This window comes from Paenibacillus rhizoryzae (assembly GCF_059686995.1).
Map to the genome: position 1 here is coordinate 1 of NZ_JCAALT010000003.1, position 57671 is coordinate 57671.

46 protein-coding genes, 1 pseudogene and 1 riboswitch (1 of these 48 running past the window's edge) are annotated in these 57671 nt (G+C 48.3%); of the genes and pseudogenes, 37 read left to right on the forward strand and 10 right to left on the reverse strand.

What is annotated here, in order from left to right; translation table 11 throughout:
• Positions 1-166: 166 nt before the first annotated feature.
• Positions 167-1666, reverse strand: coding sequence for an ABC transporter substrate-binding protein (locus AC6ESO_RS08810; protein WP_497091082.1), 1500 nt, complete (start codon positions 1664-1666; stop codon positions 167-169).
• 412 nt (positions 1667-2078) lie between these two features.
• Here AC6ESO_RS08810 and AC6ESO_RS08815 point away from each other — a divergent pair, with 412 nt between their 5' ends.
• From AC6ESO_RS08815 to AC6ESO_RS08830, 4 genes are read left to right on the forward strand one after another with little or no spacing between them, the layout of a single operon-like run.
• Positions 2079-4331 carry a glycoside hydrolase family 31 protein gene (locus AC6ESO_RS08815; protein WP_497091083.1) on the forward strand — a complete coding sequence of 751 codons (2253 nt, stop codon included), beginning with the start codon at positions 2079-2081 and terminating at the stop codon, positions 4329-4331.
• A 21-nt stretch (positions 4332-4352) separates the two neighbouring features.
• Entirely contained in the window at positions 4353-5342 is a 990-nt protein-coding gene (locus AC6ESO_RS08820; protein ID WP_497091084.1) for an aldo/keto reductase, read from the forward strand.
• Between the two features lie 36 nt (positions 5343-5378).
• Complete coding sequence (locus AC6ESO_RS08825; protein ID WP_497091085.1) at positions 5379-8042, forward strand: hypothetical protein; 2664 nt, start codon at positions 5379-5381, stop codon at positions 8040-8042.
• Positions 8043-8044: 2 nt separating this feature from the next.
• The gene (locus AC6ESO_RS08830; protein WP_497091086.1) at positions 8045-8842 is read left to right on the forward strand and encodes a carbon-nitrogen hydrolase family protein; all 798 of its coding nucleotides are present in this window, start codon (positions 8045-8047) and stop codon (positions 8840-8842) included.
• Here AC6ESO_RS08830 and AC6ESO_RS08835 read toward each other — a convergent pair.
• A complete protein-coding gene (locus AC6ESO_RS08835) occupies positions 8839-9615 on the reverse strand; it encodes a carbon-nitrogen hydrolase family protein (protein WP_497091087.1) in 777 nt (258 codons plus the stop codon). The genes AC6ESO_RS08830 and AC6ESO_RS08835 overlap by 4 nt on opposite strands.
• A gap of 204 nt (positions 9616-9819) precedes the next feature.
• On the opposite strand from AC6ESO_RS08835, the gene AC6ESO_RS08840 reads away from it, so the two are divergent.
• The 10 genes from AC6ESO_RS08840 to AC6ESO_RS08885 all read left to right on the forward strand — a co-directional run bounded on the left by AC6ESO_RS08840 (position 9820) and on the right by AC6ESO_RS08885 (position 21292).
• Entirely contained in the window at positions 9820-11211 is a 1392-nt protein-coding gene (locus AC6ESO_RS08840) for an MFS transporter (protein WP_497091088.1), read from the forward strand.
• Complete coding sequence (locus tag AC6ESO_RS08845; protein ID WP_497091089.1) at positions 11208-12257, forward strand: lactonase family protein; 1050 nt, start codon at positions 11208-11210, stop codon at positions 12255-12257. Before AC6ESO_RS08840 ends, AC6ESO_RS08845 begins: the two co-directional genes overlap by 4 nt.
• A 48-nt stretch (positions 12258-12305) precedes the next feature.
• A complete protein-coding gene (gene atzF / locus AC6ESO_RS08850; RefSeq protein ID WP_497091090.1) occupies positions 12306-14105 on the forward strand; it encodes an allophanate hydrolase in 1800 nt (599 codons plus the stop codon).
• A 34-nt stretch (positions 14106-14139) separates the two neighbouring features.
• Positions 14140-15117: an aldo/keto reductase gene (locus tag AC6ESO_RS08855; protein WP_497091091.1), complete on the forward strand. Its 978-nt coding sequence runs from the start codon at positions 14140-14142 to the stop codon at positions 15115-15117.
• A 55-nt stretch (positions 15118-15172) separates the two neighbouring features.
• Positions 15173-15979, forward strand: a complete 807-nt coding sequence (locus tag AC6ESO_RS08860) for a Nif3-like dinuclear metal center hexameric protein (protein ID WP_497091092.1) — start codon at positions 15173-15175, stop codon at positions 15977-15979.
• The gene (locus AC6ESO_RS08865) at positions 15976-16746 is read left to right on the forward strand and encodes a Nif3-like dinuclear metal center hexameric protein (protein ID WP_497091093.1); all 771 of its coding nucleotides are present in this window, start codon (positions 15976-15978) and stop codon (positions 16744-16746) included. Before AC6ESO_RS08860 ends, AC6ESO_RS08865 begins: the two co-directional genes overlap by 4 nt.
• A gap of 125 nt (positions 16747-16871) precedes the next feature.
• Positions 16872-18035 (forward strand): Gfo/Idh/MocA family protein, encoded by a 1164-nt coding sequence (locus tag AC6ESO_RS08870; RefSeq protein ID WP_497091094.1) that lies wholly within the window; start codon positions 16872-16874, stop codon positions 18033-18035.
• A 1-nt stretch (position 18036) separates the two neighbouring features.
• Positions 18037-19230, forward strand: coding sequence for a dihydrodipicolinate synthase family protein (locus AC6ESO_RS08875; protein WP_497091095.1), 1194 nt, complete (start codon positions 18037-18039; stop codon positions 19228-19230).
• The gene (locus AC6ESO_RS08880; RefSeq protein ID WP_497091096.1) at positions 19217-20020 is read left to right on the forward strand and encodes a sugar phosphate isomerase/epimerase family protein; all 804 of its coding nucleotides are present in this window, start codon (positions 19217-19219) and stop codon (positions 20018-20020) included. Before AC6ESO_RS08875 ends, AC6ESO_RS08880 begins: the two co-directional genes overlap by 14 nt.
• 27 nt (positions 20021-20047) lie before the next feature.
• Complete coding sequence (locus tag AC6ESO_RS08885) at positions 20048-21292, forward strand: DUF455 family protein (RefSeq protein WP_497091097.1); 1245 nt, start codon at positions 20048-20050, stop codon at positions 21290-21292.
• Positions 21293-21778: 486 nt separating this feature from the next.
• Here AC6ESO_RS08885 and AC6ESO_RS08890 read toward each other — a convergent pair whose 3' ends face one another.
• The 3 genes from AC6ESO_RS08890 to AC6ESO_RS08900 are packed head-to-tail and all read right to left on the reverse strand — an operon-like array spanning position 21779 to position 24853.
• On the reverse strand, positions 21779-22732 hold the full coding sequence (locus tag AC6ESO_RS08890; RefSeq protein ID WP_497091098.1) for a tyrosine-type recombinase/integrase: 954 nt from the start codon (positions 22730-22732) through the stop codon (positions 21779-21781).
• 2 nt (positions 22733-22734) lie between these two features.
• Positions 22735-23841 carry a tyrosine-type recombinase/integrase gene (locus tag AC6ESO_RS08895; RefSeq protein WP_497091099.1) on the reverse strand — a complete coding sequence of 369 codons (1107 nt, stop codon included), beginning with the start codon at positions 23839-23841 and terminating at the stop codon, positions 22735-22737.
• The gene (locus AC6ESO_RS08900) at positions 23822-24853 is read right to left on the reverse strand and encodes a tyrosine-type recombinase/integrase (RefSeq protein WP_497091100.1); all 1032 of its coding nucleotides are present in this window, start codon (positions 24851-24853) and stop codon (positions 23822-23824) included. Before AC6ESO_RS08900 ends, AC6ESO_RS08895 begins: the two co-directional genes overlap by 20 nt.
• Before the next feature lie 1543 nt (positions 24854-26396).
• On the opposite strand from AC6ESO_RS08900, the gene AC6ESO_RS08905 reads away from it, so the two are divergent.
• The 8 genes and pseudogenes from AC6ESO_RS08905 (at position 26397) to AC6ESO_RS08940 (ending at position 34648) form a co-directional block, all read left to right on the forward strand.
• Positions 26397-26537 carry a hypothetical protein gene (locus AC6ESO_RS08905; protein WP_497091101.1) on the forward strand — a complete coding sequence of 47 codons (141 nt, stop codon included), beginning with the start codon at positions 26397-26399 and terminating at the stop codon, positions 26535-26537.
• A 41-nt stretch (positions 26538-26578) separates the two neighbouring features.
• Positions 26579-26734, forward strand: coding sequence for a hypothetical protein (locus tag AC6ESO_RS08910; RefSeq protein ID WP_497091102.1), 156 nt, complete (start codon positions 26579-26581; stop codon positions 26732-26734).
• Positions 26735-26867: 133 nt separating this feature from the next.
• Entirely contained in the window at positions 26868-27125 is a 258-nt protein-coding gene (locus AC6ESO_RS08915) for a hypothetical protein (RefSeq protein ID WP_497091103.1), read from the forward strand.
• Between the two features lie 27 nt (positions 27126-27152).
• The gene (locus AC6ESO_RS08920; protein ID WP_497091104.1) at positions 27153-28829 is read left to right on the forward strand and encodes a recombinase family protein; all 1677 of its coding nucleotides are present in this window, start codon (positions 27153-27155) and stop codon (positions 28827-28829) included.
• A gap of 6 nt (positions 28830-28835) precedes the next feature.
• Complete coding sequence (locus AC6ESO_RS08925; protein WP_497091105.1) at positions 28836-29180, forward strand: hypothetical protein; 345 nt, start codon at positions 28836-28838, stop codon at positions 29178-29180.
• A 437-nt stretch (positions 29181-29617) separates the two neighbouring features.
• A complete protein-coding gene (locus AC6ESO_RS08930; protein ID WP_497091106.1) occupies positions 29618-32143 on the forward strand; it encodes a hypothetical protein in 2526 nt (841 codons plus the stop codon).
• Positions 32144-32809: 666 nt separating this feature from the next.
• A pseudogene (gene sigK, locus AC6ESO_RS08935) lies at positions 32810-33322 on the forward strand (RNA polymerase sporulation sigma factor SigK); the annotation flags it as partial.
• Between the two features lie 225 nt (positions 33323-33547).
• Positions 33548-34648 (forward strand): polysaccharide deacetylase family protein, encoded by a 1101-nt coding sequence (locus AC6ESO_RS08940; RefSeq protein WP_497091107.1) that lies wholly within the window; start codon positions 33548-33550, stop codon positions 34646-34648.
• A 377-nt stretch (positions 34649-35025) separates the two neighbouring features.
• Here the strand turns inward: AC6ESO_RS08940 and AC6ESO_RS08945 are convergent, their stop codons facing one another.
• Complete coding sequence (locus tag AC6ESO_RS08945; protein WP_497091108.1) at positions 35026-35565, reverse strand: hypothetical protein; 540 nt, start codon at positions 35563-35565, stop codon at positions 35026-35028.
• Between the two features lie 101 nt (positions 35566-35666).
• Positions 35667-35796, reverse strand: a riboswitch (SAM riboswitch).
• Positions 35797-35931: 135 nt separating this feature from the next.
• On the opposite strand from AC6ESO_RS08945, the gene AC6ESO_RS08950 reads away from it, so the two are divergent.
• A complete protein-coding gene (locus tag AC6ESO_RS08950) occupies positions 35932-36909 on the forward strand; it encodes an aldo/keto reductase (RefSeq protein WP_497091109.1) in 978 nt (325 codons plus the stop codon).
• 55 nt (positions 36910-36964) lie between these two features.
• Here the strand turns inward: AC6ESO_RS08950 and AC6ESO_RS08955 are convergent, their stop codons facing one another.
• Positions 36965-37903 carry a helix-turn-helix transcriptional regulator gene (locus tag AC6ESO_RS08955; RefSeq protein WP_497091110.1) on the reverse strand — a complete coding sequence of 313 codons (939 nt, stop codon included), beginning with the start codon at positions 37901-37903 and terminating at the stop codon, positions 36965-36967.
• Between the two features lie 95 nt (positions 37904-37998).
• On the opposite strand from AC6ESO_RS08955, the gene AC6ESO_RS08960 reads away from it, so the two are divergent.
• The 8 genes from AC6ESO_RS08960 to AC6ESO_RS08995 all read left to right on the forward strand — a co-directional run bounded on the left by AC6ESO_RS08960 (position 37999) and on the right by AC6ESO_RS08995 (position 46519).
• Entirely contained in the window at positions 37999-38772 is a 774-nt protein-coding gene (locus AC6ESO_RS08960) for an SDR family NAD(P)-dependent oxidoreductase (protein ID WP_497091111.1), read from the forward strand.
• Between the two features lie 50 nt (positions 38773-38822).
• Positions 38823-39830 (forward strand): sugar phosphate isomerase/epimerase family protein, encoded by a 1008-nt coding sequence (locus tag AC6ESO_RS08965; RefSeq protein ID WP_497091613.1) that lies wholly within the window; start codon positions 38823-38825, stop codon positions 39828-39830.
• Complete coding sequence (locus AC6ESO_RS08970; protein WP_497091112.1) at positions 39827-40633, forward strand: SDR family NAD(P)-dependent oxidoreductase; 807 nt, start codon at positions 39827-39829, stop codon at positions 40631-40633. Before AC6ESO_RS08965 ends, AC6ESO_RS08970 begins: the two co-directional genes overlap by 4 nt.
• Positions 40630-41391, forward strand: coding sequence for an SDR family NAD(P)-dependent oxidoreductase (locus tag AC6ESO_RS08975; protein ID WP_497091113.1), 762 nt, complete (start codon positions 40630-40632; stop codon positions 41389-41391). The genes AC6ESO_RS08970 and AC6ESO_RS08975 overlap by 4 nt, the downstream gene beginning before the upstream one ends.
• Positions 41392-41439: 48 nt before the next feature.
• On the forward strand, positions 41440-42435 hold the full coding sequence (locus tag AC6ESO_RS08980) for an aldo/keto reductase (RefSeq protein ID WP_497091114.1): 996 nt from the start codon (positions 41440-41442) through the stop codon (positions 42433-42435).
• 159 nt (positions 42436-42594) lie between these two features.
• A complete protein-coding gene (locus AC6ESO_RS08985; protein ID WP_497091115.1) occupies positions 42595-44640 on the forward strand; it encodes a molybdopterin-containing oxidoreductase family protein in 2046 nt (681 codons plus the stop codon).
• A gap of 13 nt (positions 44641-44653) precedes the next feature.
• Positions 44654-45541, forward strand: coding sequence for an AraC family transcriptional regulator (locus tag AC6ESO_RS08990; protein ID WP_497091116.1), 888 nt, complete (start codon positions 44654-44656; stop codon positions 45539-45541).
• Between the two features lie 99 nt (positions 45542-45640).
• The gene (locus AC6ESO_RS08995) at positions 45641-46519 is read left to right on the forward strand and encodes a phytanoyl-CoA dioxygenase family protein (RefSeq protein ID WP_497091117.1); all 879 of its coding nucleotides are present in this window, start codon (positions 45641-45643) and stop codon (positions 46517-46519) included.
• A 22-nt stretch (positions 46520-46541) separates the two neighbouring features.
• Here the strand turns inward: AC6ESO_RS08995 and AC6ESO_RS09000 are convergent, their stop codons facing one another.
• Entirely contained in the window at positions 46542-47408 is an 867-nt protein-coding gene (locus AC6ESO_RS09000; protein WP_497091118.1) for a helix-turn-helix domain-containing protein, read from the reverse strand.
• Between the two features lie 126 nt (positions 47409-47534).
• Here AC6ESO_RS09000 and AC6ESO_RS09005 point away from each other — a divergent pair, with 126 nt between their 5' ends.
• From AC6ESO_RS09005 to AC6ESO_RS09015, 3 genes are all read left to right on the forward strand, one after another.
• A complete protein-coding gene (locus AC6ESO_RS09005) occupies positions 47535-48599 on the forward strand; it encodes a Gfo/Idh/MocA family oxidoreductase (RefSeq protein ID WP_494818650.1) in 1065 nt (354 codons plus the stop codon).
• Positions 48600-48620: 21 nt separating this feature from the next.
• Positions 48621-49460, forward strand: a complete 840-nt coding sequence (locus AC6ESO_RS09010) for a sugar phosphate isomerase/epimerase family protein (protein ID WP_497091119.1) — start codon at positions 48621-48623, stop codon at positions 49458-49460.
• Positions 49461-50172: 712 nt separating this feature from the next.
• Positions 50173-50745, forward strand: coding sequence for a nitroreductase family protein (locus AC6ESO_RS09015; RefSeq protein WP_497091120.1), 573 nt, complete (start codon positions 50173-50175; stop codon positions 50743-50745).
• Positions 50746-50803: 58 nt separating this feature from the next.
• Here AC6ESO_RS09015 and AC6ESO_RS09020 read toward each other — a convergent pair whose 3' ends face one another.
• Together AC6ESO_RS09020 and AC6ESO_RS09025 are read right to left on the reverse strand one after the other, a co-directional pair.
• The gene (locus AC6ESO_RS09020) at positions 50804-52069 is read right to left on the reverse strand and encodes a helix-turn-helix domain-containing protein (protein WP_497091121.1); all 1266 of its coding nucleotides are present in this window, start codon (positions 52067-52069) and stop codon (positions 50804-50806) included.
• A gap of 159 nt (positions 52070-52228) precedes the next feature.
• Positions 52229-55399, reverse strand: a complete 3171-nt coding sequence (locus AC6ESO_RS09025) for a beta-galactosidase (protein ID WP_497091614.1) — start codon at positions 55397-55399, stop codon at positions 52229-52231.
• 151 nt (positions 55400-55550) lie between these two features.
• Between AC6ESO_RS09025 and AC6ESO_RS09030 the strand changes: the two genes are divergently transcribed.
• From AC6ESO_RS09030 to spoVAD, 3 genes are all read left to right on the forward strand, one after another.
• Complete coding sequence (locus AC6ESO_RS09030) at positions 55551-56657, forward strand: LacI family DNA-binding transcriptional regulator (RefSeq protein ID WP_497091122.1); 1107 nt, start codon at positions 55551-55553, stop codon at positions 56655-56657.
• 381 nt (positions 56658-57038) lie between these two features.
• Positions 57039-57506, forward strand: coding sequence for a stage V sporulation protein AC (spoVAC, locus tag AC6ESO_RS09035; protein WP_497091123.1), 468 nt, complete (start codon positions 57039-57041; stop codon positions 57504-57506).
• Positions 57493-57671 carry the 5' portion of a stage V sporulation protein AD gene (gene spoVAD, locus AC6ESO_RS09040; protein WP_494818656.1) on the forward strand. The gene runs 838 nt beyond the window's last position, so the window shows 179 of its 1017 coding nt (coding positions 1-179); it begins with the start codon at positions 57493-57495; the stop codon falls past the right edge of the window. The genes spoVAC and spoVAD overlap by 14 nt, the downstream gene beginning before the upstream one ends.

Consider the following 57671-nt stretch of genomic DNA (forward strand, 5'->3'; position numbering starts at 1 on the left):
AGCTATATGTCTGAAGTCGTTGCCCCTTTCTTGCCATACAAAAAGCACCCCCTATAGTTTTCATCGGTTAAACACTAGGGTGTTTTTCCAATGTCCACTATAAGGGGTGCAGTTCAGTTCGAAAGGACTTTGTCTTTACTTGATCTTACATGACGAATGATTTCGTTTATTTCGCGGCTGCTGCGCTGTTGGCTTCCGCAAGGAACGCATTCAGCTTCTCTTGGGTTGGCTTCTCGTTAGCTTGGATCGCTTGAGCCGGCGTCATAGTACCATCCCAGACAGCTTGGCCCATCGCTTGAAAACCAGGGTCGCTCCAATAGACGTTGTACATACGTTGCTTGTCGAAGTAGAATTTCTCGTTGTTGATGATTGTGCTAAGAGATTCCAGGGATTGCTCGTCTCTGACTTGGTTCTCGTAATCCGGCCAGAACCAGTTCGGATCCGATTTGTCTACGAGAGGCTGTCCGTTCTCGTCTAGATCCCATGGACGAGGTTGGGCCAGCAGCTTGATGACTGTAGCAACCGCTTCAGGGTTCTTTGTATTATACGGGATTGCTTGAACGCCTTCGATATCAGATACGGTATAGTACGGATCTCCCGCTTTCGGAAGTGGGAAAGGGACGATGCCCCAATCATCTTGCATATCTTGGTATCTGGAAGTCATCCACCACTGATTAGCTTGTGAGAACAGTACATTCCCTTTGGCGAATGCAGTCATATAGAAGTCCCAGTTGGAACCTTCAGGTGCTGCTTGCAGGTATGGCTTCAGATTCTTGAAAGCATCCAGAGCTTGCGTTACTTTAGGATCGTTGTAATGAACTTTGTGGTCTTTATCGAGCAGCTCAGCGCCTGTCGAACCGACATATCCAAGAGGAAGGAGGACCATGTCACCTGTCAAGCCCCATTGATCGTTGACGCCATCATTGTTGGTATCCTTTGTCGCTAATGCGGCATACTCCTGGAATTTGTCCCATGTCCAATCTCCTTTAGCCCACAGATCGTAAGGATCTAAGCCGAGGCTGGACGCAATTTTCTTGTTGAACACGGTGAACGTTTTACTGCCCAGGTATGCACTTGATCCTCTGTAGTAGGCATATGTATGCCCATCGTTCCAGGTGACTGCATCGCGCACGGCAGTTTGAATACTCGGGTCATTAATAAAGTCGTAGCTTTTGACCGTATCAAGCGGGTAGAGCAAGCCTTTGGCCGCAAAGCCCGGTATGGCGTCCATCATGAGATTGAAGACATCCGCAGCCGGATTGCCAGACATGATCGATGAAGTGACTGTCGGCAGGTAACTATCATCGGGAATGGCAAGATATTCGATTTTGAAATTGTAGTTCTTCATTAACTCCTCACGAAAAGCTTGTTCGCGCAGGCCTTTCTCGTCATCGCCCGGCTTCGACCAGCTGCTGTCCCCCCAGTTAGCAAATTTTACAGTGACGCCGCCCAAATCTTCATATACAGGTGTTTCCGCCGGTTCTTGCGTCTCGGCTTCAGCTTCGGTTGTGTTTGTGGCTTCGGTTGTGTTTGCGGTTTCGGATGCGTTTGCGTTTGTGGATTCAGGGGGTGATGTTGAACTGCCGGCGTTATTATTGTTGCTGCAAGCGCTCGCAACGATGAAAATCATAGCCATGATACAGATCAATGCAGTCTTTCTCTTCATACTTTTTTCCCTCCCTGAAATTGTGTTGCACTGCGTTATCTATCGTGTTAAATAGATAACTTTATTATATGTACCCCACTTACTTACGTCAAGATTTAAATTTAATTGCTATTTTAGGGATTTAGATATTTTAATTAGGTTCTTTTTGTGCTATTTTGAACCTAGTATAAAAATACTGATTGTGTAAGGGTTTTCAAGGGAAAATGCGTCTATAAATTACGTGTAATCCAAGACTCGATGTGTAGGGGGGCGTAATTCGTAATGTAAGTGAGATGTAAGGTTATAAATTAACGGAAATTGGAAAGGAATCATAAACCGCAGAGGGACTTGAAGGTCGAATAGATAGTTTTGAATAAAAAGCATTTCATAGAATAACACAATCAACATATTTATTTTCGAGGAGCGGATGAATATGAAGATGAAATATGAGATAGGTGATCAATGTAGCATTCAGTTGGAAGCGATTGCAGACGGCATTATTCGGGTTCGTATGGGAAAGGATTTTGCACAATCGATTTCTGAACGGTACAGCATCGTCGATGCGAGTCCGGATCCCGATTGCAGTTCCCAAGTGAACGGGAATACGCTGACAGTAGGCCCGGTATCGCTAACTATTGACGCTGCGAACCATCAGATTCTCATGCGTGCAGAAGGGATCACGTCCGCGATCACGCTGATGGGGTGGGGTGAAAGCTCGATCCAGAAGTGGCAGGAGCGGGGAGAGTGGTTGAAAGACCGGCTCGAGCACTGGTACGATCGTCAGAATTGCACCAAATTTGAAGAACGCGCATTCGAAAGTAATGTCCCTCCCTTCGGCGCCTCCTTCTCAATTACTGATGAAGACAGAATATACGGCTTCGGCGAGGCTGCCGACGAATTTCTGATGTTTAACGGCAAGTCGGTTCTGAACCGTGTCTTATACCAGAAAAATGAACTGCCGATCCCAATGGCGATGAGTTCGCGAGGTTGGGGCGTGTTCTTTAACACAGCCTGGTGGCACGGAACGGATATTGGCGCGCGTGAACAGGATCAGATGTATTTCTACGGGGACCACGGTGAAATCGACTTTTTTGTCTTGTACGGTGGTTCATTGCATGGAATTACACAGAAGTACACGCGATTAACGGGTGCGCCTTGTCTGCTTCCGAAATGGATGTACGGCCTCAGCTACATAGCGAACTATCATGCACGTAACTTCGATGTCTTGCAGGATGCACGAGATTTCCGGCGCGAGGATATCCCTTGCGACATGATCTCTCTGGAGCCGGGCTGGATGCAAAGAGAGTACGATGGCAGTACATCGAAGGATTGGAACGAACAGAAATTCATGGTTCGCGACTGGATGCGCACGCCGGACGGGGATCGCGAGAAGAACTATCCCGGCACGTTCGTCAGCGTGCTGCGCCGCTACGGATTCAAGCTCTCTGTCTGGTTGAATTGTACGCATGACTTCACTCCGGAGGAGGAACGCCGAGCCGGGAACGATACGGATTTCGGCATCGAGCCGTGGTTCGACCATCTGAAGCGGTTTGTCGATGAGGGGGTGGACGGGTTCAAGGTTGACCCGGCGCATTATACCGATTCGTCTGATCCTCAGAAAGTTTACGCCAATGGCATGAGTGATCCCGAAATTCACAACTTGCTGCAGACGGTTCTGTCCAAACAGATGCATCTGGGATTCGAGGAACATACCGGACGGCGTCCGATGCATCATTTCTGCGGCGGTTTCAGCGGTATCCAGCGCTGGGGAGCGACCACTTGCGGCGACAGCGGCGGCGGCAAGAAATCTCTGGGATGGATTATCAACTTGGGCATGCACGGACATCCCAACATGAGCTGCGACATGGACTTGCATACGAAGGAAAGAATGCATTATGCCATGTTCACGGCATGGCCGCTGCTGGACAGCTGGGCCGGGTTCTTCCAGCCGTGGTACGCAGGCGACGATATCGAAGAGATATTCAGGGAGTATGTGAAACTTCGCTACAGCATCGCACCTTATTCCTACTCTGCAGCGTTGGAAGCCCATATCGATTCGATGCCGCTCGTCCGGAGTATGCCGCTCGTGTACCCTGAGGTCAGCGAGACTTGGGATAACGTTACGCAGTATATGTACGGCCCCTCCATGCTGATCAGTTCGTTCAATGATCGTATCTATCTCCCTCAAGGGAAGTGGTTGGATATGTGGACGAACGAAGAATTTGCCGGCGGAAGATGGATCGATTACGAAGTGCCGGTGAACCGTGGCGGCGGCTTCTTCCTCAAGGGAGGAGCGATAGTGCCTAAATGGGCCCCACGGAATTATATTACCGGAGCAGATGAGGAACATATGGAACTGCTGCTGTATCCGGAAGGAGAAAGCTGTTACACCTTGTACGAGGATGATGGCGTTACGAACAACTATCAAGGAGGAGCGATAGCCTCCACGCTGATTGAAGTGAGTGAAGACGCTGCGGGCATAAAGGTCAGCATTCATCCGCGGCAAGGGAATTTCGATGGCATGAAGTCTGCTCGCGACTGGAAGATCACGGTGATTTGTCAGGCTGCGCTTCCGACTGTAACTGTGAACGGGATCGAGACGACGTGCACCACCTTGGATGGGAAAGTCATCTTCCATATGCCGGGCGCTAACGATGGAGCAAGCACGGCTAATCTGCTTTACTAAATCGATTCGGAGGTGTTGTATATGAAGTACAACCTAATGGGTGATTCGGATTTGTCGGTTAGCGCACTTGGGATTGGCTGCTGGCCCTTCGGCGGCGGATACTGGGGCGACCAGTCGCAAGACGATGTCAAGCGGGTTGTTCACGGGGCGATCGACAGCGGCATCAATTTCTTCGATAATGCCGAAGGGTATACCGGCAGCGAGGAATCGTTAGGCAATGCTTTGGATGGAAAAAGAAGTAAGGTCATCATATGCGACAAAGTTGGCATCAAAGAAACGGACCAAGAGCGAACAGAGAGCCTGCACGGGGCGCTGAACAAGCTAAAGACCGACTATATCGACCTCTATATGATTCACTGGCCGTCCAGAGATAAGCAGAAGGTGATTGATACGCTGCTGTTGTTTGACAAGTTCCGCCGAGAAGGAAAGATACGCCATATCGGAGTCAGCAATTTTGGCATGCAGCAGATGGGCTGGATCGAGGAATCAGGCGTTAAAGTGATTGCCAACCAGCTGTGCTACAATATCGCATGCCGTGCGATCGAATCAGCTATCTGGCCGAAGTGCAGGGAAGTGGGATATGGCATTGTCGGTTATATGCCGATTCTGCAAGGCTTGTTGACAGGCAAGTATAAGGATACTTCAGAAGTGCCTTATAATCGCACGGGATCAAGACACTTTGCCGACAACGGCATCAATAATGCGAATCACCGCGAGCCGGGCGTGGAAGCCGAAATGTTCGAACTGGTCGATCATTTAAACCGGATTTCGGCGCGATTGGGCATATCGACATCCCAGCTTTCCCTGGCTTACTCGATCAACAAAGGAATTTCGTCGACGATAGCGGGTATTCGCGACCTGGACCAGTTGGAACACAACAATGTTGCTGCCGGTTTGGATTTGTCAGTTGAAGTCATGGCTGAGCTTGATGCGCTCAGCGATGATATTAATCATAAGCTAGGGGACACGCCGGATCTTTATGTGAATCGGGCAGAAAGCAGAATTTATTAAAGGAAGTATGATGCCGATCATGAAAGGTGATGGAAGATGATGACAACACCGACTCATTACGCGGACTGGGCACTTCCCCGCTGCGATCTGCGTCTAACGGGAAGAAGCGCGGGTACAGGCCGAATTACAGATCCGAAAGTTGTTGGCAAATGGGAAAATAAAGAGGAAGGTACGACCAGTGCCTGGACGTATGACTTAAACCTTGACGGTTACGAGGAACTGATTATAATCGAATCCGGCTGGATTAATGTATACGACCTTAACGGAAATTTGCTGTGGCAACGGCAAATTTCCGGTTCTATTCGTTCGTTCTGCGACTTCCTGGGCAATGGAGACGATATGAATATCCTACTGCTCGAAGGTGGTGTTCGCCTTGTTATCTTGTCGGGTAAGACAGGGGATGTATGTTGGGAATATACGCTGCCTTTAAAAAATGCGACTGCTCCGGCAAGAATAGCTGCAGGCAAGCTTGACCCCGCAGTTATAGGCTGCCAAATCGCACTGTTTGGCGAGTTTGGCTTGTTCTTTACCTTTGACAACGGATATGACGTGAAAGAGCCTTTGTGGAAAATTCACCGCGGCAGACATGATTTGTACTATCCGCCTGTTGTGGTCGTTGGTGATGTGAAAGGGACCGGTGTTCCAAGCGTACTGAATGTCTGCCACGATCATATCGAAATGTACAACATCAAAACAGGTGAACTTGAATACAGCGCTCAAGGTACGGATGTACGAAACTATGGCTTTTCGGGTTTGTTTGATGTTGACGGCGACGGCGTGGACGAAGTTGTGATCGTGAACAATTGCGTTGAAATTCACGCATGGGCCGCCGATTTCAAAGACAACCAATTCAGTATGATGTGGGACAACGATTACGGGTACGCCAAGACCGAGATGCACTTCCCCACGACTCCTGTGGCTGATGTTGACAATGATGGTAAGGCCGAAATATTTACAACTACCATCGACACTGATGTTACCGAATTAACCGTAAGAATAATTGATATTAGCAACGGCAACGAAAAGTATGTGATCAAGGATAAAAAGGTGATCTATGCGGGGGATTTGAACAACGATGGCCTGATTGAAACCGTGTTTGAAAACCCTGCCGATAACACGATCGAGATTTGCCTGATCCGGGATGGCACGGTGACCTCTCTGGCTGCCGTGAGCGGAAATGCGGTGCAATACGCCAGGCAGGAGTATACAACGCCGGGCCAAAACCATAGTCAATACGGTGGGATCGACTACTGCGACCTGCACTTCTATGCAGAAGACATTGACGGTGACGGGCACAAGGAAATCATGATCTATACCGGCAGCGGCATTGAATTTTTCACGCTGAACGCCGACAACTCCGTTACGATGAAATATGTATTAAATGACGGACTGCAAATGGAGTTCATGGATTTTGTATACCGCCCCGACCTTGAACGCTATGCCGTAATGTGCCGACATTATAATGAAATCAAGCTGTTTGACCTTTCACAGGCAGGGCAGAAATTGATCTTCTCGATTCCGGTTGTGTTAAGCAAACAGTTATCCGCCGTTACGGCAACGAATGTCGAAGGCTACCCATGCCAGCTGATAAGTGCCGATAACAAACTATTAAAACCTGTGACCGGCACGGATGGTACCATTCATTTCGAAGTCGTAAACACCTTTTATTCCTCCCATAAATATATTCAATATTCGCCCGGATTGCCTACCGGTATCGTGCATCTGTCGGTTTCGCCATGGGATGTCAACGGAGACGGCATTAAGGAATTTGTATATGTAGGCCCCGGTGCGCTGATCGAGCTGTACGACAACGATTACAATTTGCTGTGGCGTAATTATTTGGGCAAGTATCCGCAAAGAGGCAAGATCATGACGTATACCTTTGGTCATTATACATCTCCGGATCACTACGATATTTTGTGCGTCTTTACCGAAAGCGAGATGCACAGAAATTCGATGATTATGGTCAACGGCCTGACAGGCGAGGTGATCTGGCGGCTTCGCAGCGATGGTCACGACAGGGGGAACGGCTCGATCTGGGGGTATATGGCTACCCATTCGATCGAAGAGGATGGGCTTGACGACATGACCTACATTGCAAGCTTCTTCGTCGCTGAAGTTGACGGCAAGGAAGGAAAACCGCTGCATGAGAAACAGAACTTGCCCGGACTGTTAAATTGCCGCTGGGTGGGCTACGGTCATTGCGCGATGTTTGACGTAGACCACTGCGGCGAAGACGAAATATTGCTGCACGGCGTTCAGTATGTGGAGAACGGCTTGTTGAAGAGAAGCAACGGTCTGTGGGAGCATGTATGGTCATCCGTCAAAGAGGATCAGGGCAGAGGCATGTTTCAGGGCATTGCCCAGGATGCGCAAGGCAAGGTTTATTTGGGCGGTATTTACGAGGACCTTTACTTTAAATGTTGTGACGCGCTCACAGGCGAGATTGTGTGGAGTGAGCCGCTCGGCGTGCTTTCAACAAGTACGATTGCGGTTGCCGACATAGACGGCGATGGAGAAGAAGAATTTGTCTTCACTGCTGCCAATGGTTTCTTGTACGCCATCGGTGTTTCCGGCACGATTAAATTCAAGACTAATCTCGGGTTTTCAACCACACAAGTGATCCTGTCCGACATCGACCACGACGGAGGTTTGGAAATCCTGCTGCCTGCGGGAGGCGACTTGTACGTGGTGAAGTAAGTATGATCGATAAGAAGGGGATGAGAGAAAATATGCGTATAGCGGGCGCTCAAATTTGTGTGAATGATACCTCTGTCGATGCTAATGTCGAAGCGATTACACGCGGGATTGCTTATGCTGCGGAAGAAAAAGCGGATATCCTGTTGACGCCGGAAGGCTCGCTCAGCGGCTATCATAATAGGTTTGATCGGACGGAAGTTAGGAAAGCATTGGCAGATGTCGTCGCATTGGCGAGAGAAGCGGGAATCGGACTGGCCTTGGGAACTTGTTTCGAAGAAGAAGAAGACGGCCATTGCTATAATCAGCTCCGGTTCTATGACAAGTCGGGGCGATACTTGGGCTTTCATTCCAAAACATTAACATGCGGTTCGCTGACGGAACCGCCGGTCGGGGAAATCAATGATTTCACGGTTAAGCCTCTGGAAGTGTTCCGGTTCAATGGCGATACGATCGGCGGATTGATCTGTAATGATATGTGGGCCAATCCGCAATGCTCGCCATTGCCGGATACGCATCTCTCTCAACAGTTGTCGACAATGGGAGCCAAGGTAATCTTTCATGCGGTCAACGGCGGGCGCGACGAGAGCGATTTCTCACAGAGAGTCGTTCGTCAGTTTCACGAAAGTAATCTCCAAATGAGGGCGAAGGCTGGAGGCGTCTGGATTGTAACCGTTGATAACGCGTTTCCTGTTGAACAAGGAAACGCTTGCTCCGGAGGCGTAATCGGGCCGGATGGACAATGGAAGGTAAAGGCCCCTGACCGGGGAGAGCAATATTTTACTTATACAATAACGAGCTAATCAAGTTCAACTGCCAGATCAAAGGCAAGCAATTGTTCGGCATCTTCTCCGTATTCGGCTTTGGCAATCACATTGCCGCCGGCATCAACAGCCAAGGATGAACCGATGCATGACCAACCGTCCCAAGCGCCGCCTATGACAGGGCCGACATTGCTGGTACCGATAACCGCCATTCCATGCGTGAGCGCAAGCGTCGAATAAGCGCTTCTCCATTCTTCTCCGTATGGTTTTCTGACAGCCAGGTCTTGCGGGGGTACAGCCCAAGCACAAGGCGACAAGAGAATCTGCGCGCCCATTAAACCAAGGGAATGGCCTAAGGAGAGGGAGCTAGGCCAGTTGTCTGCGCAGATGTTTAAGCCAATCCGGCCGAGCGGGGTAGAAACCGTCTCCAGCTTGTCTCCTCTGCGGTAAAGTTCTCGTGCGAAAGGGACCTCGTTGATTTTGCGATGTTTGATGAGAATGTCGCCTGTGGGAGATAGAAGGACGGATGAGTTATAGAGGTACTTTCCCTCTCTCTCCGTCAATCCTGCGGCGATGTATAAGCCGGTTTTGCGGGCTTCCTCTGCCAATCTGTTGCTGAGTGGTCCCGGAATCGGCTGCGCGAGTTCCTTTGCTCCAAGATGAGTCCAGCCGTAATCCAGACATTCGGGCAGCACGACGATTTGACAACCGTTCTCCTTAGCCCGGCGAATCATGTCAATCGCACGATTCATGTTGGCTTCGACATCGCCCGGCACTACTCGCATTTGACCCATTCCAATTCTAATCTTCATTGTCATTTCAGCTCCTCGGTTCAATAATCTGATTGACGAAAAGGCACTAATGTAATAATATGAACTAAGTAATTGATGTAAATGTTAGATTTACGACAGTATTCATTCGTAAAACGGTAATTCTATTATATATAGTTTTAATCTTTAAGTAAATGCTGTTTGGAATGTCCTAAGTAGACTGTCGAGGATGGGGCGAGGAGCAGCATGGGGATTGCGATTCCTTTTTGGCGTAATCGAGATAAAGAGGTAAAAGACGGCATCCGGTATGGCCGCAGCCGCCGGTTGTTCACAACGGACTTGAGTTTGGCTACCAATATTAACACGTTTACTTCCGGTCCTTTTCTCGCAGGATGGGTTACTTATCTCGGCGGATCTGATGCGCTAAACGGCATTATCGCTGCTGTTCCATCGTTAGCGACCCCGATTCAGTTGTTATCTGCCTTTTTCTTTGGCAGCTTAAAAAGGCGCAAATTAGCTGTTATCATTTTCGCCTCTATCATTAAGCTTTTCTCGGCCATGATTTTCCTTCTCCCGCTTGTATTATTTGACACCACACTAGCACTGCCATCGATGATTTTCTTATATATCATGATTCATGTTATGACTAACTTTAGCGGTCCCGGCGGCACGAACTGGATTGTGGATCTCGTTCCGCATCAGATGCGAAGTAAGTATTTTGCCAATCGGGAAGCTATTTCTCTGGCTGTAGGCGCCATTGCGATGCTCATTGTAGGCCGCGCTGTAGATGTAATAACGGCTTCCTCTGGCCGAAAATCCGCATTTTTATTTATAGCCTGTGTGATAGTAGTGCATACGGTTATCAATATCGTCATTCTCATCCTCGCAGACGAACCTAAAACCAAGCAAGCACAGCTTATCGAAGAACAAACCACTCAGATCGAACCCACGAATCCTAAACATACCTCTGATACCCCAAAACCTGTTAAAAACAAAACTCAAATTAAGTTATGGGAACCGTTTCGTCATAAAGCCTTTGTCCAAGTGTTCTATATGATGCTGCTTTGGAACGTCGGTGCCAGCTTTGCAGGCCCATTCTCTTCCGTGTATCAAGTCAAAACGCTAAGTTTAAGTTTCACCTATATTACCGTTCTCTCTGTTATTTCCATGGTATGTCGTGTTTTTTTGATTCCTCTTGCAGGCAAGCTGGCCTCACGCAAAGGCTATTACTTTGTTTGCTACTGGTCTATTGTCCTCATTGCCATTCATTATGTGTTGTGGGCTTTTACGATCAAAGAAAATGCATGGATTCTCTTGCCGATTTTGTTTGTTGAGTCGGCTGTTGGGTTTGCTGGCATTAACTTTTCTATGTTTAACATTCAAATTGCAGCCATGCCGGAAGAAATTCGTACAACCTGCTTGTCGGTCATGAATGCTTTGACTGGTATTTTGGGATTCGGCTGCACGTTTATTGCTTCCATTCTTGTCAATCAAATGGGTGACATCACAGTCAAGATTATCGGGTTTCCTTTCTCCAGTCTTCAGATTCTGTTTTTCACAGCAGCCGTACTGCTGTTTGCCTGCGCTGCTTACACAATTAAATTATCTAGATTACATAAAAGGAGTCGGCTCTCATGATTCAAAAACTGTACATCGGAACTTACACCCACACAAGTGATAGTCATGGGCTATACTATGTCGCTATGGATACAGAAAAGAAGACGGTTGAAACGCTGCAGGTTGTCTCCATGATTGGACCGAGTTTCATGATCTATTCTCCCGACCGCCGTTATATGTATGTCGTGCAAGAGCATGATGGCAAGCGAAGCTTGACTTCATTTAGCGTTGACAAAGAGGGCTATTTGACACTCCTCAACACCGTGTCAACCCCAGGTGCGGATATTTGCCACACTGCAATTGCGCCAGATGCGTCCTTCTTGACCGGCTCGAGTTACACACACGGATATACAGTTACGATTTCGCTCAACGAAGACGGTACCTTGGGTGATATTGTTTCGCTCGATCAACATGAAGGCCATGGCCCCGCGCCCGAACAGGATATACCTCGCGCTCACTGTGCCGTATTCGACAAGACCGGCAAGTATATCGTTGCTGCCGACTATGGCAATGATATCGTGTACGTCTACCGTCATTCCGATGGCGGCAAACTTCATGAGGTTCACCGTTACCACGTAACCCCCGGCTTTGCACCGCGCATTGTAACCTTCTCGGATGATAACCGAAATCTATATGTCATCACTCAAAACGGCAATAGGGTCATTCACTATACGTTCGATGAAGAGCAGGGCACTTTGAACGAACAAGCTTCGTACACCTGCCTCCCCGAAGGATTTGTTGGCAAGTCCGAAGCAGCTGAAGTGCAGTTTTCACCGGACGGCGCGTTTGTGTATGCGTCCAGCCGCGGCAGCGACACCATCGCTTGCTACACATACAACGTTGACGGCACATTAAGACCCGAAGGCATCTTCGATTGCGGGGGAGAATTTCCACGACACTTTACCATTTCCAAAGATGGAAGGTACTTATATTGCGGCAACCAAAACTCGCACTCGCTCACCGTTTTTGATAGAGACCCTGCCTCCGGTGCACTTTCTGAGGTCCCCATCATCATCCACAAGGTAGGTTCACCAACCTTTGTCATGTTGGCTGAATCTTACGCATAACTAGAAGGCTTGCGAGATGAGAGAAGGAGAAAGAGAGGTGCCGCACGGATGGCATTGACCACGAACACGCATTCAGAGTGGCCGCGAGAGCTGACGCTGTCATGGCTTAGAGACAAGTACGCTGCAAAGAAACTGACGCCTGCTGATGTGGTCGCGGAAATTATCCGGCGCTCGGAAGCGGATCAGGCGATGAATATTTGGATCACCCCGCCCTCGATGTCGTTGATCGAGCCTTATCTGGAGCGATTGTCCCAAACCGCACCGGAAGGAATGCCGCTATGGGGCGTTCCGTTCGCGGTTAAAGATAACATCGATTTGGCTGGTGTGCCGACAACGGCCGGTTGCATCGAATTCGCGTATACGCCTGACGTAAGTGCCGTTGTCGTGCAGCGCCTTGTATGTGCAGGGGCCATTCCGATCGGCAAAACAAACCTAGATCAGTTCGCGACCGGACTTGTCGGCACACGCAGTCCTTACGGTGAAACCCATAACGCGCTGCGCAGCGAGCTGATTAGCGGTGGCTCCAGCTCCGGCTCCGCTGTGGCGGTTGCAAGGGGGCAAGCGGCTTTCTCGCTAGGGACGGATACAGCCGGGTCCGGCCGTGTACCGGCTGCGCTCAACGGTTTGGTCGGCTACAAACCGAGCCTCGGCGCTTGGCCGACGAAAGGCGTCGTCCCTGCCTGTGCAAGCTTGGATTGCGTCACCGTATTCGCGCATACGCTGGATGATGCGATGGCAGTTGATATATTTGCGCGCGGCGTGGAAGAATCGGACCCTTGGTCAAGAGAGAGCGCACATCCTCTAATGAATAAGCTCCCCGCAAGGATATGTTTGCCTGGGCAAACACCTTCATTCTACGGTCCGTTTGCGGAGTCATATCGCTTGGCTTGGGTAAATGCTGTCACTGCGGTCGAAGCACTGGGACTGCCCATTACCTATGTAGATATGGAGCTGTTCACAGAAGCTGCCTCCATCCTGTATGGCGGACCATGGGTGGCGGAGCGCTGGGCAGACCTTGGGCCGTTTATTGAGAGCCATCCTGGCGCTGCCTTTCCTGTGACGGAGCAAGTGCTTCGAACCGGCGCATCCCCAGTGTATACGGCTGCTTCTGTTTTTCAAGCCGCGCATAAGCTGCAGCGATTCAAGCTTGAAGCCAAGCAGCTATTGCAAGATGCGGTGCTCGTTATGCCCACCTGCGGCGGTACTTGGACACGAGATGAAGTTCGAGCGAATCCAATCGGTGCGAACAGCGATCTGGGTCGTTATACGAATCATTGCAATCTATTAGATCTATGCGCGGTTGCCGTGCAGGCTGGCGAAGCGGAAGTGAATTTGCCCTTTGGAGTCACGTTGTTCGCTACAGCGGAGAACGAAACGCTGCTGTGCAGTGCGGCTAAGCGACTGCAGTCTGCATTCGCGGACAAACAAACGCTAGGCACCAGCGGAGCGGAGATTACGATTACGACGCTGGTTGCCGTATGCGGCTTGCATATGCGAGGCTTCCCGCTCGAGAAGCAAATGCAAGCATGCGGCGCTGTTTTTGTACGCGAAGCCGAGAGCGCTGCGAAATATCGGCTCATTAAGCTGCCGACAACACCTGCAAAACCGGGCATGATCAAGCAGACGCAGGGGGGAGCGGCTATTCGGCTCGAAGTATGGGAGATGCCATTAGCCGCCTTCGGCAGATTCGCTGCGGGAATTCCAGCACCGCTTGGAATCGGGAAGGTGGAGCTTAGCGACGGCACGGAGGTACCGGGCTTTATTTGCGAAGCTTACGCGGAAGTCGGATCTGAAGACATTACAGCCTATGGTTCTTGGCGTGATGCTGTAGTTCACAACAGAACGTAGTCAAAGAGGAGAAATTGAACGAGGAGGCAGCCGTATGAAATACAAATCATTCTCCAACTCGGGAGAATCCGTTTCACAGCTAGGCTTTGGTGCTATGGGGCTTGGCGGTTCCTTTGGCGCACATGACGAAAGCTACTTGATCCGTTCCATCCTGCATTGTCTGGATAAAGGCGTTAATTTCATTGATACTGCACGCGGCTACGGAGTTTCTGAAAGGATTGTTGGAAAAGCACTTAAAGAGTGGAACGGTACGCGTCCGTTCGTTGCTTCTAAAGCAGCTTCGCGTTCATCCTCCATTGGCTGGGGAACGTCGATTCCGGTAGAGGATGCCTATCCCGTGGGTTCCATCCGTGCGAGCGTGGAAGAGTCGTTGAAGCAGATGGATATCGAAACGATAGATTTGATGCAAATGCATCAGTATTGGCCGCAATGGGATGATGTCGATTATTGGATGGAAGATTTGCTAAGGCTGCAGGAGGAGGGGAAGATCCGTTTCATCGGAATATCGCTCCCGGACCACCGCCATGACATGGCTATTTCATTGGTTCGCAGCGGCAAAATCGACTCGGTGCAAACGATTCTTAATATTTTTGATCCCATTGCATTGGATAACCTTATTCCGATATGCCAGAAGGAAGGCGTTGCCGTCATTGCTAGATGTATTTTGGACGAAGGCGGATTGACTGGATTTTTGCAAAAAGATACGACTTTTAAGGATAAAGATTTCCGCAAGTCTTTTTTTGAAAGTGTGAATAGAGATGAGTATTCGGATCGCGTTAATAGGCTGAACAAGTTCGTACCGCAATTTGCCCAAAGCTTAGCCCAGCTAGCCATTAAGTTTGCCACTCATCACCCGGGCGTAACCACCGCATTGACTTCGATGAATATTATCGAATATGCGGATGAGAATATTGCCGCACTAGAGCAAGAATCATTGCCGGAAGATATATTTCTGGAGCTGGCAAGAAAACATCGCTGGATTAGGAATTTATATGAAGCCTACTATTGGTGAGTTTGTGCTGTGACGGTTTCCCCACAACTTTAAGTATGAGAGGAGTGATAGCACAATGATAGCTTCCGATATTCTTTCGTTTTGGCAGATTAACCGCTTAAGCTTATACTCCGACGAAGGCTTTCGTTTTGGTCCCGACAATATAACGGTCACCGGCATCATGGTTTGTTGGATGCCGTCTGTTGAGGCAATCCATGCCGCGCGTGACGCGGGCTGCAACCTGATTATCACCCATGAGGAGCTGAATTTCCCACCTGTTTATAGCGGTGCAAGCCTAGAGGATGATTTGTGCGGTGCGACATTTCTCCGCATGAAAGTACTTGCGGAAACCGGTATTACGCTGTTTCGTGCGCACGGTACGCTCGATCACTTATGTATTTTGGACGCGTTTGGTGACAAGCTCGGCTTCACTAACCCGACGATTTCCGCCCACGAATATTCATACAGATACTACGATTTTGAACAAAAGTCATTTGACGAAGTATGTCAGCAGGTAAAAACCAACATAAGCCTACCCTACTTGCGTGTCTTTGGGGACCCTAACAAGCAGGTTAAGCGTGCGGGCCTTATATGGGGCGGTGTTGGTATTTCTGCAAATCCTCACACCGTTCAGCAAATGATAAAGATGGGCTGTGACGTGCTGATTGGAGGCGAGGCTGAGGAATTGCCGATCCTTGCCGCAAAGGACGCAGGGGTTTGCTACATCGAAACCTCCCATGCTTATAGCGAAAACCCTGGACTGCTCATCGTCAGCCAGCAGTTAAAGCGACACTTCCCGGTGCCGATCCACTTTTATGAGAATAAGCGCCCATGGGCACTTAGAACAAGAAACAATTCCATTGATCGGGGTGCCTTGGCATGAAGATGAATGAGCTTACAAGTTTTTTTACCGATAAGGGCATTACGCTGACTGACGGCGAAGGCTTCTGCTTTGGCGACACCAATCGAGAGATTACAAGAATTGCTGTCTGCTTTACTGCCACACTACAGGCAATCGAGCGCGCCGTCGCCGAGGGCTGCAACCTTATGGTTATCCATGAGCGAATGTTCTTTCCCACAAGCTACAGCGGGGGACTGCTTGAAAAGCATCTTAGCGAAAAAATAAATTATCCGCGTGTCTGCGCGTTAATTAAACATGGTATAACGGTGTTCATAGCAAACAAGTCGATTGAAATGCCCTATCAGCGCAAAGCGTTCCTTGAAGCTGCCGGCATTTCCAGTGATGGCAAGCTTGTTGCTGTTGAAGAACAACTATACTCCATTCCGGAAGTCAGTCTGGGTGAATTAGCCGACAGCCTGATGGAATCACTGTCGATAGACGAGGTTATGGTTACTGGTCATGCCGACAGAAAGGTCAGCACCTTTGCAGTGCTAAATGGCGGCGAAGGTATTACCCGTCAACCGCAGGGCATGACCAAATACACAAGACTGCACCCTGATGTGCTCATCTGTGGCGAAACGGATGAGTATCCAAAGTGGGCGGCGCAGGAGCTTGGCATCGGCATGATCGCACTTGGACATACAAATTTTGATGGTATTGGACTGCAAATGCTAGCCGGCGATTTAGACGAGTGGAACGATGGCGCCGTTTTTATTGATGAGCCGCGTCCGTGGCGAGTTTTTGCTTAACTTCCTACTTGTAGAACTATCGTTTCCAAATCCGAGAAACACTTCTGATTATGATAAGACGCTGCATATGGCATGCATTATATTGATTTCATAGCCGTATTTAATATCTTAGGGGGGAACAGCAAATGGCAATCGTAACGGTAGGTATTATCATGAATGGTGTAACAGGACGAATGGGGACAAATCAACATCTCATTCGATCCATCCTCGCAATTCGAAATCAAGGAGGCGTTGCGCTTCCGAACGGTGATACGATTATGCCGGATCCCATTCTTGTCGGCCGGCAAGAACATAAATTGAAAGCGCTTGCGGAGAAACACGGAGGTTTGCGGTGGAGTACAGATTTGGATCAATGCCTGGCCGATCCGAATTTTCAAATATACTTTGATTCCCAGACGACGCAGCATCGTGCTGAAAGCATCAAGAAGGCGATAAAAGCGGGCAAGCATATCTATTGCGAAAAGCCGACGGCGGACAGCTTGGAGCAGTCCCTCGAATTAGCGCAATTAGCCAGGGCTGCGGAAGTCAAAAACGGCGTGGTCCAAGACAAGCTTTTCCTTCCGGGACTGATGAAGTTGAAAAGGTTGGTCGATTCGGGCTTTTTCGGAAAAATTCTGTCCGTACGGATGGAATTCGGTTACTGGGTATTCGAAGGCGACTGGCAGCCGGGACAGCGTCCTTCCTGGAATTACCGTCAGGAAGACGGCGGCGGCATTATTGTCGATATGTTCGCGCACTGGCGATACGTGCTCGACAACTTGTTTGGTGAAGTTCGATCCATTTCTTGTCTGGGTGCTACGCATGTTCCGGAGCGGGTGGACGAACAAGGGAACAGATATCGGTGTACAGCAGACGATTCAGCGTATGCGACGTTTCTACTGGACGGCGGCATCGTAGTTCAGGCCAATTCGTCTTGGACGGTTCGCGTCAACCGCGATGATCTGCTTTCCATTCAGGTGGACGGCACGGAAGGAAGTGCGGTAGCGGGTTTACGGGATTGCAAAGCCCAGCACCGCGTCAACACGCCGAAGCCGGTATGGAACCCGGATATTCCGAATCCGTTCAATTTCTTCGAACAATGGCAGGAAGTTCCGGACAATCAACCGTTTGATAACGGCTTTAAAGTGCAGTGGGAACTGTTCTTGAAGCATGTCGTAACAGGAAGTCCGTTCCCGTGGGATTTGCTAGAGGGAGCCAAAGGTACGCAAATGTCCGAATTGGGCCTGCAATCCTGGAGAGAGCGGCGCTGGGTAGACATTCCTGAGCTTAGACTGCAGGAGGGGAAATAAAATGGGGGTTACGTTGCAGTTGCCTTTGGCAGGAGGTTCTCTAACTCCGTATACGCTCAGCGACACGAAACTTATTATCCCGCAGCAAAATAGGCTGACGAGCCGTATCGCGTTTGCCGCAGCGCATGTCGTCTGCGACCCGCTCGCCGATAGGGATCCGCTGCATCACGCGCAAATCGACTGGGATGCGACTTTGGCCTATCGGCGCCGTCTATGGTCGCTCGGCCTGTCCGTCGCTGAGGCGATGGATACGGCCCAGCGAGGCATGGGTCTGGATTGGATACGGGCACAAGAATTGATCCGGCGCTCGGCTGCGGAAGCTCGGTCCGTCGGCGGCACGATCGCATGCGGCGCCGGCACGGATCATCTAGCTCCGGGGCCTCAAGTCACGCTGTTGCAAGTGGAAGCCGCATACGAAGAGCAATGCGCATTCGTCGAAAGCTGCGGCAGTCAGGTGATCCTGATGGCGAGCCGCGCCTTGGCAGCTTGTGCGGCAAGTCCGGAAGATTACGAGCGTGTGTATGGCAAAATCTTGCGTCAAGTATCCCGTCCGGTCATTCTACACTGGCTCGGTGATATGTTCGACCCAGCTTTGAAAGGGTATTGGGGACATCAGGATCTGAACACGGCTATGGAAGTATGCCTTCGCGTCATCCGCTCCAACCCGGACAAGGTGGACGGGATCAAAATCTCTTTGCTGGATGTGGATAAAGAAATTCAGATGAGACGGCAGCTTCCGAACGGCGTTCGTATGTATACCGGGGACGATTTCAACTATCCTTCACTAATCCGTGGGGACGAACAAGGGTTTAGTCATGCGTTGCTTGGGATATTCGACGCCATAGCCCCTGCGGCTTCAGCCGCGATCCAAGCGCTGGACGAGGGGGATCTGTCGCGTTATGAAGCAATCTTCGAACCGACTGTCGCACTGTCGCGCCACATTTTTCAACAACCTACTTACGCTTATAAGACTGGCATCGTCTTTATGGCTTATCTGAACGGTTATCAGAACCACTTTCGCATGCTCGGCGGGGCGGAAGGAGCGCGGTCAATCGTCCACTTGTCGAAATTGTTCATGCTTGCTGATCAGGCGGGGCTGCTGGAAAACCCGGAAATTGCGGTACACAGAATGAATCATGTGCTGAATTTGGCGGGAATCGATCGGTTGACGGGGGGATTGTATGGAGCGTCTTAGTCTGAACCAAATTACGACCGATAACTGGAATTTGCGAGAGGCGGCAGAAGGCTGCGCGCGCGCGAATATTCCATGGATAGGCTTGTGGCGTCATAAAGTACAGCAAGCGGGCTTGGCGGATACAAAGCGGTACGTGCGGGACGCGGGCTTGCGGGTATCGAGTCTTTGCAGGGGCGGGATGTTTCCGGCGGCTACGGAGAGTGAACGTCAAGCGAGAATGGATGATAACCGTCGCGCCGTTGAGGAAGCGGCCGAGCTTGGAACTGACGTGCTGGTGCTGGTGTGTGGACCCGCGCCTGACCGCAATATTGACGATGCGAGAAAAATGGTGGAAGAAGGCATTGAGCAGCTTGTCCCTTATGCGGTTTCATGTGGCGTACGCCTTGGAATCGAACCGCTACATCCGATGTATGCCGCTGAGCGCTCTGTTATTAATACACTTTCACAAGCTAGTGATATCGCGGAAAGGTACGCTGCGAATCAAGTCGGCGTTGTCGTCGATGTTTTTCATGTATGGTGGGATCCGGACTTATATCGCCAAATCGCAAGGGCGAGCGGCCGCATCTTAGGCTTCCATGTGTCTGACTGGATCGTGCCGACACCGGATCTGCTCATGGGCCGGGGCATGATGGGCGATGGAGTCATTGATATACGCCGGATTCGGCAATCCGTAGACTCTGCAGGGTATACAGGGCCAATCGAGGTTGAGATTTTTAACCGGTCCATCTGGGATGCACCTGGAGACGAAGTGCTAGCCTTAATGAAGGAAAGGTATAATCAGCACGTATGACGATCAAGAGCTTAGGGAGTGTATAACATGAAGGGTGAATTGCTGTCATACGTTGCCGGCCGCGCCCAAGGTGGTTTGGAGATCGGCAAAACCGTCGATTTGTTCCGCCGCTATGCCTATATCGAGCATAGCTGCGTCAGAGCATTAGCGGGGTGGTTTCTGAAAAATCCGGATTGGGAAGCCAAAATCGTACTTGGTTACGGTCTGTTCGCTCATTCGGAAAGGTTATATGAATTACATGGCCGATTGGAAGAAATGCGCGGCGGAAACCGCAATGCCAATCTAGAACCGGAGTTCGAGCGGTTTGGGGAAGAGATCGTACATGCCCCTGATAGGGAAAGCTTTACGGCAGGGCTGATCCTCGTCTTACATCGACTGGAGGAAACCTATCGTGAGCATCTGGATGCAACCGATGCTTCCGCAAACGCCTTGGAGATTCGGATTTTACGGAGGCTGTCGCAGGATGTCGCCCAGGAAATCGCGGATCTCGGAAAGCTGGGACATGCAGAACCGTCTGGCACTCAGAATAGCGAGGCGGCTCTGGCTTGGACTCGCTATCTCGACAGTTTGCTACGGGCGACCGGCGGTATCGGCGGAATCGGCGGAATGCAACCCTGGGAGGAAGGCGCCATATCCAGGCCTGCTGAATCGGTACGCTTCGAGTGGCCAATGTCGATTCATTTTGACGATAGGCTGCAGACGGCGGAGATGGGCACGTATGAGTCAAAAAAATCACTGCCGCTTAGAGAACGTTGCATTGGCGAATTCGAAGTGTACTTCAACGAGTTTTATGCGGCGGCTCAATTGGCGACGATTATTTACGAATCTTGGAAATTCAGTGCTCCCCGGCAGTACTTCATGGATATCGCCCATCATTTCTGGGACGAAGTGCGCCACGCCGAGTTCGGAGCGATCCGACTACGCGAACTGGGCATTGAGCCGAACAAAATCAACATGGTGCTGTTCGAACAATCGAGGAACATGCCGCTACTTCACCGGCTCTGTTACTTGACGCTAGGGCTTGAAGTGTTCTTCATGCCACGTAAGAGCGAACGGGTACGCTTTTACGAAAAACAACGGGATTTCCGGTCTCAGCTGCTCGCTGATGTGGACTGGTCTGACGAGGTCAACCATGTCCGATACGGGAAAAGGTGGATCGAATACTTCCTTCAGGACGATGCGCGTACAGTTGAAGATGTCCAAACGGAAATCTCGATTTATCTTGCAGAGTTCCAACAAAATATGCCTGATGGGCGTAAAGCCCCTTGGTGATAGTGTGAATTGAAAATCCGGCGTGTGTGGCTTAATCGGCTTCACTCGTTGGAAACGGCACTATCCATACGGACAAAGATCCTGTCGGGCAGCATATCTGTTCTCCACCTCATGGGCAGGTTAAATGAAGGAATGTAGTAGCGTTGACTCTGAGAGATGTGAGAGGGTTGACCGCCATGAGCTTAAGTGGAGACTTTTTCGCGCCTTTACCAGCCCCACAAATTTCTTCATCTACAACTTTGTTCCATTCCGATGTTATCTGTGAAGAAGAACACTTGGTCATCATCTAAGAAAACGAGAGCATTTAAGAGAATTGCGATTCTCCATAGATGGAGGAGGAGCGTTTAATCGATTCACGATTATGTTAAATATTGAGTTGTTATTAACAGTTAAGCACAACTATTTGAATGATGTCACAAGTGATGTGATAAGAGATTCCTCAGTCTAAGTATTCGCAAATAATGTGTGCGGATTGTATAGAAGAACTTAGCGATTTAACATTCTATACAATTCATCATTTTGTCTATTATTCATGCCTTGATTTTTAACCGAGTTACTCTGCACATAATTCATCGTGATTTGCAGGTCGCTATGACGAAGGAGTTGTTGAATGATCGAAACGTCTGCCCCGTTTTCAAATAAGTGTGTGGCAAAGGAATGCCTTGTGCTGTGAATATTTACAGCAGAAATTTTAGCCAATCGTAGAAAATGGTTGAATAGTTTCACCACATGTTTGTAAATCATCCTTTGACCATTTACGTTGAAGAGGAAGTCACTCCCGCAAAGAGATAAATGGTTGCAATATAACTGCAGAATTTCACCCATACCTCTTCGTAATATTACTATTTGCGGCTTCCCTGACTTCGTTTTGGGAAGTGTAATTGTATCGCTATCATAATTTATTTGAGACTCTTTCAACGTCAAGACTTCAGATATCCGGCAACCAGAAGAGGTCAATAGGCAAAATAACACAAGGTCTCGTTGAAGCTCTTCACTATGTTGGACGAGGCAATGGAAGAAACGAAGTATGTCATGACGAGATAATATTCGAACTGGTCGCTTATTCGGCTTAAAATCTTTAAGATTGAAAGTACAATCTACCATGGGATTTGGAAATTCGTAAACACGATCACACCAGTTAAAAAAGGCACTTAATGTATACTTAGCGTGATAGATATTGTAGTACGAACAAGGTAAGAGCCCGTAAAGATAGTTGTCAATAATGTTCGAATCGGTAGGTTTGTACCTGATAACTTCACCACCTAAATCTCTGACACGATAGATACGACATAAATGTACTTCATTCACTGAGCAACCTAAAACATTTGAGAGAAATGTTAAAAAGTAATCCAAGTGTGTTGTCTTTATTCTCTGATGGCTTTCTGATATTTTTCTTGTAGTGAGGTATTTCTGTATTACATCCTGTAACGGTTCCATCATACTTACTCCTCGACTGAGAAAATGTTGCTTATTAGATCTTCGAATGCAAATGGATACTTTTCAGATATTTCCTTTTGAAGGTCAGCGGGAATCAACTGTAAATAAACATAAGTTGTTTTAGGATCTACGTGACCCAGGATCTGACATAGATACTCAATTTTCATACCGGCCATTAGGCATCGCACTGCAAAGGTGTGTCGAAAAGAATGCACTGTATAATTATCAGTAAAGCCGAGCTTTTTGCATATGGCAGAAACCATCTTTTCTATGCTGCGAATGGACAATTTCTTGCTACGATCTTGTCCATAACCATGAGTAAATAAATAGCCGGTTTCGATTCGACTCCATTGCTTTATACCAGTTAGGTTCAAATAACCTAATATACTTTCAATAACTTGAGGGTATAAGGGCACGGTTCTGTCCTTTTTACCCTTACCTTTATATATTTGAAGTACTTTACTATTAAGATCAACATCACAAATTCGGACATTTACCATCTCACTTATCCGACATCCGGTCCCGACTAAAAAACTAAACACCGTATGCCATAAGTAACCGTTCCTTCGTTGTTTTGATTCTGCTAAAAAAGCTTTCAAACGGTCGTCGGGTAAATAGCGAGGGAGTAAGCCGATTGACTGAAAACCAAACTTATGGCGATGATCTCTTTTTGTATATTCCATTCTATAGCAGTAACCTAAAAACGATCTGAGCACTGCTGTATAGGTATTTTGAGTTCGATCACTCAGTATACAATCCTTATTTTCTCTGCAATCGAGCAAAAACTCACCAAATATAATTTCATTCAACGAAGAGATGGTGTAGGGATTACTTAGGTTAGAAATATATGTTTTAAAACGCAACATTACCCCTTCATATAACTTTTGTGTTTTCGGTGATATCTTATTTAACCGAAGTAGCTGTTGTTTCTGCTGGGTGAGGAATAGATCAATTGCTTCAATTAAGGGTTTTTCTGTAATAATGCCACTACTGGATGGCGAGGCATTATTTCCGTTAATAAAAGCGATGAACGCATTATATTCTATTCCGAGTTCAGAACACATCCCTTTATAGTCATATGAAGATGTATGATCAAAGTTCATTTTGTTCATTGATCCCTTCCATAGGATTGTAGGGTAAGGAATGGTCAAGTAACATCTCCACATCCTTATAAAAATAATGCAATGTAGAGACAAGATGTTTGTGACCAGCTGCTTCTGCGACATTACGAATATTGTTACGATTGTTCAACTGATTTGTAATGCAAGTATGCCGCAGCGATTTTGCTGAAAACCGTGTTTCCCCAAAAGTCATTTGTGCGTATCGACGAACCATATTTATGATGCGCATCTCATTAATTTGTTCGCCGTAGGATAGTAAAAATAGTGAATCTCCAGAAACATCGTGCCGATCAATTAAGTATTGTTTTATTGATCTGCAGACAAATGGATGGATTTTCAATTTTCGCTGGCCTGATTTCTTGCAATAAAAAACTATCGTTGACTCGATAGCATTAAAGTCAGACACAGTCAATCCGGCAATCTCGATCGGTCTGCATCCAGTATCAATTAGTAATAAGCAAATCGCCATATCTCTGCTGAAGTATAAGCTGTTGTAGCGAATGATAGTGTTTAGAAAAGCTAATCGATCATGATTGGATACATACTCGTTATCCCGATCGACAGGGACCCCCTTGAAACGTAATGGTATGCGATAACTAAAATCAATAACATTTGTCCTGTACAAGTAGTTGATAAAGTGTTTTAAATACCGTACAAGTTTGTATGCGGTTCCTAGCTTAATTTCCTTGTTTTCTACTCGCTGGATCAGGTGGTTTTCGAATGCTTGCATTAATTCAAGTGTTAGCGATTTCAGGTCTTGAATTTGATGGTTGGTGTGCAAATATCGTAAAAAGTATCCAATTTTGTTGTAGTTTTGTCTCATACCTGATGTATCCATTTGCTGAAATTCCTTTAAATATAGTTGGAGATATAAATTATTTGCGACAACATCATCAGGCCTTTTTTGGTAATTAGGCTTTTTGGAAAGTTTGAATGGCTTGTTTGACACATCTAGATCCAAAGTTGCATCAGGATTGAGCAGCATACTACTTAGTTGCTCCATAATATCCACCTCATTTTCAATCTATTTGTATTGTTACCAGTTTAGCAGGATGCTATAATCTTGATAGAATATTCTTCGTAGTTGGCATTGTAGCTGAGTTTTTCCTAGCGAAGAAGGGGAGGCGGCTTGTCCGCAAAGAAATGTTGGGTTTGATTATTTGTCATGCCTTTAAAATTGGAGTTAAGATCCTTATTTCTAACGAAAGGGTCTTTTTGGATATTTGATGTGGAGAAGTAATTGTGGGGGAATTGGTAATATTTGGGCCGAAGTGTCGCTTAATTTTTTTTAAGCGTCACTTCGCCTCTCTTTCCTCATCAATTCTTGATCCGATCAATTCAAAACGATATTGGAGTAAGGGGCTATGAAGGTAAGTGTGAATATTTTAGTGATAAAGCCTTGTTCAAAATCGAACAAGGCTTTTTTCTGTTCATTTCTATTTCTTCTTCATCAGCTTCTATGCAAAGTACAAGAAGATCCAGCTACTCTTAATTATTTCATTTAACAAATGCTGCTAAATTTTATAAAGGAGGTGTGTGGGATGATCATATATGATGTTAATTTTAATTGTGGTCATAATAGCTTTAAATTTTCGGATAGGCTTTGCTTGGTATGTTCCACACTTTTTCTAGAGTATTTGTTAAATGGAAATAAGAATTATTGTACCTCTAATCCCTATTGCGTAGGGCAATAAGGCCAATCGGCCTCATCGCCCTAGGTAATATCCGAGAAGCCTATACTTTTCTCGGTGATGAAAATGGATATGAAGTCCGGAGAAGAGCTTTGGATTGAGGAGTTTTACGAAAGAGCTATGGCTTTCATTAATGGTGACATATGTTTCGAGTTTCGTTCATCATGGTAAGTTTCCCAATCGATCTCGGTGCTCCTTTCATTAGAAAACAGATTACCTATATTAATGGATGCTTACTCCACGGGTTTTACGAGGGACGAGCTTGAGAAGGCGGGGGTTTCAAGTAAACGAGTTGGCAAATTCGTTCGTATGGAGAACAAAAAAGATGAGGATACATCTTGTAGTTTTCTTACCTCAATAAGTTTATATTGCCGTGTACCATCACATTGGTTAACACATAGTTATTGTTATGATATTTGGGATAATGAACATCTACTCCATCCCAGTGTTCCAGAACTACATTTGAAAAGTTTGATGCAATATCTGGATAAAGTGTGCAAAACTTCACGTGCTGTTTACGGAATTAGAGTGATGATGAATTCCAGTTACTATAGGGTTCGTGTTGAAGCTTTATCTAATGAGGTTTTGTTAATTGAGTTCTATCACAATTTTATTTCGGATATAGAGCTAAATATTTTTAAAAAATCCTTAGATGAATTTCATTGCATTCCCGGGTATATGCGGACAGTCATCCCTGGTCGGAATCATAGAGCCTTGTTCTGTTATAGATTAGAGCAACGTATAAGTATTACTACTCCTATCGAATTTTATACAGATGAAGCCAAATCGCCATATAACGGTTAATAGTCTTGTGTAGGAAAACCTTCTAACGAATTCATGTTAGGAGGTTTTTTAATGGAGGTAAATCGGAAACGTGCTCTCAAATTGATAGAAAAATGGATGAAAGATGAAGAGCTGCGAATAGAAAAAGAAAATGGGGGACGGCAAGCTACATCAGACGAACAGGTCGAACTGAAACAAAGTGAACCGGACTAAGTCAAGCCACAATCCGAATACATCAGTATTGAGGTGGTTTGATGGAGAAGACGTATGTGTTCACGTATGTACCCTCGGCCAAAGATGATGAGAGTCATCAAAATGCTGAACCATCGAGCATCGATATAGCAGCGATTGAAGCCAAGAGGCGAGTCATCGACTACATTCTAAAACAGATCTTGATAAAAACCGGCTGAAGCATGTTCAGGCGGTTTATTTTTTTAGGAAAAGGACACGCTAACATTATGCGAACAAACGTTCTTATTTGGTGGTGTGTAGAGCTTGGGGTTGAAATCTAGAGTAGCATTTATTACTCGTAGAGGGATCGAGGTGGAAGATTACATTTATACCTGCTCCCTGGCAATAAAGGAACAGTGGTTTATGAAAGTGGATGACTACAATCCGATTGAAGTTGAGTTTTGCATTAATTCAAACAACATCGAGGAAGGGTTCCTCATCACCACCGTGGGTTTTGAATGGTGCTCACGAATTAGCCATGATACGATCTCTCCAGAAGTTTTAGAAGCATATTACAAGCAGATGGAGAGAATGAAGCAACTCTTTATGAGACGGAACCCGAATAAATGAGTCACTGCAAGAAAGGAGGTGAATCTGATGTATACTGCGGTTTATGTAAGGGTATCGACAGGCATGCAAGCTCTAGAAGGAACGAGTTTAGACGGCCAAGTGGAGCTTTGTGTAAAGAAAGCCACGGAACTCAATGTCGGTGTGTCTAGTATCAAAGTGTATAAGGAAGAAGGCGTTAGCGGTGAGGATATCGATCGCCCTGCTATGAACCAGCTTAGACAAGATATACGGGTAGGGCTGATTTCTCAGATCATAATTACTCATCCTGACAGATTGTCACGCGATCTCACTGACAAGTTATTCATCTGTCGTGAGTTCGAGGCTAAACATGTGCAATTGATATTCGTGGATACGGAGTATAAGAATACGCCGGAAGGTCAGCTCTTCTTTAACTTAATCAGTGTAATCGCACAGTATGAGCTGTCATTGATAAAGAAGAGAACGGTTCGTGGACGGCTAAAAGCTGTTGAGAAAGATAAGAAGATTATGCCGATGCGTGTCCCACCGTATGGTTATGATATGGTCGGAAGCAGGCTTGTGATAAACGAAAATGAAGCGACATTTGTGAAACTTATTTATCAATGGTATGTACTAGACAACATGTCGATGAGGGAAATCGGAAATAGGCTAATTGAAATGGGGGCAGAACCCAAAAGGGCAGAAAGAAAAATATGGAATGCCAGCTCAATTCAACGTGTATTACAGAGTGAGATCTATGTTGGTAAGTATTACTACAATCGCAGGTGCACTCAGAAAGTTAAAGGTGAACGTACAAAGCAAGGAGCGCCTAAGAAGACTTATACCTACCGAGATGAGAGTGACTGGATACTTGTAGAGGTGCCAGCAATAATTGAAGTCAGTTTATTTCAATTAGCTCAGGAGCAGCGTGTGAAGAACAGAACAAATGCCGGCAATCAAAGGTACGAGTTCTTACTCCGGTCGCTATTAAGATGTGGGCACTGTGGACGTAAGTGGGAGGGGACAACATATTCTGGACGAATGAACAAGTCCACGGGGAAAAGGGACAAATATACATGTTACCGTTGTCCCAATAGAAATCCGAGACAATACGGAAAAACGATAGAGCCGTGCCCCAGCAACTCCATAAGATCCGAAATTATTGATGAATATGTATGGGGACTGGTCATCGAATTGATTTCTGATCCTCAGGAATACATGGAGAGATTAAATACTAATAAGGAATCAATAATAACCGAATTAGTACTAACATCTGAGTCAATTCAAAAGCTGATCTTGACAAAGGAGAAGGAAACCGACAAGGTCAAAATTATGTTCAAAAAAGATTTAATTGATGAACATGAGATGGAGCTGGAGTTTAGAGCTATTAAAAATGAAATGTCTGAACTGCAGCATCGGTATGAGTCTTGCCAAGAGCAAATGCGTTTAATGAAAACGGAAGTAGCCTCAATGAGAGAGAATCAGTTGGTCCTAGATAAAATAAACGAGTTTATTCTGACTAAAGGCGATAGCTTAACTTTCGAAGAAAAAAGACATATTATTCAATCCCTTGTAGATGAATTGCTGATACGGTGTGAGGATTCAAATATCAACATTACAGCTGTTGGCCATTTAGATACACTACGGAACAAGCAAGGTGTTCAAAATGATGGCCAGCAAACAATAATTACAGGACGATTAAGATTGGCTAGTCAGCGAAGTAATGAACAATCTCATGAAGGGTGAACATGCTTGGAAGAGCTATTGAATCAAATTGAAGGCAAGGTTGCTGTAATTAAGGCTAGTATTGCACGAAATGAGAATTATCGTGGCTTTGCTCACCCGTCGGACATAAGCCATTACTTTAGGCTGCTTAGGCTGCACATTGAACTGGTTGATTGGGAAACGATTTTAAAGCTAACGTTGAAATATAAGAATTCACGTTGCCAGTTAATTGAGAAGAAAAGTACTGTTTTTCAGAGCATGATTAATTTACAGAAGAGAAGTCCTGGGTTTGTTACTCAGCAGACTTTGGATCAAATGATTGAGTATATGAAGCAACTTGAGTGGAAGGTTGATATGCTTAATGGGGTTTGAAAAGAATTATAATAGGAAGGTATTCGATTAGTTCTGTGGTAATGGCTTACCCACTAATCCCACCACAGTTTATTAAGATGGCGAACTGTTATCTGGAAGGAGACGCCCTATTGAACGGTGCTATGATTATTGTGGAAATGCCTACCTAGAAAGAAAACGATTTTTATTCAGATAATAAACAACGGATATAGATGACGATGTTCTCACTTTTTGGAAAAAAGTTAGTCGCGTGCCTTGATCCTTTAGAGCAAGAGTATAGGAGGGGCTGGCTATCAGGCTGAGTGTTGATTTAAATTCAACCTCAGTTTTTTTATACGCGAAAATTACTTAGCACTTCATTAGCTGTGGGACTGATTTCAGTAGCTGAGTGGTATTATTTTCCTAAACAAATGTTATAATGATCTGTAGTGTTAGTACATTTGGTGGAAGGTGATGAAATGTATAGCAACAATACGGATGGCTATAAATTGATATTTTATTTGGAAAATTTATTAAGAGACTTCATACACACCCATTTACCTGAACAAAGCTTTACAGGTGAGCTTAAAGAGATTGCAAATCAAAATGCTTTAAATAATGGTCAATCGGAAAAAGTATATAGGACCATTTTGGACTATCTTCATCTTGGACAACTATATGATTTAATAAATACCAAACTCTTTAATACATTTAAGAATAATGCGGTTTCTAGAGTGAATATTTCCGCTCTTGTAAAAAAGAGAAACAGTGTGATGCACTCTAGAATAATTACAGCCGAAGAATATGAAATCTTAAAAGATATTTGTGTGAAATTGGTTATCGCACTTAATGATGAGAATTTTTATTCAAGATTTAATATTTTCATTTCGAATGAAATCAAGGATTATTCGGTTCCACTTTTATTTGTTGAATATCCATTGGGTAAAAATTTTGAGAGATTAGTTGGGCGGGGAATAGAACTAGAAAACCTTAAGGAAGCCATAAAAATTCCAACTCCCGTTTCAATCATTAGACATGGAGGTGTGGGTAAAACAGCCTTAGCATTACAACTTGCAGAAGATCTATTATATTTGCCTGATAGACCATTTGAAAGAATATATTTTATGAGCTTTAAAAATACTGTATTTACCAATGGACAAATAAAAAAATTAGAAAAAGTAATAAGCAATCATAACGATTTAATTTTAAAATTAGCGCACTATATGGAAATAGATACTAATAAATATGATTTTGAAAATATAGAATCTCAAGTTTGGGAACGAATGTTTTCGACTAAATCATTACTTATTCTCGATAATCTAGAGACTGAAGTCGTCAGAAGTAACCTTTCTGAGTTTACAAATATTGCAGATTTATTTATAAGAAAATTTACAAACGAATCAAGGCTACTAATCACGAGCAGATATGGTTTAGGGGATAGAGAACAGAAATTTCCTTTATATGAATTCGATTTGGAAAGGACAAAAGAGCTAGTTAAGTTACATATGAATGGGCAACAAGGAAAATTAAAAGGGGTATCTAATGATGATTGGAAATGGGTTCAGGATTATTCACAAGGGAATCCTGGTCTAATTTTGTCCTTTTGTAATACATTTCGAACTACACAGAAAACACTTCTAGATTTGAGAGTTGAATTTAATTCTAAATATTCAGTAGAATCTAGAGAATTGCATGATAACCAGGATACATTCCTAGAATTCTGCTTTGAAAATACTATTGAAAGTATGCCAAAAGAATCGCAAATTTTCCTAGCTGTTCTATGCTTTTTATGTGACGAGGCTAAGATTACAGAGATAAGTGAAGAACTTATAGCTTTTATAATTGATGAGTTGCAGCTCGAAAAATTAGGGATTCATAATATGAGAGCATCTAATTTTGTGAATGTAGGTTTTTTACACCCCATTATGGGCTCCGATAAATATTTTGTTAATGAGTTAGTTATCGAATACTTAAATGGGAATTTTTCAGAAGATAAAAGACTTTTTACAGTATTCGACTTGAAAAAGTCAGAATATTTTCCAGTGCTTAAGCAAATTAGATCGAATATTCTCGATATACAATTCGATGAAGAATTATCAGTTGGTCAAATAATATCAAAACTATATAGTGCAAAGTTCCGTGCAACAAGTGATACTTCATTTCTTTATAAGTCATTTATTTGTGATTCAAATATAAAAAACTTATCCTATTACTATGAAAAAGCAACACCTATGGAGGTGTTAAATAGTTTTGATTTACTTGATAAGTTAAAAGCAGTTCTCGTACAAAAAGTTGATGTGAATAATCAAGAAAGAATTGGTCAACGTATTGTCTTCTCGTTAATTTCTATTAATCAAATGATAACCACGAAAAAATTAAACGACTTTAGACAGTCCGATTTATCCGAGTATTTTGAACAATTAGAGAAGAAGTTGTGGATATTCAGAAATAATACAATATCAATCGCATTTCGAAAAAAGATTTGTGATTTTTTGATTTCAATTAATTTGCTTGATAAAGCAGAGATATATATGCAATCTTATGAAGGCCTTATGCAAACCATAGCATTTGAACTATATACAAAACGACTTGGTTATTTTGCAAATAATGACAAAGCAAAAAGTGAAGATTATATTTCAAAATGTCAAGCAATATTAAATTCTAAAAATAATATATCAAAAGTTGCAAAAGCTAGATTTTATATTAGCAGTGCAAGATATTATTCTAATACGCTTCCCAAACATGCAATAAAATTAGCTAGTATTCTTGATGAGTACACAATCGATAACAGCACACTATTTAGCTTGCATTTAGAATCATTACTCATTAGAGCGCAGTGCTTAATTGTAACAAGAGGTAAGAGAATTGAAATCTCCGACTATATTAATAAATATAAACAAGCCACTAAACATGCAATGTACTCGCAGCTTTTTCCAAAAAAAAGGTCAAGATTTCAAACTGATTTACAAATTATCGAGAAAAGTTTGCGCAGTTATAAACTCTAATATTCCAGTATTCTTGATCTGTTCAATGCCATGTGATAACTGGCTCCCATTTCCGAGACCATGAGATTCTTCTTAGTATTACTCCCCGACTAACTCAAATCAAGTGATTGGATTTGATGGAATTGCTGGCGGACTAGGCCAAATCAGTCTTGGAAAACCAAGGTATATCAAGTACTATATCCAAAGGACAAGGCTAGCCGATTTAGGCTAGCTTATTTATTTTATTCCAGTTAGGATGCCGTCACGACTACGAGATTACGATTGGATTTAAGAACACGATTATAACCGATCCGTCAATCAGAACTGATGAGTTCCTATTACTCAAATTTGGATTTTATATACGAATATACTCAACACTCGGTAAAGTCTAATGTTTCGTTTAAAAATTATTTGGTATATAAACAGTATCGTTAATGGTGCTCTTGTAAATTGATCGTATTAAGTCTTATTCTGTTTCATTACCGAATTGAATAAAACTTACTTGATCATTCATTACAAGTTAAGATTCATCTACGGGAAATAACCGATTACAATCCCTTGTCGATAAGCGGAATGTTTCGGTTGTTGAGATCTAGAAATGTACATTAATTTTGTAGTACCTTGAGAATAAGAAGTGGGTTGTAGCTTACAAAGTAAGTTAGAGCTTGAGTGACATCGGGTTGAAACCACAACGTCAAGAAATTCGACAACACCGGTGAGGACCTGGAAGACCTCATTTCGATCGGTACGATCGGGCTTATTAAAGCGATTGAAAGCTTCCAGACCGGAAAAGGGACGAAATTGGCGACATTTGCGGCGCGTTGTATCGAAAATGAGATTCTGATGCATTTGCGGTCATTGAAGAAAACGCGCAAGGATGTTTCCCTGCACGATCCGATCGGAACGGATAAAGAGGGCAATGAAATCACCTTGATCGATATCCTGGGCACGGAAGCCGATGATGTCGCGGAGAAAGTGCAGCTCAAAATCGAGAAGAGCAAGATCTATAAAAATTTAGATATATTGGATGACCGCGAGAAGGAAGTCGTCGTCGGCCGATTCGGTCTTATTGCCGGCGGCGAGGAACGGACGCAGCGGGAAATCGCGAAGGAGCTCGGCATCTCGCGTTCGTATGTGTCTCGCATTGAGAAGCGGGCGCTGATGAAGCTGTATCATGAGTTTTATAAGGCGAAGAAGTGAAAACAGTGGTCACTGTATAGGAGAGACCGTTACGTAACAAGTAGAAGCTTAATAAAGTAAGCCTAAGAAGCGGGTGTCAATATGACATTCCGCTTTTTTTGTTCAATCGCGTAATTCTATGGCAGGACTCAAGGATTGGGCAACATTTGTCGAATTTGCTTCGTTGAATAGGTGACGGTTGCGATTAGCATAGTCACCACTACATTGAACGGCGGAGTTGACCCTATGTCCTTAAAAACCAGAAAATTCGTTCTAACATCATTGCTGCTGGGTCTAACCGCTCTTTGCTGCGTTTTGATCATCCAAACTTATCATGCCCGAATGCCTTTGGTCGGACGACTGTTCTACGGTAATGGGGACCTGGCAAGTAATAGAGACCTAAAGCCAAGCCCGGATGAACCCCATGGCGAATACTATAAAGGCCATGTCATTGTGCTCATGTATCACGAGGTCATGAAGCATCCGCTCGATGCCAGTGCACTGCCTGTCAGCAAGTTTGAACGCCAGCTCGATTTGATGAAGGCCAACAATTTTCATTGGATAACGATGGATCAATATCGAGGATTCATCTTGCGTGGAGAGCCGGTTCCGGATAATGCGGTGCTGCTTACGTTCGACGACGGCTACGAATCTTTCTACGAGGATGTCTATCCGGTCTTGCATAAGTATGAGGCGCCGGCAACTAACTTTCTAATCGTGAGCACGATAGGCAACCCTCGGCACATCGGGGTTCCCAAACTGAATTGGGATCAGGTAAAGGAGATGAACCGGGCCGGAATATCCTTTTACAGCCATTCCTTCGACTCTCATCTATATGAGCCTACGGATGCGAAGGGCAAGCATAAGATAGCTGCGCTGACCGGACCAGTTTATTTGAAAGACAAGGGAAGGCGGGAGACGAAGAAGGAATACCAGCAGCGGGTAAAAGCCGATTTGGAGCACGCGAATATGGTCTTGGCGCAAGAGCTTGGTACGTCGAACCATGTGCTCGCTTTCCCGTACGGTGCCTTCTCCAAGCCGTTGCTCGATATTTGCGCGCAGCTTGGTATCGACGTGACTTTGACCGTCAAAGATGGCCTGGACAGCCCCTACCAGCGTAACGGTTTCCGTCTCAATGCCGGTGGCGCACAGAATAATCCCGACTTGCAGGTAGCGCTTATGAAACAAGCGACGCAACGGCTGGGACATGCCCACTTCGACCGCGCGCCGGAACGAAAACGCGAGGCATTATGGACGTTGGCCGCGATGGCGATCGTCGCTGCGTTATTGGCGGAATCGACGTTCAAGCTGCAGCAGGAGAAACGGCGCATAAGCAACGCGGCGTAAATAATTGCATAAGGCGAAGAAGTAAGGGGCGGTTGAACTGGGATGAATTCCAGGTTCAACCGTTTTTTTAGTTGCACAGTGCCGAATGCCGCTTACCGCAAGACAGCCATAGCATGTCGCAATTGGCATGTCTCAAAAATCTAACGAACCGTAGGGGCGTTATTTGGCCGAATATCGCGGTTTTCAGATTCTAACGAACCACAGAGGCGTTATTTCGAGGAAAACAGCCTCAAAATACCCGGAAACCGTCAAATAAGACCTCTACGGTTCGTTAGATTTTATTTGGAGGTGTTTTCGCTCAAATAAGACCTGTACGGTTCGTTAGCGCATTCGGCAAGCGACAGCCAACAGCTCATCTCCGCCGCCCACCGCCTTGACTAAAACGAAACATACGACTGCGTATAGCGAAGCAGGTGCGAACGATCCCATAGGTAGCGTTCATCTTCGTGCTGAGCTGCAGCCGGCTCAGGATTCGCCTTCAGCTTCAGCAGCGCAGACGCGATGAGCTCGGACCTCACAGGGCCCCATGTGTCCAGCTTGCTCTGAACGCAGCTGAAGCTCTCGAGCAACGTCTGCCCCTTCATCCGCTGAAGGGGAGAAGCCCACATCACCAAGTCTCCATGCAAACTTTTGCGTGGGATGGTAAACTCCGCAAGCCCAACTGCTCCCGTAGTTGTGGTGATCGCAAGCAAACCGCAGAAATAATCGCTGCCGTGGCCAGGCTGAAGCCTCTCCGTAAGCTCACTGTCGAAGCGGAAACATTCGATTCGGCTAATTTTACACTGCTGCATAAACTCTAACGAATAGCCAATTACCGAATTTCGCAAATTGAGCAGCGCAATCAGCTGGGGAAGCGTATCCCGGTGATAATCGGCTGATTCATCTATCGTCGTATGGTCAGGAATCGTGTTCAGCATGATGATCCTCCAGTACACAAGTGTAGTTGTTTATAGAAAAACAAAAATGACCTTCTCTGGAATCAGAGAAGGTCATAGGAATGTAATGTCATAGATCCTCGCTCTTATCTCCCAGATTCGCTTCGTAAAGCGTTCCGCAAGAATTAGCACCGTGCATTCCTTTGCAGTTACAAAGGTCTGTCGGTTGCCGGGTATCATCGGGCTTGTCCCTCCACCTACTCTTGATAAGAAAAATACATATTAAATTTTTACCATTATGCTACATAAACAACCACTATGTCAAGGGGGTGCGCGTTTTGGCAACCTCTCATTTTAAGGTATAATAAGCCAATATACTCGCTATTTGTGGAAGGAGCTCAGCAGCGTATGAACTATCGCTATCTCGGAAGAAGCGGACTTGAAGTGTCCGTTCTAGGCTTGGGAACCAATGCTTTTGGGAAACGTGCCGATCAGGAAACATCCATTCGAATTATTCATCATGCGATGGATAAAGGCATTAATTTTATTGATACCGCTAATATTTATGCAGGCACGGAATCGGAACGAATTATCGGGGTGGCGTTAGAGGGGAAGCGGGACCAAGCCGTGCTGGCTACGAAAGCAGGATTAGTGAGAGGCGCAGGTCCGAATGCCAAAGGATCATCTCGCCGCCATCTGATGCAGGAGCTGGAGAACAGCCTGAAACGTCTGCGAACCGACTATGTCGACCTGTATCAAATCCATACATTCGACCCATATACGCCGCTCGAGGAGACATTAGGCGCACTCGAAGATATGGTTCGTTCAGGGAAGGTTCGTTATATTGGCGCTTCCAACTATGCCGCGTGGGAGCTGATGAAAGCGCAGGGGATCAGCGATTCCAAAGGAATTGCGAGGTTTGTATCCACGCAAACCAGCTATTCGCTCGCAGATCGGACTCCTGAGCAAGAGCTTGTTCCGGTATGTTTGGATCAAGGCGTAGGCATCATCCCGTATTTCCCGCTGGCTGGCGGCATTCTGACCGGCAAATACGGCTTAACGGCGGAAGAAGCACCGGTAAGCTCCAGAGTTGTTACCGACCCTAGCTTCGTTCGCTTCCTGGATGAACGAAGAGTTACGTTGGGGCAACAGGTAAGCAAACTCGCGGCTGACAGCGGCTATAGCGCGAGTGCGATTTCGCTCGCTTGGCTTATGGAGCGTCCTGCAATCTCGACAGTCATTGTCGGTGCCACACGTGTCGAGCAGCTGGAAGATAACTTAAATAGTGTTGAACTGAATCTTGGTCAAGAGGCAACGGATGCTCTGAACGCATGGAGCGAAGAATTCCGTTACGGCAAACCGTTTGCGCTCTACCGTTTACCTTAATGAAAAGGACAGTCTCCAATCCCCGCGAACGGGTGACGTAGAGGCTGTCCTTCTTCTATATCGTCCGCGACAGCTTCCTAAACTGCATGGCCGACATCCCTTCCCAGCGCCTGAAAATCCGGCTGAAATAGTGAAAATCCTCATAGCCGATTGCCCCAGATATCCATTCAATCGTTTGATCCGTTTCCCTCAGGAGCCGTTTGGCTTCCTGATGGCGTACCGTCTGCACGAATTTATTCGGCCCCACGCCCATCATCGCTTTGAACTGCCGGCTCATATAATCTTCATGTACGAGCAGAAACTTCGCCATATCCGCGCTCGACCATCGGCGGCTGCAATCGGCACGAATCTCATGAACCAGCTCAAGAAGCCGTTTCTCATATTTCGGATGCGGCGTTCCCCGTCCTTCATTCTGCTGACGGAGCAGCAACCCGATCAGTTGGATCATCAGCCCTTTGCACACACTGTCGTAGTCCTGCTGCCGATCATTCCATTCCTGAATGACGTTTTCAAACAAGGAGATGATCCTCGGTGACACATTCGTAAGCAATGATTCTGCGAAAATCGGTCGATCCGCCCCCAGATAGGGCATTTCGCTGAAGGCATCCGGATCCGGATTGGACTCATCCGCGATGATGGTATGGCTGTTTGCTGCGCCATCGAAAAAGTCAAAATGAATGCCAAGCAGCTCTGCATGCGGTTCCGTCAGCACCTCGATGCGATGGTATCGCCAAGGTGTTAAAACAAGCAAACTGCCTGCTCGAACTTCAATGGCTTCCCCTTCAATCGTTGCCCTGATCTCGCCATGTTTCACGTAAATGAACTGAAAATCATAGATTCGTCGGCTCCACTTGAACGCCGGAGCACGGTAATGCTGCCGCGCCCAATGGATAACAGGGGAGATGTCCCGTAAAGCTGTTTGCCTAATCCGAGGAAAAAGAGCGTTGTCCAATTGTTCAGCACCGCCTTGTACGCCGAGTTCGGAAAAGTCCAAAAAACGATCACCTTTATGTAAAGCCTTCCAGATAATGAAATGGTAACATGTAAGCGCATTCCTTAACAAGGATGAAAGGAACGGGTGATCTCGACATGAATAGCAGCAGCCATTTATTTCAATTAACAGGTAAAGTTGCATTAATTACGGGAGGGACCGGCGGACTTGGCGTTGTGATGGCACAAACCTTGGCTGAAGCGGGAGCAGCGGTCGTTATTACAAGTCGTTCAGAGGAGAAAGCAGCTGAAATTGCCAAGCAACTATCTATCGATACAGGTACTGAAGTGATAGGAATGGCAGCTGAGCTAACGGATGCCGACCAGGTGGAGCAGCTGGTGCAAGCTGTCAAAGAGCGTTACGGACGGATCGATATTTTGATCAACAATGCGGGAATCAACATTCGCAAGCCGATCGAAAGCTACGACGAAACAAGCTGGGATCTGGTGATGGGTACAAATTTAAAAGCACCCTACCTGTGCATCCGCGCGGTTACGCCGATCATGAAAGAACAGCGATCCGGCCGAATTATTAACGTGGCTTCGATGCTAGGTATGGTCGGTCTGCCGGAGAGAAGTGCCTACTGTGCCAGTAAGGGCGGCGTCATTCAGCTAACCAAGGTGCTGGCCTTAGAGCTTGCCCCCTTCAATATTACCGTGAACGCGCTTTGTCCCGGTCCGATCGCTACTGAGCTCAATACGGTTGTGATGAACAATCCGGAAGCGAATCGGTTTTTTGTCGATCAAATTGCGCTGGGGCGGTGGGGAAGACCGGACGAAATTGCAGGACCGACTTTATTCCTCGCGTCAGATGCATCCAGCTTCATGACAGGCGGTGCGTTAACGGTTGACGGCGGTTGGACGGCAAAATAAATCGGGCTTCATCACTTAGTTGGACAGTTGGATACGAAAGGGTGATCGTGATGCGTTTTGGCTTATCCGTATTTGGTACGACCTATGCGATGGGCTTGCACCCACGTGCAGGAAGGCCGAGAATATCGGCCGAGGGAGTCATGAACATGGCGCTGCAAAATAGTCTGCAAGGCGTGGAGCTGTCCCTCTCGATGCTGGAAGGCTGTGACCACAGAGCCATAGCAAGTAAAGTCGAGGCGAATGAGCTCTATATCACAATCGCTTCTGACGGCTTCGATGCTGCTCGGTTAGGTGAAGCTTTCCACGTCGCAAAGGCTGTCGGAGCCAAGGTTGTACGCACAGTGGCAGGCGGAGCGAAGTTTGGCGGGGATCGCCGTCACTTAGTCGGGAGGTGGCAGCCTTTCCTCGAGGAGGTTCGCGCAGGGCTCACTGCTGCAACAGCTCTGGCAGAAGAAGCAGGCGTCATTCTAGCGCTGGAGAACCATCAGGATCTTTGCTCGGAAGAGCTGATCTGGCTGTGCGAATCGATCGCTTCCCCGAATTTCGGATTAACGCTGGATACGGGCAATCCGCTCGCGACTGCAGAGGAACCCGTCGAATTTGCCAAGCGGATCTCTCCTTACCTCAAACATGTCCACTTAAAGGATTATTGGATTTATCCGAGCGCGGAAGGCTACATGCTCGTCCGCTGTCCAATCGGACAGGGTGCGGTGGATTTTCCGGCGCTATTGAATGTGTTTCGCGAAAGCCAGGCAGCGAACGAGCTGTGTATGTCCATTGAAATGGGAGCATTGGATGCTAGGCATACAAGGGTGCTTGCCGATGATTACTGGCCGGAATACCCGGCGCGATCCGCCAGAGAATTGGCGGAGCTGCTCCGTTTCGTTCAGCGCAATGCGAAGCCGTCCGCCGATTGGCGTACGCCGCATGAACGGGGAGAAACGGTGGAAATCGTTGCAGCCTACGAGCAGTCGCAGCTCATGTCGAGCATCGCTTATGTGCAGCAGCTGATGAACAGCTTGAATACTGTGAAACCAGAGGAGGAGGCATTGTCATGATCATCGATTTGCAAGGGAAAGTAGCCATCGTTACCGGTGCAGGCAGAGGGATTGGACGTCATATTGCACTCACGCTTGCGAAGGAAGGCGTCATTACGATTGCAACGGATATCAAGCAAGAGCTGCTTGATGACCTGGCACTGCAATTCGCGGAGGAGCAGCTTACAGGCGCGCAGTTCATCTGTGATGTGCGAGATTCGGCCAGAATCGCTGAGGTTGTGGAGGAGGTACGGAGCCGGTTTGGGCGAATAGATATCTTAATCAACAATGCCGGAGTGGCCAGCGGCGGCACTGTTGAGCTGCTCAAGGAAGACATTTGGGACGCCAACATGGATATTAATTTGAAGGGTACCTTTCTGATGTGCCAAGCGGTTGTCCCGATTATGAAAGCCCAAGGCTCGGGCCGTATCTTAAACGCAGCCTCATTCGCTGCGATCGTCCCTGCTTATGGAAGTGCGGCGTATGCTTCTTCCAAAGCGGCGGTAAAACAGTTCACACGGGTGCTTGCGGGCGAGCTTGGCCCTTATGACATTACCGTGAATTGTTATTCGCCGGGGATGATTCCGACGGACATGAACCGTTACGCAGAGCAGCCGGAGGAGCGTCAGCAGCGGCTGCTGGATACGCTTACGCTTCGGCGCTGGGGCAGCAAGGACGATGTTGCGAATCTGATCTGCTTCCTTGCTTCCGACCTTGCCGGGTATATTACCGGTACGATGATCGACGTAAGCGGAGGCAAATTCGCGACCCAGATTCCGAGTATCGCCTATGAGGCAGCGCGGAAGGATGCACTGCGGTCATGACGGCTCCCCTCATCACGTTTGAAGGGAAAACGGTCGTTGTCACAGGCGGGGCTAAAGGAATCGGACGTGCAATTGCGAAGCGATTTCTGGAGTGCGGAGCGCGGGTCATCATTGCCGATCATGACGAGAGTGGTGCTGAAACGGCTAGGCAGCTTGCGGATACTTGGGATGAGGTTTATTTTATCCGCTGCGATGTATCCAAGCTGAATGAGGTGCAGTCGCTCGTTAACGAGACGATGCGTCAATTCGGCGGTGCTATCGATGTGCTCGTCAACAATGCGGGGATTTTCCCAAGAGCAGATTTGCTGAACACCGATGAAGCGTTCTGGGATAACGTGCTCGGCATTAATCTCAAGGGTGCCTATATGCTGTGCCAAGCCGTCGTGCCTGGCATGATTGAACGGGGCTGCGGCGTCATTATCAATATTGGCTCCAACCATGCGACTGCAGGCGAGCCGGCTACGATGGCTTATGCCGTTTCCAAAGGCGGCATCGTCACGTTGACGCGGAATCTGGCAAAGGGGCTTGTGAAGCACGGCATTCGGGTGAATTGCGTGCAGCCGGGCTGGGTGGCATCGGAGGGAGAGGTCGCAAGGTGGAAAGCGAACGGAATGGATGAAGAGCAAATGGCTGCTCTAGCCGGGCGATTGCAAACCGGCGAGGATATCGCGGATGCGGTTGTCTTCATGTCATCCGGCATGAGTAAGCAAATTAACGGTCAAGTGCTCATTGTGGACGGTGGAATTACTTTAAAATAACTGCAAGCTTGCAGCTGGCTGAAAATGGGATCTGGGAGGAAATGAATAATGCGTTATCGCAACATACCGGGAACACCTTTAAACGCAGCTGTCATTTGTATGGGGACAGCCGGTTTCGGCGGCGGAATGCCGCGCGAGGATGCGTTCCGTCTGTTTGATCTCTATCTGGAGCAGGGCGGCAATTTTATCGATACTGCGCTCGTATATGACGATTGGCTCGGCCAAGGAAGAAGCTTGACGGAAATCCGAATCGGAGAATGGCTGAAGGAACGCGGCCATCGCGAGCAGCTTATTCTAGCGACGAAAGGCGCGCATCCGGAGCTTGCGACGATGCATATCCCAAGGCTTGGACGAGCAGATATCGAAGCGGATATTGCGAGAAGCTTGCGCCAGCTGCAGACCGATTATATCGACCTCTACTGGCTGCATCGCGATGATGCGAGCGTACCGGTTGACGAGATCATGGAGACGCTGCATGACGAGGTAAAGGCTGGCCGCATCCGCAGCATCGGTTGCTCCAACTGGACGGTGGAGCGGATCAAACAAGCGCAGAGCTATGCTGCTGAACATGGGGTAACGCCTTTCGCAGCTAGTCAGCCGCTATGGAATCTAGCCGTATGTACGCCGGGCTCAATTGGAGATCCGACATTAGTGGTGATGAGCGATGCGGATCGGAATTTTTTTGCCGAGTCGGGGATGGCCGTCATTCCTTATTCGTCGCAAGCGAACGGTTTCTTCGGCGGCCGATATGCAAGAGGCAAGGATGCTGGCAATCAAGGCAGCGCAGCAGGCGTGCAGAAGATGTATTTCAATGATGCCAGCTTCGACCGTTTGGAGCGTGTACAGCAGCTTGCGGCCGAGCTCGAGACGACCAGCACAGTTATTGCGCTGGCGTATTTAACCTCGCAGCCGTTCCCGGTGTTTCCGATTATCGGCGCCTCGAAGCCGGCATACGTGCTGGATAGCTGCGCAGCTAGTGAGGTTACACTCACGCCGGCACAATTGCGATTCTTGGAGACGGGCTCCTGCGTTTCCGCCGTTTGACAATAGCGAAGGCTTGCATCCTGCAGTGTAGGGATGCAGGCCTTTCTTGTTTATACGAGAAGAAAGGCTAACCTTGCCTGCGCTTTTCACACAAGGCTGCACCCGATATAATAGATTCATGTGTACCGCGGAAGTGAAAGTGAAGGAGTGAATCGCAGGATGACAGCAACTTATTTGGAACCGAATGGCGTATTTCCATCGGTCTGCTCACTGGATTGTCCCGATCAGTGCGGACTTCTTGTACATAAAGAGAATGGTCGAATTGTGAAAATAGAAGGCGATCCCGAGCATCCGGTTACGCAAGGGGCGATCTGCAATAAGGTTCGGAACATGGCGGAACGCATCTACGATAAGGATCGTTTGCAATATCCGCTTAAGCGTGTCGGTCCCAAAGGGAGCGGGCAGTTTGATCGCATTACTTGGGAGGAAGCCATCGGCACGATAACGTCCAAGTGGAAGCATTTGATTGCAGCTGAAGGGCCGGAAGCGATTCTGCCTTACAGCTTTTATGGCAACATGGGCCGTATTGGCACGGAAGGTTTAGGCCGCCGATTCTTCAATCGGATGGGGGCAAGCAAGCTGATTTATTCGATCTGTGAGGCTGCGGGCACAGAAGGGTACGGCTACACCATGGGTGGAAGCTACGGTACCGATCCGGAGGAAACCGTTCACGCGAAGCTGATCATCATGTGGGGAATCAACGCGGTCAGCACGAATATGCACCAAGTGACGATCGCCGAGAAAGCGCGCAAGAACGGTGCGACTGTCGTCGTTATCGATGTTCACCGCAATCGGACCGCGAAGTGGGCGGATTGGTTTATTCCGGTTATGCCCGGTACAGATGCGGCGCTCGCACTTGGAATGATGCATATCTTGTTCGCCGAGAAGCTGACAGATGAGTCGTTCATGGAGCAGTTTACGGTAGGCCATGAGCAGCTTCGTGAACATGTGAAATCGTACACACCTGAAGTGGTCTCCTCGATTACAGGCGTACCGGTTGATGATCTCTATAAGCTGGCGCGTATGTATGGCGGAAGTGAAGCGGCGTTTATCCGTATCGGAAACGGTCCGCAGCACCATGATAACGGCGGTATGACGACCCGTGCAATCGCTTGTCTTCCGGCAGTAGCAGGGCAATGGATGAAGCGGGGCGGCGGGGCGATTAAAGGAAACGGCGGTTATTTGGCGCTGAACAAGTCCGCATTGGAACGACCTGATCTGCGAGCCGTGGGAGGCGCGCGCGAGGTGAATATGAATCTACTCGGCAGTGCGCTGACGGATTCGGATATGCCGCCAATTTCCTCCTTGTATGTGTACAACTCCAATCCGGCTGTCGTAGCACCGAGCGCAACCAAAGTAAGAGAAGGTCTCTTGCGCGAGGATCTGTTTACGGTTGTCCATGATTTGTTCCTGACCGAGACGGCGGCTTATGCGGATATTGTGCTGCCGGCTACGTCGGCTTTTGAGAATACGGATCTATACCTTTCCTACTGGCATCATTATGTGCACCTGCAGCAGCCGGTTGCAGCGCCATATGGAGAAAGCAAGTCGAACTCCGAAGTGTTCAGACTGCTTGCTGCGGCGATAGGCTATGAGGAAGAGGCGCTTCAGGATTCGGACGAGGCCATGATTGAGCAGGCGCTGAATAACCCGAATAATCCGAATTTGGCCGAGATTTCACTGCAGACGCTTCAGGAACACGGTGCGATCAAAGCAAATGTGAAGCCGCTGTTCCCAGGTAAACTGCGGACGCCGAGCGGTCGAATTGAGCTCTATTCGGCTTCAATGGAACGCAAAGGCTACCCGCCAATGCCGACATACACGCCGCTTGTGGACGACGGACCCTATCCGTTCTTATTCATACCGACAGTCAATCATAATTTCTTGAATTCGACGTTCTCCAATAACGAGAAGCATGTTGCCATGGAGAAAACGCCAAAGCTGTACATGAACCGCGCCGATGCAGAAGCTCGAGGGATCGAGAACGGCGATGTCATTCGCGTGTGGAATGATCGCGCTAGCTGCGAGCTCACTGCGGCAGTAGGTGACGATGTGCTGGCAGGTGTCGTCGTCAGCCAGGGATTATGGGCGGACGGGACTGACGGCGGCAAGGCGATGGTCAATGCGCTCACCCCGGACCGGGTGGCGGATATGGGAAGAGGAGCGACCTTCTTCTCCGGACGGGTGCAAGTCGACAAACGGTGACGAGGTGGCAGGCATGAGCTTACGGCTGGTGATGCAAGGGCAAAGCTTACGTCCGGAGCATATGACGACGGATCGGCAGCAGGGCCGTAAAGGCATGCTGACGACGCGGCACCAACATCCGGTTTTTCATTTGATGTATATAACGGGAGGAGCGGGAAGCTTCCTCGTAAACGACAGGAAGAGCCGGGCATTGCCCGGCTTCTTGTATGTGATCAACCCGAACGAATGGCATCAATTTCATGCGGATGACGATATCGGGCTGCATAATCTGGAATGTACGTTTCTGCTTTGCGTTGAAGGGAGCAACGAGCCTGCGCAAACGGTGAATCTGTTCGATTGGATCGAAGAGAAGAGAGGATATGTGCTGCCTGCCGGTTGCCGTGATGAGCCCATTCTCGTACCGCCCTCGCTTAGGCCTTTTCTGCTAGAAGGGTTTAATCGGCTTCTTGACCCCAGCAATCGATATGTCTCAACCGAGCATCTGTCGCTGATGGTGATCGAGCTGATGCTGCGCGTTGAACAAACGATAGGGAAGCTTTGTGAGCAGGTCATCGATTCGACGTCCACAGAGCGGCAAGCTGGAGCCATAACCGGTGAAATCAATGCTCTACAGCAATATATGCGCGCACATATTGGCGAGCAGCTTAAACTGGAGGAACTGGCGCAGCATGTCCATTGGACGCCGAATTACTTATGCCGTGTATTTAAAGCGCATACATCGATGACACCCATGGCTTATCTGCAGCAGCTGCGCATGACAGAGGCGGAGAAGCTGCTGCTGTATACGGATTTTCCCGTATTCACGATTGCTGAGATGCTGGGCTATGAGGATGCTTCGTATTTTGCCAGACTGTTTCGCAGACACCATGGGCGGGCACCGAGCGAATATCGGATAATATAGTCCGCATTCGGTGTAAGATTCTACCTTCCTATCAAATGGCGGCATCGCTATGATGAAGAAGAGAAGAACAATCCTAGATCAAAGGCGGTCGGTGGGCGAATGCGATTGACGCTTGAGCAAATGATCCGATATCAAACCGAAGGGTATTTGATTGTGCCGAATGTATTCACGGATGAGGAGCTGCAGCCCGTTATAGACGAGCTTTCGGCTGAATTGGATACTAGGGCCAGACAACTGCTAGCTGAGGGCAAGCTGACTGAACTGTACGAGGATGAGCCATTCGAGAAACGTTTTACAAGGTTGTATGAGCAAAATAAGGAAATAAGCCGGGGGTTCGATATTAACGGCTACTTGGGTGAGGCGATCTTTCGTTTCATGGGCAGCGAAGGGCTGCTTGATCTTGTCGAATGTCTATTAGGAACGGAGCTCAGCTGTAACCCCATTCAACATATTCGTGCGAAACATCCGGCGAAGTCCACACAGTCGGAACCGGATTATTTTCAAAATGTCCCTTGGCATCAGGATTGTGCCGTCACCTCGCCTGACTCGGAAGCTTCGGAGATTATTACGTTCTGGCTGCCGCTTGTGGATGCAACCGCCGAAACCGGCTGTATGGAGATCATGCCGCATGTGTTCAAGCAGGGATACATCAACCATCGCGCGGAAGGCGGAACGACGATCGTTCCTGAGAAGCTGCCTACCGTCACACCAGTGTTAGCGGAGTGCAAGAAGGGCGGTCTTGTCATCATGAACAAGTACACGCCGCATAGAGGGATCTCCAATCGATCCGATATCATCCGATGGTCGATTGATTTGCGCTATCATAAGACAGGCGCACCATCCGGGCGTTCGATTCATCCTTCCTTCCCGGTCCGGAGTGCGTATGACCCGGCAAGCGTGCTGACAGATGTAACGGAGTGGCGCAAGATGTGGCGTGAGGTTAGAGAAGAAAAAGGGAAGAGCATGCACCGCGTGTAGCTTATAATAAGAAACGGCCCCATTACTGGGGCCGTTTTGCTTTCCGATAGGCCATCGGCACCATGCCTTTACGCTCGCGGAAGATGCGGACAAAGGTTTTATATGAACCGAAGCCGACTTCAAGCGCGACATCCACGACGCTGTAGTCGGTCGATACCAGAAGGCTGCTTGCATGCCGCAAGCGCAAATCATGGACGAAATGAACGAAGGTTTGGCCGGTCGTTTCCTTGATCACTTCGCTGATGCGGGAGACGCTCATGCCGAAACGCTCCGACAGCTGTGATAAGGTAAGCTCTTCGCGATAATTGCGGTGAATGTGATGGATGATCGGCCAGATGGACAGATTCGTTTTGCCAGAGGTGGTTAAAGGAATGTTCTCCGGCTGATTTGCTCTTCGCTCCCGGTCGAAACAAACGAGCAGCTCCTTCAATCGCGCCTGCAGCAGCGTTTGTCGCCACGGTTCATTCTCCGTGTACTCCTTCAGCATGTCTTCAATGAGATATAGCATTCTCTCTTGCTTCGGGCCGGTAAATGTCGTGTACGGTTCAAGGAGACTAGGCTCGATTAAGTCCTTTAATCCGTCGCCATGACCGGAATCGATGAGCAGATCCATGCTGAAATTGCAATTGTAGAGCACAAGCGTGCTGCCGGGTTCCGTGAAGATCTCATGGACCTGATACGGCTGCACGAACGTAAACGTGCCCGGGAGCATCTCATGTTTCACATCGTTGATGCTTTCCCAGCCTCGGCCGTCAACGACATAGGAGAACTCCAGGAAATCGTGGCGGTGTGCCCGAAACCCTTGTTTGAGTGTGTTCAAGCTCATATGCAGCGGAAACGCGGTATCCATATTCGGATATGATTTCAAGTAATCCGGAAAAAAGGTCATAGAATAGGCGGCCTCCGAAGAAATGGGACGTTTATCGAAATATGAGTCAAGCTTTTTTCTATTTACTACTTTATCATAGAAGTGGTAGAAGAAGTGATGGATCCCCGAGGAGGCAGTTGGATTAACATGGCGATTCGAATTGGTATTATTGGTGCAGGAAATATTGGAAGCGTTCACGCAGCACAATTCTCGCAGCTCGGCGAGCTCTGCCAAATCACTGCAATCACGGATGTGTTCCTGCCTTTGGCAGAACAGAGGGCCAAAGAATACGGTATTGCTGAAGTGCTGGCATCCCCTGAAGCGCTGATTCACAGCGACAATGTGGATGCTGTTGTCATTGGTGTTCCGAACCAGTATCATGCGGAGCTTGCGATTCAAGCGATTGAAGCCGGCAAGCACGTGCTGCTGGAGAAACCGATGGGGATCAACGCCGATGCAGCCAGACAAATTCTGAAAGCGAGCCGCTCCTCCGATCGTGTCGTCATGATCGCGCATCAGATGCGCTGGGAATCGGTTCCGATGCAAATCAAGGAACAAATCGACCGCGGCGAGCTGGGTCACATTTATACAGCCAAAACAGGCTGGTACCGCCGCAAAGGCATACCGGGCTGGGGCACTTGGTTTACGCGTAGCGATCAATCCGGCGGCGGTCCGTTGATTGATATTGGCGTGCATATGCTGGATCTTGCGCTGTACCTTATGGGCAATCCGAAGCCGGTGTCCGTTTATGGCGCCACCTATGCGGAGTTCGGACCTAAGCGTAAGGGGATCGGTACATGGGGCAAGCCGAATTGGGACGGTATCTATGATGTGGAGGACTTGGCAACCGCTTTGATCAAAATGGATAACGGCAGCACCTTGTCGCTTGAGGTCAGCTGGGCCGTTCATATGGACACGGACAATACGCCATTCGTGCATTTGATGGGCACGGAAGGCGGCGCTAGTTACCGTGGTGCTAAAGGCAAGCTGCTCACGGAGAAGTTCAATCAGCCGATGGAAATTCCGCTCAGCAAACCGGAGAACGACGAGAATGAGCGCTTGCGTCTCAGCCGCCATTTCTTGAGCTGCATTAAAGAGGGTAAACAGCCTATAACGTCTGCACTGTCCGGGTTTACGAACAATTTGGTGCTGGATGCAATCTACGAATCATCTCGTACCGGTAATGAAGTGAAGCTGGACTGGAATCTATAAAACAATTGGAGGATCATTCACATGCTAAGAGGGTTATCACATGCCGGACTCGGCAAGATCGGAAGCGATGAGAATCTAATCGCAGCCGCAAGTCAGTATGGCTTTCATACGGTAGATATTAACGCGAAGGGACTTATTGAGCGCAATGGTTTGGAAGGCGCTAAGGCGCTTCTCGCGAAACATGAAGTATCCATTGGCTCGATCGGTCTTTCCGTGGAGTGGCGGGATTCGGAGGAGAAGTTCCGCGAAGGACTCAGCAAGCTGGCTGAGGAAGCTGCAGCGGCAGCGGCTCTGGGCTGCACGCGCTGCTGCACCTATGTGCTGCCTGCAACGAACTTTAAGGCGGCACATTTCACGGTGCTCGCTACACGCAGACTGCGCACTTGTGCTCAGATCCTCGGCGCATATGGCATTTCCTTAGGCCTTGAATTTGTTGGCCCGCATCATCTGCGCACCGCTTGGACGAATCCGTTCCTGTGGACGCTGGAGGAAACGCTAGATTGGATCGCGGCGATTGGAGAACCGAATGTAGGCTTGCTATTCGATGCGTACCACTGGTACACGAACGGCTTGACCGTTGCCGATATCGAGGCGCTTAAGCCGGATCAGATCGTGCATGTTCACATTAACGATGCGCCGGATCTGCCTTTGGAAGAGGTACGCGATAATGGCAGACTTTATCCGGGCGAAGGCGTTATCGATCTGGCCGGGTTCCTTCGGGCGCTGAACGCGATTGGTTACAAAGGTTCGGTTACGCAGGAGATCCTCACGGCCGAACCGCCTGCGCAATCACCGGAGGAGCTGCTTGCACGCTCCCAGGCAGGCTTCGACCGCGTGTATACCGCGGCTGGCCTGGCTTAATAGAAATCATGGATCCCGCGGGGGCCGGCTGAGAGAGCCGGGCCCCGCGGGATTTTTTTGTGCCGGGTCCAGTTGGGCTAAATTCTGCCCAGTAACGCCCGTACGGTGTTCGTTAGCTTTTCACTGAAATCTCTAACGAACCGTACAGGTCTTATTTGAGCGAAAACAGCTCCAAATAAAATCTAACGAACCGTAGAGGTCTTATTTGACGGTTTCGAGGTAATTTGAGGCCGTTTTCCCTGAAACAACGTCTCTATGGTTCGTTAGAATCTCGAAGCCCCGAAATTCTGCCCAATAACGCCTGTACGGTTCGTTAGCTTTTCGCGGAAAGTTCTAACGAACCGTACAGGTCTTATTTGAGCGAAAACAGCTCCAAATAAAATCTAACGAACCGTAGAGGTCTTATTTGACGGTTTCCAGGTAATTTGAGGCTGTTTTCCCCGAAATAACGTCCCTGTGGTTCGTTAGAATCTGAAAACACAGAAATTCAGCCAAATAACGCCTGTACGGTTCGTTAGCTTTTCGCTGATAACTCTAACGAACCACACGGCGCTTATTTGCCTCCACATAGCTTCAATGAAATTTAGCGAATAGTGTTGGCACTTTGGCGGTTCGCTCTCTCTGGGAACTTCTAGCAGGACATCCGTGGATCAAATTTCGAAGCGAGTTATGCTACAATTATAGTATCACTTACTAGAATAGGAGACGGTCAATGAATATTCACGAGGCAATTCGCACAAGAAGAAGTATTGGTAAAGTAACGCAGGATCCGATCGACAAAGCGGTTATCGAGCAGATTTTGGAAGCGGGCATTTATGCGCCGAATCATCGTCTAACTGAGCCATGGCGGTTCTTCGTCCTTCGCGGCGACGGACGCAAGCAGCTCGGCGACGCGCTTGCGCGTATTGCGCTTGCCGGCGAAGCAGATCCTTCAACGCCTGAGAATGAGCTTAAAGGCGAATCAGCTAAGAAAAAAGCATTCCGCGCACCGGTCATAATCGCAGTTGCCGTCTCGCCTGTTGAACGGCACGATATCATAGAGCTCGAGGAATACGGCGCAGTAAATGCAGCCATCCAGAACATGCTGCTTACCATACACGCACTAGGCCTCGGCGCTGTATGGCGCAGCGGCGAACCTTGCTACCATCCGCTGATGAATGAAAGCTTCGGCTTGCGCCCACAGGATAAGATGCTCGGATTCATCTATCTTGGTGTTCCGGACATGGCTCCGCCTCAGCCGAGGCGGGCAGCAGCGGAATTGAAGACGACTTGGATTGACGGCTAAGCTGGACTAAGCTAGGGCAATCGAATGCCGCGAAGAATAAAAAGAGATGGCTCCCGGATCAACCGGGAATCATCTCTTCTTTTTTGTTCAGCGGTTTGTCTTTATTAATCAAGAAGCTAGCCGTTTCCAGCGCCAGCTCCATTTGACCGGTGGTTATGTAGTAGTTGAACAAATCCTTCTCGTAACGCTCCACCAGCATGGCGTCACCATTCTTACGGATAATGGCCAGCGCATGGTTACGTAAATAACTATAATAGTGCTCGTGCTTCTCTTCGATTTTGTAGAGGAGAAGCTGGAATCGGATCTGCAGTATCTGGTCATGAATTTCTTTCGCGGATCGGAATCCGCCTTCCGTAACGCGAAGCAGCTCCTCTTTGCTCAGCAGATTCCCCTGCAAGGAACAGCGGATATAACCTTCAAGAGAGAGCAGGTACAGCATGGTCTTCGGATTATTCAGCTCCATCGAAGCTTGATAATACTGGAATGCCATCTCGTAATTGCTCTGTTCCAAATATTCATAGGCTAAATTATGAAGCGCAATCCTTTTACGCTCCGGGGCGTTACAGATGTCACAGGACTTAATCAAATTCTCGAAACGCAAAATAATATCCGCATGGTTGCGATTCTCATCGAACACGACCTGCAGCAACAACAGCATCTCTGCATCGATGGTTCTCACGAAGTTACGGCTGTCTTTGAAGAAACGAAGCGATTTCTCCCCGTAATAATAGGCCATCATGTGTGAACCAATCCAATGATAGGCTACAGCCATATGATAGTAATATTCCGGATTGTTATATTCCTCAGCGTCAATTTGCTTCAACGTATCAATCGCCGTTCGATAGTCTTGTCTAGCGAGAAAGCAGATTCCCGTTACATGAAGCAGGAGATTGCTCTCGTAGGTCGGGAGTTTGGAGTGGCTGCGCTGCATCTTCTGAACGATGGTATAGGCGGCGTCCGGTTGGGAATGCGCCAGATAATATTTGGCCTGAATCAATTGGTAGAGTGCCGTATAATCCGAGATTTGAATCAGCTGCTCATTCTCGAGCTCAAGCTTAATCGCTTCCATCTCATCTAACATCAGCATCACGATCGCTTCATGCCAAGCAAATAGCCGCTTCTTAATCGTGTTTAATTTAACGAGCTCATGTTCGAGGTTGATATTCAACCGTTCGGTGAGAAGTAAACTGACCTCGGGCGAGAAATCCGTCGAGCCTCGCTCGATTTTGCTGATATGTGTATCAGAGCAAATGCCTCTGCCTAGCTGTTCTTGGGTCATACGTGCTTGTTCGCGATAAAATTTGATGATTTTCCCTACATGCATGTGTGATTCCTCCAACTGCAACCCCTAACCGCTTCAACTCTTGGTTCGACTGGGCCTGAGAATGATACGATTTCACCATTATAACATGACCTTGAAGTCTGTATGACAAAAAGAAAAGACAAGCAGGGAGCTCTCTCCGGTCTGCTTGTCTTCGCCATATTACAGGGAGACGTCGATCTGAACCTCATTCGGACGATAAACCGCAAGAAGTTTACCGGCAGCATCTGCAGCGAACATGACGGTCCGCTCCTTCGGCAATGTAAAGGCGTACACGGTGCCCGACTGTGGATCGCGGACTTCAATGGCCGTATCGCAGCCGAATTCGGATACGAAAATGTAAAGCGAACCGGAAGCGAACGCCAGCTTGCGGCCGTAAACGCCAGGCAGCTCCCCGCCGTGCAGCCATTCGAGCTCTTCAGCAACGCCGGCTTGCGCCAATGCAGCACCGTACACCGCTTGCAGCGGCTCAAGGCGCTCATTCAGCTCAAGCGGAAGCGGGCACCAGAGCAGGCGGCCTGCGCCAATCGCAATGTCCGTCACTTTGGCAGGGCCTTTATCGGCGGAGGTGAGTACACCTTTGTTGCTGTCCGTGATGCGATCGCCTCCGAAGGAAATCGGGTGCAGCACGCCATTGCCGAGCTCAAGCAGCTCTTCGCGAAGCAAGTTGCTGACCGCGTTCTGTCCCAGCTCGCCGGTCAAGCGCTCAACCGGGCGCCAGTACTCATCAAGTCCAAGCGGACCGGTAAAGAGCAGCGTACCGCCATTAGCCTTCACATGCGAGAGTAGCTGATCCAGCGCTTGGCTGCTGAAGTTATGCGCGCTTGGCACGATAATGAGCTTCGGCTTCGTAACGGCAAGTAAATCCAGCTGATATTCGCCAAGGCCGAATGCGTGAACATTCATCGTGTAGGACAAGGTCCGAATCGCGCGAGTGGTTGCTCCATAAGCAAGCTTGCGGTTCGAGAAGTCGTTGGAATAAGGGAAGACAACCGCAACCTCTTCCAGCTTACGATCCTCGAATAAGTCGCGAATTTGTTCCATGAATGCGCCGAAATCATACGATACGTTTGCTTCCGGTTTCTCCGTGCCGTCTGCGCGCAGCGCTCCGATATGGGACTCATTGATATTGTTCATGTAGAAGTTAATATTCCAGATCCACTGAACCGCACCGGCTCCGCCCGTCGAGAAGGCATACGCATATTTGCGCTCCAGAATGTTGCGAAGCTCTTCTTCGCTGCGTTTGGCACGGCCATCAGGCGTCTCCACGTACATAATGCCGGTTTCTTGAATGAGGTTCGGTTTATCCGGTGCTTTGGCGAAAATACCATCCCATACGAGATTGTCCATCAGCCACCACGAGTGAACCGTTGTATAATCGACCTCTTGCGCATAGAAGAACGGCGACGGACGTTGAGCGCCCAGCCCTTCATCCTGCCCAACAGTCACCAGCTGCTTCGGCTGAATCGCACGAATTGTAGCCACGAGCTGGGAAGCCCAGCGGTTGTGCATATCCATCGTAAACAACGTATAGTCAAGCCAAGGACCGCCATGTTTCTTCAGTGTATTGGTTGTTCCGAAGCTGATTTCGCTTGCTTCAGGAAGCTTCACGGACTCAAAGGAAGGCAGCTCCGAAGGCGTCATATTCCAGCGCTCTTGCAGCACGCGTATCGAGCCATGGCGCTCTTGCAGCCATTTGACATAATGGGCTTTCTCGAACTGATCGTGGGCAGATCGCGGTCCGGAGAAGATCCGCGTCGGATCGAACATGGATGGCTCATTGATCAAATCCCAATGGACATGCTTCGATTCGGCATGGCGGGATACGATAGCCGCAATAAACCGTTTCTGCGCTTCCACACTGCGCGGATCCAGGTAAGGGTTGACGCCTTCCCATGCTTCAGGCGTGAAGGCAAAGAAGTTGAACGTGACTTCAAGGTCATACCGCTTAGCTGTAAGGAAGAAGGCATCAATTGCGCGCAGCACCTCTTCGTAGGGATGACCGTCAACGTACATGACACTGCGATACGCTGTCCAGATCCCGGTACGGATCGAGTTGATGCCCGCACGTTTCATTTGTGCCATGTCGCGATCCCATACGGCTGCATTTGGCAGGAACAAATATTTACGCGCCACATCGCTCGTCATGTACGTCATACCGACAATCGGAAGCGGACGTCCGTTTTTCCGGAAATAGTCCCGATCGCAAGTAATCATCTCCCCGGATTTGAGCAGCGCCTCATCCATGCCCCAGAAGCCTTGACGGAGCAAGCGGTGTTCGCCCTCAGGGGAAACGGCTTCGCATTCTACGACATAGAAGCCTGCTTCTACGTTAAAAGGCAGCACGATGCGCTGAATGCTCAGCTCGCGACCGATCGCAAGCACTGCCTTGCTGCGCCATACTTCTGTGAAATCAGCCTCTTCATAGACAAAAGAAGGAGTAGGCTCGCTGACCGTATTGCTGTTCGCTTTGCGAACGCGCATATTGAACGACCACTCCGCAGCTGCATGATTGCTTGTCCGCTCGTCCCGCGCCAATTGCAGCTGCTGTCCTTGGAGCATTAACACCGGACGTTCGCCAAGCTCATATGAGCCGTAATTCGGCTTTAGCCATAGCTCTGTGACGCCTTGCGAAGTGAAGCCAGCCCATTCGGTGAGTGCGGCAGCGCCGTTGCCTGTCCAGAACGAGCTGCGCAGAGGCTGATTGATGAGCATCCAGCGACCGCCGCTGAATGGACCTTTCGTGTGCTCAAGCAAGATAGCGGGAGCCGACAGCTCACGCGCAAGACCATCTCCGCTGATTCCGCGAAGCAGCGGATAGATGTGGGCATCGATCGGACCGGCAGAGCCGCCCTCGCCCGGCTTGTCATCCGCTCTTGTGACATGCAGCGCAAGGCCGAATGTGGACTCGATCGCAAACAAGGATTCGTAGCCGGCGAAGAGCGGAATATCGCGGAAATGCTGCAGCTTGGCAACGCCTTCCACAGAAACAGGAAGGGCCTCATGGATATGCAGCTGTTGATGGTAGGCCGTTTGGTCCGGCTCTAATTGCCATTCTCCGTTCTCTTCATAGACAGGTGTTTTAAACGGTGCGCCGCCCGCTACCAGGAGACCTTTGCCTTCAGTTGCATGTGCGAGAATAGAGGGCCAAGCGGATTTAGGGAAATAGGAACCGTGAAGATGCACATATGTAGAAGCACCCGGCAAACGATCTGCGAGTTCGGCTGCGGTTACGATTTGGAAGCTTTCTCTTAGCTGTGCCAGTGCTCCGGCATCAGGGCGATCTCCGGAATAGGGGAAATTTTCATCATAGAATAAAATAGTGCTGCTCATGCTCAAGTCACTGCCTCTCCTAGTTAGTTCTTCTTGTTCACATATTGTTAGGTTTGTTAGGTTGATCTGCTCTTTATCCGGGGCCAACTTTAGAGGTAAACTAAAGAAAAGTCAATCGGAATTATTGCGGGTATGAAGGGGTAAAACAGCCGTGGCACAGAAAATATCGATGCAGCAATTAGCTGACCGTCTAGGGGTTTCCAAATATACCGTTTCTCAAGCGCTCGCGGGTAAACCGGGCGTCAGTGAGGCGACCCGCAGGGAAGTGACAGCTCTGGCCAGCGCACTGGGCTATAAGGTGCGACCGGTACCTGCCGGGCAGGCAGATGAGGTACAAGGAGCAAGAATCGTACATATCGGTTTAGCAGAACAGCATGTGAAGGAACCGCATTTCTGGCAGCGAGTCAGGGAAGGGCTTGAGGCCGGCTGCCATATGCATGGATTGACGCCGAAGTTCTTTACATTCGGAATGGCGGAAAATGCGGCGGCACAGGATTGGCTTGCGCCTAAGCCCGAGTCGGAGTCCGAGCATGCAGCAGCAAGCACGGCAGCAGGGTTCATTATTGCCGGCAAATGCCCGCTGGACACGCTGCTCAAGTTGAAACGTCTCGGGCTTCCCATGGTGCTGGTTGATCATGAAGAGCCGTTGATCGGTGCAGATGCGGTGCTCAATGCGAATACGGATGCGGGCCGGATGGCCTGCCATCATTTGTTGACGCAGGGCTGCAACTCTCTTGTCTTTGTCGGCCGTGACAGCTTTGCCGTTAGTTTTCGCGAGCGGTGGTGGGGCTGCAAGCTGGCATTGGATGAATCGAAAGAAGGACGGCGCGGTGCGCCGGGTAAACCGGCCGCGCAGCTGAAGAAATGGACCGTTCCCTATGGAAGCACGCAGTGGAATGCTTGGCAAAACGGTCTTGAGCGGCGATTAGATGCAATGTACAGCACCGCGATCGCAAGGGGAGAGGCTGATCAGCATGAAGAACTGCCGGATGGGTATATTTGCGCGAACGACGACATTGCCTTATGCCTGCTCCAGCTGCTCGAGCAGAAAGGTGTCATGCAGAAAGTGAGAGTCGTCGGCATAGATAATACCGCTCCGGGGATGGAGGCGGTTATTCCGCTGACAACGGTAGATTTGGCGAAGGAATGGCTGGGCATTCGAGCCGTGGAGCAGTTTGCGCGCAAGCTTGCGCAGTCCGAGGCGCAGCCGGAGAAAATCATCCTTTCCGCCAAATTGGTTGTGCGAAATTCAGGCTGACGCATTTATTCTGGGCTGGACAAATCTCGTATCCGCACAAGCCCGCATAAGATAGCGCAGAAGCCGTTTCAGGCGGAGAGGAGCCTCCCCACATGCAAATGGAGCAACATGCCCGTAGAATATCGATGCTGCTTGCGCTTGTGCTGTTCGTGCTGCTGGTTGTGTTATTGTTTATCGCGTTCCTATAAGGTTCACTGCCGGGCTTTACCGTGTAAACCTTTGGTTGCCATACCGAAGGTTTTTTTGCATTTTCTGAACGGTCTGGCGCCTCTTCCAATTTCGGCATAATGGACGGCAATTTAACACATACTCCAGAAAGACGAACCCAAGGAGGCAACCATCATCGCAACGAAAAGCGCAGGACAAGGCAAATACCAAAAAATGTCTATGTCACCCAAAGAATATCAGGCCTACGCCAAGAAACGCGAGCCCGCACGATCCGTACTGGCCAATTGCGTTCGGGCCTTCTTAGTCGGTGGCTTCATATGTGTAGTTGGACAAGCCATAACGGAAGTGTTCATATATGGGCTCCATATGTCCAAAGAAGATGCGGGCAATCCGACGGTAGCTGTACTAATTTTAATTTCTGTCATTCTGACTTGTCTTGGCGTATACGACAAGATTGCGCAGTGGGCAGGAGCGGGCACCGCAGTCCCCGTTACGGGCTTCGCGAACTCGATGTGTTCAGCGGCGCTTGAGCACCGCAGTGAAGGCCTCGTGCTCGGTGTAGGCGCGAATATGTTCAAGCTGGCAGGCTCTGTCATCGTATTTGGCGTCGTTGCTGCATTTCTGGTCGGTATCGTCTACTTAGTGTTCGGAATCGAGGGGACTTTCCATGCTACGCGGTAAACAAACATGGTGGTTTGATCAGCGTCCGGTCATTATCGGCGCCGCGACCGTCGTCGGTCCGGACGAAGGCGAAGGACCGCTGGCAGCAGATTTCGATCTTGTCCATCCGGAGCTGGATATGCAGCAGAAGAGCTGGGAGAAGGCAGAGCGACTCCTGCTTGAGCA

What these genes read in the sequence shown, in the direction of transcription:
- AC6ESO_RS08960 (WP_497091111.1), top strand. Translation starts at nt 37,999, where the DNA reads ATGAATAGCAGCAGCCATTTATTTCAATTAACAGGTAAAGTTGCATTA.
- AC6ESO_RS08910 (WP_497091102.1), top strand. Translation starts at nt 26,579, where the DNA reads ATGGAGAAGACGTATGTGTTCACGTATGTACCCTCGGCCAAAGATGAT.
- AC6ESO_RS08810 (WP_497091082.1), bottom strand. Translation starts at nt 1,666, where the DNA reads ATGAAGAGAAAGACTGCATTGATCTGTATCATGGCTATGATTTTCATC.
- AC6ESO_RS08930 (WP_497091106.1), top strand. Translation starts at nt 29,618, where the DNA reads ATGTATAGCAACAATACGGATGGCTATAAATTGATATTTTATTTGGAA.
- AC6ESO_RS08840 (WP_497091088.1), top strand. Translation starts at nt 9,820, where the DNA reads ATGGGGATTGCGATTCCTTTTTGGCGTAATCGAGATAAAGAGGTAAAA.
- AC6ESO_RS08995 (WP_497091117.1), top strand. Translation starts at nt 45,641, where the DNA reads ATGCGATTGACGCTTGAGCAAATGATCCGATATCAAACCGAAGGGTAT.
- AC6ESO_RS09005 (WP_494818650.1), top strand. Translation starts at nt 47,535, where the DNA reads ATGGCGATTCGAATTGGTATTATTGGTGCAGGAAATATTGGAAGCGTT.
- AC6ESO_RS08835 (WP_497091087.1), bottom strand. Translation starts at nt 9,615, where the DNA reads ATGAAGATTAGAATTGGAATGGGTCAAATGCGAGTAGTGCCGGGCGAT.
- AC6ESO_RS08970 (WP_497091112.1), top strand. Translation starts at nt 39,827, where the DNA reads ATGATCATCGATTTGCAAGGGAAAGTAGCCATCGTTACCGGTGCAGGC.
- AC6ESO_RS09010 (WP_497091119.1), top strand. Translation starts at nt 48,621, where the DNA reads ATGCTAAGAGGGTTATCACATGCCGGACTCGGCAAGATCGGAAGCGAT.
- AC6ESO_RS08905 (WP_497091101.1), top strand. Translation starts at nt 26,397, where the DNA reads ATGGAGGTAAATCGGAAACGTGCTCTCAAATTGATAGAAAAATGGATG.
- spoVAC (WP_497091123.1), top strand. Translation starts at nt 57,039, where the DNA reads ATGTCTATGTCACCCAAAGAATATCAGGCCTACGCCAAGAAACGCGAG.
- AC6ESO_RS08885 (WP_497091097.1), top strand. Translation starts at nt 20,048, where the DNA reads ATGAAGGGTGAATTGCTGTCATACGTTGCCGGCCGCGCCCAAGGTGGT.
- AC6ESO_RS09015 (WP_497091120.1), top strand. Translation starts at nt 50,173, where the DNA reads ATGAATATTCACGAGGCAATTCGCACAAGAAGAAGTATTGGTAAAGTA.
- AC6ESO_RS08830 (WP_497091086.1), top strand. Translation starts at nt 8,045, where the DNA reads ATGATCGATAAGAAGGGGATGAGAGAAAATATGCGTATAGCGGGCGCT.
- AC6ESO_RS08895 (WP_497091099.1), bottom strand. Translation starts at nt 23,841, where the DNA reads ATGAACAAAATGAACTTTGATCATACATCTTCATATGACTATAAAGGG.
- AC6ESO_RS08990 (WP_497091116.1), top strand. Translation starts at nt 44,654, where the DNA reads ATGAGCTTACGGCTGGTGATGCAAGGGCAAAGCTTACGTCCGGAGCAT.
- AC6ESO_RS08980 (WP_497091114.1), top strand. Translation starts at nt 41,440, where the DNA reads ATGCGTTATCGCAACATACCGGGAACACCTTTAAACGCAGCTGTCATT.
- AC6ESO_RS09000 (WP_497091118.1), bottom strand. Translation starts at nt 47,408, where the DNA reads ATGACCTTTTTTCCGGATTACTTGAAATCATATCCGAATATGGATACC.
- AC6ESO_RS08865 (WP_497091093.1), top strand. Translation starts at nt 15,976, where the DNA reads ATGAAGATGAATGAGCTTACAAGTTTTTTTACCGATAAGGGCATTACG.
- AC6ESO_RS08900 (WP_497091100.1), bottom strand. Translation starts at nt 24,853, where the DNA reads ATGGAGCAACTAAGTAGTATGCTGCTCAATCCTGATGCAACTTTGGAT.
- AC6ESO_RS08950 (WP_497091109.1), top strand. Translation starts at nt 35,932, where the DNA reads ATGAACTATCGCTATCTCGGAAGAAGCGGACTTGAAGTGTCCGTTCTA.
- AC6ESO_RS08855 (WP_497091091.1), top strand. Translation starts at nt 14,140, where the DNA reads ATGAAATACAAATCATTCTCCAACTCGGGAGAATCCGTTTCACAGCTA.
- AC6ESO_RS08890 (WP_497091098.1), bottom strand. Translation starts at nt 22,732, where the DNA reads ATGATGGAACCGTTACAGGATGTAATACAGAAATACCTCACTACAAGA.
- AC6ESO_RS08880 (WP_497091096.1), top strand. Translation starts at nt 19,217, where the DNA reads ATGGAGCGTCTTAGTCTGAACCAAATTACGACCGATAACTGGAATTTG.
- AC6ESO_RS08985 (WP_497091115.1), top strand. Translation starts at nt 42,595, where the DNA reads ATGACAGCAACTTATTTGGAACCGAATGGCGTATTTCCATCGGTCTGC.
- AC6ESO_RS08920 (WP_497091104.1), top strand. Translation starts at nt 27,153, where the DNA reads ATGTATACTGCGGTTTATGTAAGGGTATCGACAGGCATGCAAGCTCTA.
- AC6ESO_RS08820 (WP_497091084.1), top strand. Translation starts at nt 4,353, where the DNA reads ATGAAGTACAACCTAATGGGTGATTCGGATTTGTCGGTTAGCGCACTT.
- AC6ESO_RS08945 (WP_497091108.1), bottom strand. Translation starts at nt 35,565, where the DNA reads ATGCTGAACACGATTCCTGACCATACGACGATAGATGAATCAGCCGAT.
- AC6ESO_RS08815 (WP_497091083.1), top strand. Translation starts at nt 2,079, where the DNA reads ATGAAGATGAAATATGAGATAGGTGATCAATGTAGCATTCAGTTGGAA.
- AC6ESO_RS09020 (WP_497091121.1), bottom strand. Translation starts at nt 52,069, where the DNA reads ATGCATGTAGGGAAAATCATCAAATTTTATCGCGAACAAGCACGTATG.
- AC6ESO_RS08875 (WP_497091095.1), top strand. Translation starts at nt 18,037, where the DNA reads ATGGGGGTTACGTTGCAGTTGCCTTTGGCAGGAGGTTCTCTAACTCCG.
- AC6ESO_RS08965 (WP_497091613.1), top strand. Translation starts at nt 38,823, where the DNA reads ATGCGTTTTGGCTTATCCGTATTTGGTACGACCTATGCGATGGGCTTG.
- atzF (WP_497091090.1), top strand. Translation starts at nt 12,306, where the DNA reads ATGGCATTGACCACGAACACGCATTCAGAGTGGCCGCGAGAGCTGACG.
- AC6ESO_RS08860 (WP_497091092.1), top strand. Translation starts at nt 15,173, where the DNA reads ATGATAGCTTCCGATATTCTTTCGTTTTGGCAGATTAACCGCTTAAGC.
- AC6ESO_RS09025 (WP_497091614.1), bottom strand. Translation starts at nt 55,399, where the DNA reads ATGAGCAGCACTATTTTATTCTATGATGAAAATTTCCCCTATTCCGGA.
- AC6ESO_RS08845 (WP_497091089.1), top strand. Translation starts at nt 11,208, where the DNA reads ATGATTCAAAAACTGTACATCGGAACTTACACCCACACAAGTGATAGT.
- AC6ESO_RS08940 (WP_497091107.1), top strand. Translation starts at nt 33,548, where the DNA reads ATGTCCTTAAAAACCAGAAAATTCGTTCTAACATCATTGCTGCTGGGT.
- AC6ESO_RS08975 (WP_497091113.1), top strand. Translation starts at nt 40,630, where the DNA reads ATGACGGCTCCCCTCATCACGTTTGAAGGGAAAACGGTCGTTGTCACA.
- AC6ESO_RS08825 (WP_497091085.1), top strand. Translation starts at nt 5,379, where the DNA reads ATGATGACAACACCGACTCATTACGCGGACTGGGCACTTCCCCGCTGC.
- AC6ESO_RS08870 (WP_497091094.1), top strand. Translation starts at nt 16,872, where the DNA reads ATGGCAATCGTAACGGTAGGTATTATCATGAATGGTGTAACAGGACGA.